General features: G+C 71.0%; 52 protein-coding genes (1 of these 52 cut by a window edge). 27 read left to right on the top strand and 25 right to left on the bottom strand.

All coding sequences use genetic code 11. The annotated features are described in order from the left end of the window. A protein-coding gene (locus JTN19_RS12010; RefSeq protein ID WP_242531112.1) for a TlpA family protein disulfide reductase crosses the window boundary here: on the bottom strand, nt 1-352 show its 5' portion. It extends 194 nt beyond the left edge of the window; the window shows 352 of its 546 coding nt (coding positions 1-352); its start codon is at nt 350-352; its stop codon lies beyond the left edge, outside the window. 93 nt (nt 353-445) lie between these two features. On the opposite strand from JTN19_RS12010, the gene argH reads away from it, so the two are divergent. Further along, nucleotides 446-1774, top strand: a complete 1329-nt coding sequence (gene argH, locus JTN19_RS12005; RefSeq protein WP_242531111.1) for an argininosuccinate lyase — start codon at nt 446-448, stop codon at nt 1772-1774. After that, complete coding sequence (locus JTN19_RS12000; protein WP_184386437.1) at nt 1771-1911, top strand: hypothetical protein; 141 nt, start codon at nt 1771-1773, stop codon at nt 1909-1911. The genes argH and JTN19_RS12000 overlap by 4 nt, the downstream gene beginning before the upstream one ends. Before the next feature lie 96 nt (nt 1912-2007). On the opposite strand, the gene JTN19_RS11995 is transcribed toward JTN19_RS12000, so the two are convergent. Beyond that, the gene (locus JTN19_RS11995) at nt 2008-2943 is read right to left on the bottom strand and encodes a serine/threonine dehydratase (RefSeq protein WP_206932740.1); all 936 of its coding nucleotides are present in this window, start codon (nt 2941-2943) and stop codon (nt 2008-2010) included. A 112-nt stretch (nt 2944-3055) separates the two neighbouring features. Here JTN19_RS11995 and JTN19_RS11990 point away from each other — a divergent pair, with 112 nt between their 5' ends. The 6 genes from JTN19_RS11990 to JTN19_RS11965 all read left to right on the top strand — a co-directional run bounded on the left by JTN19_RS11990 (nt 3056) and on the right by JTN19_RS11965 (nt 8243). Beyond that, nucleotides 3056-3502: an HPr kinase/phosphorylase gene (locus JTN19_RS11990; protein WP_206932739.1), complete on the top strand. Its 447-nt coding sequence runs from the start codon at nt 3056-3058 to the stop codon at nt 3500-3502. Next, entirely contained in the window at nt 3499-4500 is a 1002-nt protein-coding gene (gene rapZ, locus JTN19_RS11985; protein ID WP_340643320.1) for an RNase adapter RapZ, read from the top strand. Before JTN19_RS11990 ends, rapZ begins: the two co-directional genes overlap by 4 nt. Continuing rightward, the gene (locus tag JTN19_RS11980; RefSeq protein WP_206932738.1) at nt 4497-4940 is read left to right on the top strand and encodes a PTS sugar transporter subunit IIA; all 444 of its coding nucleotides are present in this window, start codon (nt 4497-4499) and stop codon (nt 4938-4940) included. Before rapZ ends, JTN19_RS11980 begins: the two co-directional genes overlap by 4 nt. Before the next feature lie 98 nt (nt 4941-5038). Next, nucleotides 5039-5308: an HPr family phosphocarrier protein gene (locus tag JTN19_RS11975; protein ID WP_242531109.1), complete on the top strand. Its 270-nt coding sequence runs from the start codon at nt 5039-5041 to the stop codon at nt 5306-5308. A gap of 8 nt (nt 5309-5316) precedes the next feature. After that, entirely contained in the window at nt 5317-7191 is a 1875-nt protein-coding gene (gene ptsP, locus JTN19_RS11970; protein WP_206932731.1) for a phosphoenolpyruvate--protein phosphotransferase, read from the top strand. A gap of 5 nt (nt 7192-7196) precedes the next feature. After that, complete coding sequence (locus JTN19_RS11965) at nt 7197-8243, top strand: glycosyl hydrolase family 8 (RefSeq protein ID WP_206932729.1); 1047 nt, start codon at nt 7197-7199, stop codon at nt 8241-8243. On the opposite strand, the gene JTN19_RS11960 is transcribed toward JTN19_RS11965, so the two are convergent. The 12 genes from JTN19_RS11960 to JTN19_RS11905 all read right to left on the bottom strand — a co-directional run bounded on the left by JTN19_RS11960 (nt 8224) and on the right by JTN19_RS11905 (nt 22675). Then, nucleotides 8224-9366 carry a glycosyl hydrolase family 8 gene (locus JTN19_RS11960; protein ID WP_206932727.1) on the bottom strand — a complete coding sequence of 381 codons (1143 nt, stop codon included), beginning with the start codon at nt 9364-9366 and terminating at the stop codon, nt 8224-8226. The two genes, JTN19_RS11965 and JTN19_RS11960, sit on opposite strands and share 20 nt — an antisense overlap. A 98-nt stretch (nt 9367-9464) precedes the next feature. Beyond that, a complete protein-coding gene (locus JTN19_RS11955; protein WP_206932725.1) occupies nt 9465-10793 on the bottom strand; it encodes an aldehyde dehydrogenase family protein in 1329 nt (442 codons plus the stop codon). A gap of 63 nt (nt 10794-10856) precedes the next feature. Further along, nucleotides 10857-11063 carry a DUF3185 family protein gene (locus tag JTN19_RS11950; protein WP_206932723.1) on the bottom strand — a complete coding sequence of 69 codons (207 nt, stop codon included), beginning with the start codon at nt 11061-11063 and terminating at the stop codon, nt 10857-10859. 60 nt (nt 11064-11123) lie between these two features. Next, nucleotides 11124-12332, bottom strand: coding sequence for an FAD-dependent oxidoreductase (locus tag JTN19_RS11945; protein WP_206932721.1), 1209 nt, complete (start codon nt 12330-12332; stop codon nt 11124-11126). Beyond that, entirely contained in the window at nt 12329-13960 is a 1632-nt protein-coding gene (locus JTN19_RS11940; protein WP_206932719.1) for a squalene/phytoene synthase family protein, read from the bottom strand. The genes JTN19_RS11945 and JTN19_RS11940 overlap by 4 nt, the downstream gene beginning before the upstream one ends. After that, the gene (locus JTN19_RS11935; RefSeq protein ID WP_206932717.1) at nt 13957-15054 is read right to left on the bottom strand and encodes a glycosyltransferase; all 1098 of its coding nucleotides are present in this window, start codon (nt 15052-15054) and stop codon (nt 13957-13959) included. Before JTN19_RS11935 ends, JTN19_RS11940 begins: the two co-directional genes overlap by 4 nt. A 6-nt stretch (nt 15055-15060) precedes the next feature. Then, entirely contained in the window at nt 15061-15867 is an 807-nt protein-coding gene (locus JTN19_RS11930) for a lysophospholipid acyltransferase family protein (RefSeq protein WP_206932715.1), read from the bottom strand. A 6-nt stretch (nt 15868-15873) separates the two neighbouring features. Beyond that, a complete protein-coding gene (locus JTN19_RS11925) occupies nt 15874-17460 on the bottom strand; it encodes a phytoene desaturase family protein (protein WP_206932713.1) in 1587 nt (528 codons plus the stop codon). Next, nucleotides 17457-19028, bottom strand: coding sequence for a phytoene desaturase family protein (gene crtI, locus JTN19_RS11920; protein ID WP_206932711.1), 1572 nt, complete (start codon nt 19026-19028; stop codon nt 17457-17459). Before crtI ends, JTN19_RS11925 begins: the two co-directional genes overlap by 4 nt. A gap of 86 nt (nt 19029-19114) precedes the next feature. Then, complete coding sequence (locus JTN19_RS11915) at nt 19115-20707, bottom strand: acyl-CoA dehydrogenase family protein (protein WP_206932710.1); 1593 nt, start codon at nt 20705-20707, stop codon at nt 19115-19117. Further along, nucleotides 20704-21831, bottom strand: a complete 1128-nt coding sequence (locus JTN19_RS11910) for an FAD-dependent oxidoreductase (RefSeq protein WP_206932708.1) — start codon at nt 21829-21831, stop codon at nt 20704-20706. Before JTN19_RS11910 ends, JTN19_RS11915 begins: the two co-directional genes overlap by 4 nt. Before the next feature lie 64 nt (nt 21832-21895). Next, nucleotides 21896-22675, bottom strand: a complete 780-nt coding sequence (locus JTN19_RS11905) for an enoyl-CoA hydratase (RefSeq protein ID WP_232370752.1) — start codon at nt 22673-22675, stop codon at nt 21896-21898. A gap of 87 nt (nt 22676-22762) precedes the next feature. Between JTN19_RS11905 and JTN19_RS11900 the strand changes: the two genes are divergently transcribed. From JTN19_RS11900 to JTN19_RS11880, 5 genes are read left to right on the top strand one after another with little or no spacing between them, the layout of a single operon-like run. Further along, nucleotides 22763-23935, top strand: a complete 1173-nt coding sequence (locus JTN19_RS11900) for a CaiB/BaiF CoA transferase family protein (protein ID WP_206932699.1) — start codon at nt 22763-22765, stop codon at nt 23933-23935. Further along, nucleotides 23935-25110, top strand: coding sequence for an enolase C-terminal domain-like protein (locus JTN19_RS11895; protein WP_206932698.1), 1176 nt, complete (start codon nt 23935-23937; stop codon nt 25108-25110). Before JTN19_RS11900 ends, JTN19_RS11895 begins: the two co-directional genes overlap by 1 nt. Before the next feature lie 7 nt (nt 25111-25117). Next, a complete protein-coding gene (gene mobB, locus JTN19_RS11890) occupies nt 25118-25612 on the top strand; it encodes a molybdopterin-guanine dinucleotide biosynthesis protein B (RefSeq protein ID WP_206932696.1) in 495 nt (164 codons plus the stop codon). 9 nt (nt 25613-25621) lie between these two features. Then, entirely contained in the window at nt 25622-26833 is a 1212-nt protein-coding gene (locus JTN19_RS11885) for a molybdopterin molybdotransferase MoeA (protein ID WP_206932694.1), read from the top strand. 30 nt (nt 26834-26863) lie between these two features. After that, a complete protein-coding gene (locus tag JTN19_RS11880) occupies nt 26864-27616 on the top strand; it encodes an enoyl-CoA hydratase-related protein (RefSeq protein ID WP_206932693.1) in 753 nt (250 codons plus the stop codon). Here JTN19_RS11880 and JTN19_RS11875 read toward each other — a convergent pair. Both JTN19_RS11875 and JTN19_RS11870 read right to left on the bottom strand, forming a co-directional pair. Further along, nucleotides 27600-28583, bottom strand: a complete 984-nt coding sequence (locus JTN19_RS11875; protein ID WP_206932692.1) for an NADPH:quinone oxidoreductase family protein — start codon at nt 28581-28583, stop codon at nt 27600-27602. The two genes, JTN19_RS11880 and JTN19_RS11875, sit on opposite strands and share 17 nt — an antisense overlap. Before the next feature lie 4 nt (nt 28584-28587). Continuing rightward, nucleotides 28588-29547: a Bug family tripartite tricarboxylate transporter substrate binding protein gene (locus JTN19_RS11870; protein ID WP_206932688.1), complete on the bottom strand. Its 960-nt coding sequence runs from the start codon at nt 29545-29547 to the stop codon at nt 28588-28590. Between the two features lie 54 nt (nt 29548-29601). Between JTN19_RS11870 and JTN19_RS11865 the strand changes: the two genes are divergently transcribed. The 5 genes from JTN19_RS11865 to JTN19_RS11845 all read left to right on the top strand — a co-directional run bounded on the left by JTN19_RS11865 (nt 29602) and on the right by JTN19_RS11845 (nt 36392). Beyond that, nucleotides 29602-30720, top strand: coding sequence for a CaiB/BaiF CoA transferase family protein (locus tag JTN19_RS11865; protein WP_206932686.1), 1119 nt, complete (start codon nt 29602-29604; stop codon nt 30718-30720). Beyond that, on the top strand, nt 30708-32051 hold the full coding sequence (locus JTN19_RS11860) for a tetratricopeptide repeat protein (protein ID WP_206932684.1): 1344 nt from the start codon (nt 30708-30710) through the stop codon (nt 32049-32051). The genes JTN19_RS11865 and JTN19_RS11860 overlap by 13 nt, the downstream gene beginning before the upstream one ends. A 308-nt stretch (nt 32052-32359) precedes the next feature. Then, entirely contained in the window at nt 32360-33373 is a 1014-nt protein-coding gene (locus JTN19_RS11855; RefSeq protein WP_206932683.1) for a TAXI family TRAP transporter solute-binding subunit, read from the top strand. A gap of 7 nt (nt 33374-33380) precedes the next feature. Then, entirely contained in the window at nt 33381-35486 is a 2106-nt protein-coding gene (locus JTN19_RS11850; protein WP_206932682.1) for a TRAP transporter fused permease subunit, read from the top strand. Between the two features lie 93 nt (nt 35487-35579). Beyond that, entirely contained in the window at nt 35580-36392 is an 813-nt protein-coding gene (locus JTN19_RS11845) for a ChaN family lipoprotein (protein ID WP_206932681.1), read from the top strand. Between the two features lie 4 nt (nt 36393-36396). On the opposite strand, the gene JTN19_RS11840 is transcribed toward JTN19_RS11845, so the two are convergent. Continuing rightward, nucleotides 36397-37035: a glutathione S-transferase family protein gene (locus JTN19_RS11840; RefSeq protein ID WP_206932680.1), complete on the bottom strand. Its 639-nt coding sequence runs from the start codon at nt 37033-37035 to the stop codon at nt 36397-36399. A gap of 84 nt (nt 37036-37119) precedes the next feature. Between JTN19_RS11840 and arsB the strand changes: the two genes are divergently transcribed. Together arsB and JTN19_RS11830 are read left to right on the top strand one after the other, a co-directional pair. Continuing rightward, nucleotides 37120-38145 (top strand): ACR3 family arsenite efflux transporter, encoded by a 1026-nt coding sequence (arsB, locus tag JTN19_RS11835; protein WP_206932679.1) that lies wholly within the window; start codon nt 37120-37122, stop codon nt 38143-38145. 59 nt (nt 38146-38204) lie between these two features. Next, the gene (locus JTN19_RS11830) at nt 38205-39179 is read left to right on the top strand and encodes a tripartite tricarboxylate transporter substrate-binding protein (RefSeq protein ID WP_206932678.1); all 975 of its coding nucleotides are present in this window, start codon (nt 38205-38207) and stop codon (nt 39177-39179) included. Between the two features lie 27 nt (nt 39180-39206). Here JTN19_RS11830 and JTN19_RS11825 read toward each other — a convergent pair whose 3' ends face one another. The 4 genes from JTN19_RS11825 to JTN19_RS11810 all read right to left on the bottom strand — a co-directional run bounded on the left by JTN19_RS11825 (nt 39207) and on the right by JTN19_RS11810 (nt 43532). Then, complete coding sequence (locus JTN19_RS11825; RefSeq protein WP_206932677.1) at nt 39207-40082, bottom strand: carbohydrate ABC transporter permease; 876 nt, start codon at nt 40080-40082, stop codon at nt 39207-39209. A gap of 12 nt (nt 40083-40094) precedes the next feature. Then, entirely contained in the window at nt 40095-41060 is a 966-nt protein-coding gene (locus JTN19_RS11820) for a carbohydrate ABC transporter permease (protein WP_206932676.1), read from the bottom strand. 65 nt (nt 41061-41125) lie between these two features. After that, nucleotides 41126-42454, bottom strand: coding sequence for an ABC transporter substrate-binding protein (locus JTN19_RS11815; RefSeq protein ID WP_206932674.1), 1329 nt, complete (start codon nt 42452-42454; stop codon nt 41126-41128). A 31-nt stretch (nt 42455-42485) separates the two neighbouring features. Beyond that, complete coding sequence (locus JTN19_RS11810; protein WP_206932673.1) at nt 42486-43532, bottom strand: ABC transporter ATP-binding protein; 1047 nt, start codon at nt 43530-43532, stop codon at nt 42486-42488. Between the two features lie 233 nt (nt 43533-43765). Here JTN19_RS11810 and JTN19_RS11805 point away from each other — a divergent pair, with 233 nt between their 5' ends. Beyond that, complete coding sequence (locus JTN19_RS11805; protein WP_206932672.1) at nt 43766-44491, top strand: transporter substrate-binding domain-containing protein; 726 nt, start codon at nt 43766-43768, stop codon at nt 44489-44491. Between the two features lie 70 nt (nt 44492-44561). Next, entirely contained in the window at nt 44562-46244 is a 1683-nt protein-coding gene (locus tag JTN19_RS11800; protein WP_206932671.1) for a thiamine pyrophosphate-binding protein, read from the top strand. Nucleotide 46245: 1 nt separating this feature from the next. On the opposite strand, the gene JTN19_RS11795 is transcribed toward JTN19_RS11800, so the two are convergent. After that, on the bottom strand, nt 46246-46539 hold the full coding sequence (locus JTN19_RS11795) for a hypothetical protein (protein ID WP_206932670.1): 294 nt from the start codon (nt 46537-46539) through the stop codon (nt 46246-46248). Next, complete coding sequence (locus tag JTN19_RS11790) at nt 46539-47999, bottom strand: amidase (protein WP_206932669.1); 1461 nt, start codon at nt 47997-47999, stop codon at nt 46539-46541. Before JTN19_RS11790 ends, JTN19_RS11795 begins: the two co-directional genes overlap by 1 nt. Nucleotides 48000-48101: 102 nt before the next feature. Between JTN19_RS11790 and JTN19_RS11785 the strand changes: the two genes are divergently transcribed. Beyond that, nucleotides 48102-49079 (top strand): Bug family tripartite tricarboxylate transporter substrate binding protein, encoded by a 978-nt coding sequence (locus JTN19_RS11785; protein WP_206932668.1) that lies wholly within the window; start codon nt 48102-48104, stop codon nt 49077-49079. Between the two features lie 21 nt (nt 49080-49100). Here JTN19_RS11785 and JTN19_RS11780 read toward each other — a convergent pair whose 3' ends face one another. Both JTN19_RS11780 and JTN19_RS11775 read right to left on the bottom strand, forming a co-directional pair. Further along, on the bottom strand, nt 49101-50138 hold the full coding sequence (locus tag JTN19_RS11780; RefSeq protein WP_242531088.1) for an extracellular catalytic domain type 1 short-chain-length polyhydroxyalkanoate depolymerase: 1038 nt from the start codon (nt 50136-50138) through the stop codon (nt 49101-49103). 81 nt (nt 50139-50219) lie between these two features. Beyond that, the gene (locus JTN19_RS11775; RefSeq protein ID WP_206932666.1) at nt 50220-51221 is read right to left on the bottom strand and encodes a VOC family protein; all 1002 of its coding nucleotides are present in this window, start codon (nt 51219-51221) and stop codon (nt 50220-50222) included. A gap of 74 nt (nt 51222-51295) precedes the next feature. Here JTN19_RS11775 and JTN19_RS11770 point away from each other — a divergent pair, with 74 nt between their 5' ends. From JTN19_RS11770 to JTN19_RS11755, 4 genes are read left to right on the top strand one after another with little or no spacing between them, the layout of a single operon-like run. Further along, on the top strand, nt 51296-52243 hold the full coding sequence (locus tag JTN19_RS11770) for a tripartite tricarboxylate transporter substrate binding protein (RefSeq protein ID WP_206932663.1): 948 nt from the start codon (nt 51296-51298) through the stop codon (nt 52241-52243). 19 nt (nt 52244-52262) lie between these two features. Continuing rightward, complete coding sequence (fahA, locus tag JTN19_RS11765; protein ID WP_206932662.1) at nt 52263-53549, top strand: fumarylacetoacetase; 1287 nt, start codon at nt 52263-52265, stop codon at nt 53547-53549. Between the two features lie 21 nt (nt 53550-53570). Continuing rightward, nucleotides 53571-54359: a cyclase family protein gene (locus JTN19_RS11760; protein ID WP_340643319.1), complete on the top strand. Its 789-nt coding sequence runs from the start codon at nt 53571-53573 to the stop codon at nt 54357-54359. A 5-nt stretch (nt 54360-54364) separates the two neighbouring features. Beyond that, nucleotides 54365-55303, top strand: coding sequence for a tripartite tricarboxylate transporter substrate binding protein (locus JTN19_RS11755; protein ID WP_206932661.1), 939 nt, complete (start codon nt 54365-54367; stop codon nt 55301-55303). The last annotated feature ends 33 nt before the right edge of the window (nt 55304-55336 follow it).

The raw sequence follows: 55336 nt of genomic DNA, 5'->3' as shown, positions 1-55336 counted from the left end.
GCCCCAGCCGTTCGTAGAAGGCCTGCACCACCTCGCGCCCGCCCCGGTCGGAGGAGAGGGCGAGCACCTGGATGCGTTCCTCGGCCACGATGCCGGCCAGGCGGTCGAGGGCCGGCATCTCGGCCACGCAGGGCGGGCACCAGGTGGCCCAGAAGTTCACCACCAGCCCCTGGCCCGCGAAATCGGTGAAGGAATGGGGCTTTCCCTCGGCATCGGTGAAGGAGACGGCCGGGGCGGGGCGGCGTTCCTCGCGCAGCCGCTCGATGCCGGTCTGCGTGTGCTGCGCGCGTGCCGCTTGCATGGGCAGGATCGCGGGGGCAACAAGGGCCAGGCCCATCTGGCGACGACGCATCAGCACGAAAGCGGCACTCCCTTGTCCATTCCCAACCAAACCGGCACCAACCAGCAATGGGGCGGGCGCTTCGCCGAAGGCCCCTCCGCCATCATGCAGGCCATCAATGCCTCGATCGGCTTCGATGCCAAGATGTGGCGCCAGGACATCCGTGGAAGCCTCGCCCATGCCGCCATGTTGGCGCATGTGGGCATCATTTCCAGCGAGGACGAGGCCGCGATCCAGAAAGGCCTGGCCGACATCGCCGCCGAGATCGAGGCCGGGCGCTTCGAATGGTCCGAGGCGCTGGAAGATGTCCACATGAACATCGAGGCCCGGCTGACCGAGCGCATCGGCGAGGCCGGCAAGCGCCTGCACACGGCCCGCAGCCGAAACGACCAGGTGGCGACCGATTTCCGCCTCTGGGTGCGGGATGCCATGGACGGGCTGGCGGCCCAGCAGCTGGAACTGATCCGCGTCTTCGTCCGCCGCGCCGAGGAACATGCCGGCACCATCATGCCCGGCTACACCCATCTCCAGCCGGCCCAGCCCACCACCTTCGGCCACCATCTGCTGGCCTATGCCGAGATGCTTTGGCGCGACCGGGGGCGGATGCTGGACGCCCGCGCCCGGCTGAACGAATGCCCGCTGGGCTCGGCCGCCATGTGCGGCACGGGCTTTCCCATTGACCGCCACGCCACGGCCAAGGCGCTGGGCTTCGACCAGCCCACCCGCAACAGCCTGGACGGGGTAGGCAGCCGCGACTTCGCCATGGAGTTCCTGGCCGCCTGCGCCATCTGCGCGACGCATCTCTCGCGGCTGGCGGAAGAAATCGTGATCTGGACCAACCCCGCCTTCGGCTTCGTGACCCTGCCGGACAACCTGACCACCGGCAGCTCCATCATGCCGCAGAAGCGCAACCCCGACGCGGCGGAGCTGGTGCGCGGCAAGACCGGCCGCATCAATGGCGCGCTAGTGGGCCTGCTGACGGTGGTGAAGGGCCTAGCCCTGACCTATGCGAAGGATTTGCAGGAGGACAAGGAAGGCGTCTTCGACGCGGCCGAGAGCCTGACCCTCTGCCTCGCTGCCACGGCGGCCATGGTGCGGGACATGCAGCCCAACATCCCCCGCATGGCCGCGGCCGCCGGGGCGGGCTTCTCCACGGCGACCGACCTCGCCGACTGGCTGGTGCGGGAGCTGAAGCTGCCCTTCCGCGACGCGCACCACGTCACGGGCCGGCTGGTGGCCAAGGCGGAGGGGATGGGCGTGGACCTCTCGGGCCTTACCATTATGGAGATGCGCGAGGTGGATTCCCGCATCCATGAGGGCGTCTTCGGCGTGCTTTCGCCGGCGGCCTCGGTGGCCTCGCGCCGCAGCCATGGCGGCACGGCGCCGGACAGTGTGCGCGCCATGGCGCGCGAATGGCAGGAGCGCCTGGGATGAAGCGAGCCGTTCTGACCCTGCTGGTGCTGGCGCTGGCGGCCCCCATCCTGGCCGCCTGTGGCCGCGCCGGGCCGCCGCGCCCGCCCGGCCCGCCGGACCAGATCACCTTCCCGCGGGTCTATCCGGCGCCGCGGTGAGGCCAGCGCCTGATCCGCGGAGGCGGAACGCCGGAGCGGTGAATCAGTCGCCCAGCCAGCGCCTGATCCGCGGAGGCGGAACGCCGGAGCGGTGAATCAGTCGCCCAACAGGCTTCCCGGGTCGGTGTTCGCGCCGCAGACCAGGACCCCCACCCGGGCACCTGCCGGCGGCACCCAGCGGCCGGAGAGCAGGGCGGCCAGGGCCGTCGCCCCGCCCGGCTCGGCCACCACCCGCGCCTCGTTCCAGAGGCGAAGCTGCGCCTCGCGGATGGACGCGTCCGTGACGAGGGTGGGCACCAGCCGGCCCGCCGCGTGGAGCCGCGCCGCCAGCGGAAACATCAGCGCCCCCACCTGGCGGGCGCCCAGGCTGTCCGCCGCCGCGCCCCCCACCGGGGCTGGCACGGGGCGCCCGGCGGCCAGCGCGGCATTCAGGCAGGGACAGCCCTCGGGCTCGACGGCCACCAGCGTCACGCCCGTGGCGGCATGCCAGGCCGCCATGCCCCCGATCAGCCCGCCACCGCCCACCGCCACCAGCAGGTGGGTGAGGTCGGGCGATTGCTCCGACCATTCCGCTGCCACCGTGCCCTGGCCGGCCAGCACCTCGGGCTGGTCATAGGCGTGGATCAGCAGCGCGCCGGTCTCGGCGGCGCGGGCTTCGCTCGCCTCGCGCGCCTGGTCATAGGCCGCACCTCCCACCACCAGCCGGGCGCCGAAGCCCTGGATGCGGGCGCGCTTGGCCTCGGCCGTGATCTCGGGGACGAAGATTTCGGCTGGAAGTCCCAGCGCCTGGGCGGCGGCGGCCACCGCCGCGCCATGGTTCCCGCCCGAGGCCGCCACCACCCCCGCCGGGCCGGGCGGGCGGGTGCGCATGGCGTTGAAGGCGCCGCGCGGCTTGAAGCTGCCGGTCACCTGCAACTGCTCCAGCTTCAGCGTCACCCTATGGCCGAGGTTCAGCTCCATCACGGGGGTGCGCCGCACATCGCCCGCGATGCGGCGGGCGGCGGCCTTGATGTCGTCGGGCGTCGGGGTCATCTCACCGGCAGACCATGCCGGCGCGCGCCATGCAAGCCGCCCGGCGGTGCCGCTTCCGTCCCGGCCCCAATGCTGCCATAAACCGCTTCTTCACAAGTGACGGGCAGCCGGGATGCTCCTGCACGGAAGCTGCGTGGCGCTGGACGGGGCGGGCATTTTGTTGCTGGCCCCCCCAGGCGGCGGCAAGTCGGATCTGGCGCTGCGCCTGCTGGGGCAGGGGGCGCTCTTGGTGGCGGATGATCAGGTCGAGATGTCCATGCACGGCGCGGCGCTGATGGCTGCCCCGCCCGCCCCCCTGGCCGGGCGGCTGGAGGTGCGGGGGCTCGGCCTGCTCGAGGGGCTGCCCTGGGTCCGCGCCCGCCTCGCCCTGGCGGTCGAACTGGTGGCGCGCGAGGCGGTGCCCCGCCTGCCCGAACCCGCAAACTGGACGGCCATGGGCCAGGCCATCCCCCTGCTGCGCCTGGACGGACGCGCGCCCTCGGCGCCCGAGGCGCTGAAGCGGGCGCTGGACGTTCTGGCCGGCCGCCTGCGCCTCACCGCCGGGGCCTTCGCCGCGTGAGCGGGGAGGCGAAACCCGTCCTGGTGCTGGTGACGGGCCTCTCGGGCGCCGGGAAATCCTCCATCCTGCGCGTCCTGGAGGATCTGGGGCATGAGACGGTGGACAACCCGCCGCTGGCTCTCCTGGACACGCTGGTGTCCGGCAGCACCTCCCCCGTGGCCGCCGGCGTGGACATCCGCAGCCGCGGCTTCGACGCGGAGGAGGTGCTCGCGGCGATCGGGCGGCTGCGCGCGCGGCCGGGGCTGGATTTGACGCTGGTCTTCGCCACGGCCGATGAGGCCGTGCTGCTGCGCCGCTACACCGAGACGCGCCGCCGCCATCCGCTTGCCACGGGAAAGGGCGGCGTGCAGGAGGGCATCGCGCGCGAGGCCGCGCGGCTGGCCCCCCTGCGCGAGGCCGCCGACCTGGTGGTGGACACGACCGATCTCCCCCTGCCCGAGCTGCGCCGCGTCATCGAGGCCCGCTTCCGCCCGTCCGGCGCGCCGGGGCTGAGCATCCTGGTGCAGTCCTTCGCCTACCCGAAGGGCCTGCCGCGGGAGGCGGACCTCGTCTTCGACCTGCGCTTCCTCCGCAACCCGCACTACGTGGATGCGTTGCGCCCCCGGACCGGGCAGGACCCCGAGGTCGCCGCCTATGTTCAGGCGGACGAGGCCTATGCGGGATTCTGGTCGCGGCTGACCGGCTTCCTGGAGCCGCTGCTGCCCCGCTACGTGGCCGAGGGAAAGAAATACCTCACCATCGCGCTGGGCTGCTCCGGCGGCAGGCACCGCTCGGTGCATGTGGCGGAACGGCTGGCCGACCATCTCGGCCGGCAGGGCTGGCGTGTTGATCTCGCGCATCGTGAACTGGGGGGCATTCGTGCTATGGACCATCCTGCGACGCGCGGCACCGATGCCCCAGGGGAGAGCCCCCCGGGCATCTCCCCTGACCCCGCCCCCTCAAGAGACCTGAAGACCCATACCCCCCCGATGCCCCTTCACCCCGTCGAACCGCAATGATCGGCCTTGTCATCGTCACCCATGGGCGGCTCGCGCTGGAGCTGCGCCACGCGATGGAGCATGTGGTCGGCCCGCAGAACGCCGTCGCCACCGTCTGCATCGGGCCCGAGGACGACATGGAGGGCCGGCGGGCCGACATCCGCGGCCGCATCGCGGAGGTGGACCAGGGCGATGGCGTGGTGCTGCTGACGGACATCGCGGGCGGCACGCCCTCCAACCTCGCCCTCTCGCTGGCCGAGCAACGGAAGGTGGAGGTGATCGCGGGGGTGAACCTTCCCCTCCTGGTCAAGCTCGCCAAGATCCGGGGCAGCGAGCCGCTGTCGGAAGCGGTGGACCACGCGACCAAGGCCGGGCGAAAATACATCGCGAGCCAGTCCGATCTTTCGGGCGCAACCACGAATGGCCATGCAAAAGCCACAGGGAATGGGAACGTCGGATGAATGAATGGCCTTCCGAGGATGGTGGCGCCGTGGCGCAACCCCCCATCACGATGACCCCCGCCGAGCCCGGCCCCTGCGGCTGCGACCCCTCGGGCGGCATGGTGCTGCGCCGGACCATCACCATCCCCAACAGCCGCGGCCTGCACGCCCGCGCCGCCGCCAAGCTGGTGGCCCTGGCCGAGCGTTTCTCCGCCTGCGTCAATGTCACCCGCGCCGGGCAGACCGTGCCCGCCTGCTCCATCATGGGGCTGATGATGCTGGGCGCGGGGCAGGGTAGTGAGGTGCTGGTCGAGGCCGAGGGCTGGGACGCGCGCGAGGCGCTGGACGCCGTCGCGGGCCTCATCGAGGCCGGTTTCCATGAGGATTGATCCCCGCCATGGTGGCCCCGCGTGACACCGGGCCCGCGGTGAAGACCGACGGCCCCGCCAAGCCCGAGGCGCCCCGCCCGGAGGAGCGCCGCCGGTCCCCCCGCGCCGCCGCGCCCGCGACCGCGACGGAACAGCGGCTGACGGGCATTCCCGTCTCCCCCGGCATCGCGATCGGCGCCGTCTATGACACCTCCGAGGAGGTGGCCGAGACCCCCCGCCGCGCCATCACCGAGGCCGAGGCCGATGCCGAGCGCACCCGCCTCTCCGAGGCCGCGGCGCAGTCGCGCAAGCAGGTGGCCAAGCTCAAGGGCCGCCTGGCCGTGCTGCCCGAGGAGGCGCAGGAGGAACTCGAGCCCCTCCTCGACGCCTATATCCTCATGCTGGGCAATTCGCGCCTGCTGCGCGGCGCGCGCAAGCGCATCGGCGAGGAGCTGCTGGCCGCCGAGACCGCCGTGCATGACGAGGCCGAGGCCATCGCCACCACCATCCTGGCCGCCAAGGATGACGACAAGGCCGGGCTGAACCGCCGCGCCGGCGAGGTGCGCGAGATCGCCCGCCGCCTCATCCGCAACCTCACCGCGACACCCTTCCGCAGCCTCAAGGGCGTGCCCGTCGGCGCCATCCTGGTGGCTGAGGAACTCACCCCCGCCGACGCCGCCCTGCTGGAACCCGGCCGCATCGCCGCCGTCTGCACCGAGGAGGGCGGCGCCGATGGCCACACCGCCATCATGCTGCGCGCGCTCGGCATCCCGGCCGTCATCGGCTGCCATGGGCTGACGGCGGCCGCCAAGCGCGGCGACCAGGCGGTCGTGGACGGGGCGGGGGGCTTCATCGCCCTGCACCCCACCGCCGAGACCCTGGCCGCGGCGAAGGAGGGCCTGGCCGCGCAGGCCAAGGAGCGCACGCGCCTCGGCAAGCTGCGCCGCCTGCCGGCCGAGACGCTGGACGGGCAGATCGTGGAGCTGCAGGCCAACCTCGAAATCCCGGCCGAGCTTCCCCTGCTCGACCAGGCGGGCGCCCAGGGCATCGGGCTGCTGCGGACCGAGTTCCTGTTCATGAACCGCAAGGACCTGCCGGACGAGGACGCCCAGGTCTCCGCCTACCGCATGATCGTGGACGCCATGGGTCATGACCCGGTCACCATCCGCGTTCTCGACTGGGGCGGCGAGAAGGAGATCGAGGCGCTGGCCGAGAGCGTGCCCATGGCGGTCGGCCCCAACCCGGCGCTGGGCCTGCGCGGCATTAGGCTCCTGCTGAAGCGGCCCGAGCTGCTGGAGGAGCAGTTCGCCGCCATCCTGCGCGTCTCCACCCAGGGCAATGTCCGCGTCCTGCTGCCCATGGTGACCATCCCGGCCGAGGTGGCCGAGGCGCGTGAGATCTATGAGCGCGTGGCCCGCCGCCTGCGCCGCCGCGGCGAGAGCCTGCCCGACAAGCTGCCGCCCCTGGGCGCCATGATCGAGACGCCCGGTGCCGCGCTCGCCGCCGATGCCATCGCGCTGGAGGCGGATTTCTTCGCCATCGGCACCAATGACCTGGCCATGTACACGCTGGCCGTGGACCGCGCCGAAATTGACGTGGCCCACCTCTACGACCCCCTGCACCCGGCCGTGCTGCGCCTCATGCAGTTCGCGATCGAGGCCGCGCTGCGCCTGCGCATGCCCGTCTCGGTCTGCGGCGAGATGGCGGGCAACCCCCGCCTGGTGCCGCTGCTGCTGGGCCTCGGCCTGCGTTCGCTCTCCATGAATGCCAGCGCCATTCCCCGCGTGAAGCAGGCCGTGCGCGCGCTCAACATCGACGACTGCGCCCGCTTCGCCCGCCGCGTGATGGAGCAGAGCGACCCCGCGCAGATCACGGAACTGGTCGAGAAGTTCGGGACGGCCTAGGCGCCATGGCCGGCCACCCCCTGCCGCGACGCGGCCTCCCGGCGCTGCTGCCATTTCTGGGGGTTGGCGGCGCGCAGGCCGCACATGCCACGGGGCCGGAAGCGGATTGGGACTGGCTGCGCGGCCGCTTCCTCGCCGCCGAGGGGCGCATGGTCCCGGCCACCCGCCCCGAGGCCACCGAATCCGGCTTCCAGGCCATCGGCCTGCTGGCCGCCCTGCACGCGAACGACCTGCCGCGCTTCGAGCGCATCCTCGCCTGGTCCCTCGCGACGTTGCGCCGCCCGGATGACCACCTCTGGGCCTGGCGGCGCGAGGAGGGGCCGGGCGATTCCAACAATTCCACCCATGCCGACCTGATGGCCGCCTGGGCGCTGGTGCAGGCCAGCGAGCGCTGGCGCCGGGCCGATCTGCGCCGGCTGGGCCAGTCCATGGCGCAGGACATCCTGTCGCGTTGCCTGCTGCCCGGCGGCCCGCCTTTGCTGCTGCCCGCCGCCGGCGGCTTCTTCAACCCGCGGCGCGGCGTGCTGAGCCCGGGCAGCCTGGTCCTGCCCGCCTTTCCCGCCCTGGCCCAGGCCGCGCCCGACCGGCGCTGGGACTATGTGCGGGCGGAGGCGCTCTCGCTCATCCGCCGGGCGCGCTTCGGCCCCTGGTTGCTGCCGCCCGACTGGCTGGAACTGGACCGCGCCAGCGGGCGGCTGACCCTCGCCACGGGCTGGCCGCCGCGCTTCTCGGCCATCGCCGCCGGGGCGGTGTTGCACCTGTGCTGGGCGGGGCTGGGGCGCGACCCGCCGGTCGCGGCGGCGCTGGCATTCTGGGAGGGGCAGGGCGAGATCCCCGCCTGGGCCGACCTGCGCGAGGGCCGCGTGGCGCCCCAGCCTGGCCATGCCGGGCTGCGTGCCGTGGCCAAGCTGGCCGAGGCCGCCTCGCTCGGCCGCGGCACGATGGACAGCCTGCCCGTGCTCTCCGACGCCGAGGATGAGGAGGCGGCGGGCCTTGTCCTGCTGAGCCGCCTGGCCTGGCGCGAGATCGGCCTCAGCCGGCGCGGCGAGTAGCGTCTCCGTTTTCGGTCGAGGACAGGCCGAGCGACAGGTCGTGCCAGGCGATGCGCGAGAGCAGGGTGAGGGCGGCGGCGTAGTAGTCCGCCGCGTCCTCGACCCGCGGCATGTCCTCGGCCCGGCCATAGCCACGTTGCGCCGCCTCGGCCAGCCGCGCCACCGCGCGCACGCCGCTGGGGGCGGCGAAGGGCGCCTGCAGGCCGGTCTGCAGATCCACCCAGGCCGGCATCACGCCATGGGGCTGCTCCAGCCAGAAGCGCCGCGCCGCCGCCACCGCGGCCTTGTGGTGCAGCCCGGACCAGCAGAGGTTCAGCGGAATGCGCACCGCGTCGAAGGAGAAGCGGCCGGGCCAGCCCCGGGCGGGAATGCCCTGCCCCTCTCCGCTGGCCGGCAATTCCAGCCAGTCGGGCGGCAGGCCCCACTGGCCGAAGCGCGCATGGCGGATGAGGGGCAGGAAATCCGTCTCGACGCGCCGCCAGGCGGGGTCGGGCGCCAGGAAGGACAGGGCCCGCAGGGCGGGGAGGGTGTAGTAGGACAGGTTCAGGACCACCCGTTGCTCGTTGCGGAAGCCATAGGCCCCGGGCAGCAGCACAGAGCGCCGGCCCACCTGCGTGACGCAGCGGCGCAGGATGTCCCGCGCCATCTGCGTGGCGCGCGCCCGGTAGCGGGGTACCCGCCATTTGTCGCCCGCGATGGCCAGTGCCCAGGCGACGAAGATGTCGCCATCGGTGGCGTTGTTCATGTCGTTCACCGGCACATCCGTGCCGGGGCGCCAGCGCCAGGCCAGCAGGCTGTCATCCGGGCGGCGCAGCGCCTCGACGGTCCAGTTCAGAATGTGATCGAAGCTGCGCTGGTCATGGGCGCGGACGGCGGCGAGCAGGGCATAGCCCTGGCCTTCGCTGTGCGAGACGTTGCCATTCCCCGTGTCGAGGATGCGCCCCGAGGGGTGAAGGAAGCGTCGCGCGAAGGCGAACCAGTCGGCCTCCAGGTCGATCCCGCCATGCGAGGCTTGGGCGGGTGCCGCGAAGGCCGCGAAGATTCCGCCGAGGGCCAGGCGGCGTGAAAACGCCGTGTCGCCCGATGCCGGTCCAGCCTTTTTGGCATGCAGATGGACGGCCACTTTTTGTTGCTCCGCCAGAAAGTTCCCCAAAGATAACCACAACCCTTGCGGGATTCCATGGGGGAAAACACGCGCTTAACGCGCGGCGAAGAAAAAAGTTACGGTGGCGGCAGCCCCACGAGGCGGCGGATCAGTTTTCTGGCCAAGCCACTGTGCGGCCTGTCGAAAAGTCGGGCCAGGCTCCATCGTCCGTGCCGCACGCGGGCACGCAGGTTGGAGAATTCGCGGAACCCCGCCTCGCCATTGCGCCGCCCGAAGCCCGATTCGCCAACCCCCCCGAAGGGCAGCGCCGTGATGGCCGCGTATTCCAGCGCCCGCCCAGTGACGATGGCGCCGGAGCGTGTGCCTGCGGCCACAACCTCCTCCTCCGCGCGCGTGGCGCCGAAGAGGTAGATGGCGAGCGGGTGCGGCCGCGCGCGCACCCAGTCCAGCGCGGCGGCGAGGTCCGCGCATTCCTCCACGGCGAGGACGGGGCCGAAGATTTCCTCCTCCGCCAGACCGCCCGCGGCGGGCGCGAGGCCGATGCCCTCCGGCGCCAGCCACTCGATGCCGGCCGTGCCCGAGATGCGGTCCAGCCGCGCCTGTTGCGTGGTGTTGATGACCTGCGTGCCCGTGGGTCCCACGCCCGCTTCCCGTGCCGCGCGTGTGAAATCCGCGGCCGCATGGCCCACCAGCAGCACGGTGTCGGGCGCGATGCAGGTCTGGCCGGCATTCACCGCCTTGGCCACCAGGATGTCGCGCGCGGCGCGGGCGAGGTCGGCACCCGGCAGCACCAGGGCGGGGCACTTCCCGCCCAATTCCAGCGTCAGCGGCGTGAGGTGCCGGGCGGCGGCGGCCATGACCTTGCGGCCCGTCTCGGTGCCGCCGGTGAAGACCAGGTGATCCCAGGGAGTGGCGGCGAAGTCGCGCGCCACTTCGGGCCCGCCTTGCACCACCAGGCCCATGCGCGGGCCGAGCGCCTCCGCGACGATCTCGGCCAGGAGGGCCGCGCAGCGCGGCGTGTGCTCGGAGGGCTTCAGCACCACCCGGTTGCCGGCCGCGATGGCGTCCAGCGCCGGCAGCAGGGCGAGCTGCACCGGGTAGTTCCAGGGCGACATGATGCCCACCACGCCCTTCGGCACGCATTCGGTCCAGGCGCGGGCGGGCTGGAAGGGGAAGGGCACGGAGGCGCGGGCGGGGCGCATCCAGCGGCGCAGGTTGCGGCGGAGGTGGGCGGCCGCGTCGGCGATGATCTTCACATCGGCCAGCAGCGTGTCCTCGGCGCTGCGGGCGCCGAAATCCGCGTGGGCGGCGTCAACGATGGCGGCGGCGCGGGCCATCACGGCGCGGGAGAGCTTGTCCAGGAGGGCGCGGCGCTGATGGAGGTCGGGCACGCCGTCCTCGGCTTCGGCGGCGCGCAGGGCAGCGAGGGCTTGGGCGGGCGTCATGTCCCCCGATGGGTAGGGGAGGGCGCCGGGCTTGGGAAGCCCAGCCACCCGCCAGCCTGCGGTTTACCGCGCGCCGCGCGCGGCCAGGACGCAGCCACCCAGGAACACCACGCCACCCGCGATCATGTACCACATGGTCTGGTCGGTGAAGCGGCCGGTGAAGGTCTCGACCACCTGCTCCATGGGGGCCTGGGTCGCATTCAGGCCGATGATGAAGAGCACCACGCCCAGCACGGCCAGGCCTGCGCCCAGGAGGAAACTCGCTCGCATATGATGTCGCTCCGGTTGTTGTGTGCTCTCAACACCCGGTAGGCGCGTGGGTTGCGTGGTTCAGGTCAGCGCGCGCGCCGCCGCCCGGCCCGAACACGCCGCGGCCTCGATGGTCGCGGGCAGATGCGGCCAGGTCCAGTCGCCGGCCAGCGCCAGGTTTTCCAGGTGCAGGCGCTTCGGGCGAGGGATGGCGCCGGGGCGTTGGCGTGGCGTGGCGCGGCGTTCCTTCACGACGCGGCAGGGGGGCGTCGCCATGGGCCAATCGCCGGGCAGGCGGAAGGCCATGGCCGCGCGCAGGATCTCCGTCCAGGCGCGGGCCGCGAGCGTCTCGGCCTCCTCCCCCGCCTCGGCATCGCCGGCGCTGACGGTGACGGAAACCCCCTCCGGCCGCACCAGCACCCATTGGCACAGCGCGCCGAGCAGGCCGATGAACCGCACCGGCCCCGGCCCCGTGCGGGCGAAATGCAGGTTGACGATGGGGGCATGGGACTGGGGCGCGTCCACATGGGTCAGCAGCCGTGTCGCCTCCCAGGGGGGCAGGGCTAGCACGACGCGGTCCTGCTCGCCCAGGGGGATGCTGTCCTCGTGGAAATGCAGCGCCGTGGCGCGGCCGCCCGACTGGTCCAGGCGGCGCAGCCGGCTGTCAGGCAAATAGCGCCCGCCCGCCTTCCTGATGGCGTCCAGCGCGGGTTCCACCAGGTCCGGCCCCAGCCCGCGCCTTGCCACGAAAAGCCGCGTGGCGCCGGGCGTGCCCAGCCGGCGGAGCACCTGGCCCATGCGGCGAGAGGAGGCCTCCGCCGCCGGCGTGTTCAGCGCCGCGATGGTCAGCGGGTCCACGAAGCCGCGCAGGAAGGCGGGGTGCGCGGCCATGGCGTCGCCGATGGTGCGGTCGGGCACCGGGATGGCCATCCGCATCATCGCCGCCACCGCGCCGGCCGAGACGCCGGCCGGACGCCGGTCCGCCCGCCACCAGCCGAGCGGCGAGAGGGCCACGAGCCGCGCCGAACCATCCGCGAGGTCCAGCACGGGCAGGCCGTCGGGTTCGGGTTCGATCCAGCCCGCGCGCGCGCCGATCTCGTCAAGAAAGCACAGCGCCACGCGGTTCGCGCCGATCAGCGCATGGGTGCCGTTGTCCGTGCCATCGGGCAGGGCGCGGGCGCGGCCGCCGGCGCCGGGGGTCGCCTCGTGCAGCGTGACCTCGCGCCCCGCGCGGGCCAAAGCGAGGGCCGCGACCAGCCCCGCGACACCCGCCCCCACCACATGGATCATGCGCCGCGCAGCCCGAGCGCGAAGGCCGCCATCTCGATCTTCTCGCGGCGCGAGAGGCGCGCGCGCGGCCGGGCACCCGCGAAGCCGCGCGCGATCATGATGTCGAGGATGCGCCGGTAGGCCATCATCATGACGCGCGCGGGGTGCAGGGCGCGGATGTCGTGGCGGGGCAATTCGGCCTCGGCGCGGGCGAAGCCCTGGCGGGCCTGCTCGGCCAGCTGCTCGCAGATGCCGGGGAAGGCCGGGTGCGCCACGATGGACCGCGCCGGCCCCTCGGGGATGCCCGCGGCGTCGAGCAGGGTGCGGGGGATGTAGACCCGCTCCCGCGCCGCATCCTCGTCCACGTCGCGCAGGATGTTCGTCAGCTGGAAGGTGTGGCCGAGGTCGAGCCCCCATTGCTCCGCGCCCGGGTCGCCGAAGATGCGCACGCTCATCGCGCCCACGCTGCCGGCGACGCGGCGGCAATAGAGGTCCAGCGCCGCTTCATCCGGCAGGCGCAAATGGTCCGCGGCGTCCGTCTCCATGCCCGCGATCATGGCCTCGTACTCCGCCAGCGGCACGTCGAAGCCGATGCGCGCGAGGTGCAGTTCGCGCGAGATGACGCAATCGGGCGCCGTCAGCTTGCCGCGCCAATCGGCCAGGAAGCGGCGCTTCTCCAGTTCCGGCATGGCGCCGTCCGCGATGTCGTCCACCGCGCGGCAGAAGGCATAGACGGCCCAGAGGGCGCGGCGGCGTTCGCCCTTCAGCGTCGCCATGCCCCGCGCGAAGGAGGAACCGGCGCGCTTCACGCGGCTCGCGGTCAGGTCCGGATCATGCGGGCCGGGCAGGGGGGCGGCCAGCAATTCCCGCGCGAAGTTGAGCTTGCCCAGCGCCACGCGCCCCAGCACCGGGTCCGCCACGCGCAGCTTCGCCAGCAGCCGCCGCGCGAGGCCGATGGTCATGGCCGACTGGATGGCGAGCCGGCGCGACGCCACGAGGCGCGGCAGGGCCTGGGCGCGGTCGAGCTGTTCCTCCACCCGGTCCAGCATGGCGTCCAGCACCTCGCGCCGCTTCGTGTTGGACGGGGTGAAGAAGGCTTCCTCGCCGCCGGCCAGCGCCATCCAGCTCTGCGGCACATAGACGCGGTCGAGCTTGGCGCGGTCGGGCACCAGGTCCTGGATGTGGTTCAGGATTTGCAACGCGGTGCAGAGGGCATCGGCGCTGGCCCGCGCCTCGGGCGTGTCGCTGCCATGCAGGCGCAGCAGCATGCGCCCCACGGGGTCGGCGCTGCGGGTGCAGTAGTCCAGCAGCGCGTCCCAATCGGCATAGCGGGCCTGCCGCGAATCCTGGCGGAAGGCCGACAGCATGAGCCGCGCCTCCTCCACCCCCACCCCCTCCGCATGCAGCCGCGCCGCCTCGGGCAGGGGCGTGCGCGGGTCGTCCAGCGCCGCCTCCATGGCGTTGAGGCGGGCGAGCTTCTCGTCCGGGGTGAGGCTTTCGCTGTCCGCGATGTCGTCCGCCGTGCGGACGAAGCGGTAGAAGGCCATGACCTTCCCGCGCACCTCCTTCGCCAGGATCAGCGAGGCGGTGGGGAAGTTCTCCGTATCGTGGTCGCGGTTGGGCGCGCCCGGGGCCTTGACGTCCGTCATGCCCCCTTTGTGGCGGTATAGGCGCGACCTTTCCAGCCCGCCTTGAGCCCCAAAGCGGAGCGCACCAGCGCCGTCCACTGGATGGCCAGCGCCACCAGCACCGTCAGCGGGTGCAGCGGCACGGTCCACCAGGGCTCACCCGTGCGGAGGGTGACGGCGGCGCGCAGCGCGAACATCAGCAGGATGGTGAAGGCCGCCTCCCAGCCCGGCAGCAGCGCCCAGGGCCAGAGATGGGCGCCCGCCAGCAGCACCGTCCAGACCGGCAGGCCGATGGGGGTGGCCATGCCCTCGCGCGCGTTCTTGATGAAGCCGCCCCAGGCATGGGCGAAGCCTTCATACATGCGGCAGGTGGCGAGCGGCGCGCCGTCCACGATCTCGGTGTCGTGCCCACGCTCGCGGAACAGGCGGGCCAGCGCGATGGCGTCGTGCAGCACGCCCTTGATGGTGGTGTGGCCGCCCGTGCCCTCATAGGCTCGGCGTTCGACGAGGATGAGCTGCCCGCAGGCGGCGGCGAGGGAGGGCTTGCGCTGGATGGCCCGGCCGCCGAAGGGCAGGTAGCAGATCAGCAGGAAGTTGATGAAGGGCACGGTCAGCCCCTCGCCGATCGTCTTCATCTCCTGCCGCGGCACGCCGCTGATGAGGGCGATGTTCTTCTCGGCGCTATGCGCCGCCATGGCAGAAGCGGCGTGCGGGGCCAGGCGCACATCGGCGTCAATGAAGAGGAAATGCGTGCCCGTCGCGCCCTCCGCGAGACGTGCGCAGGCGTGCACCTTGCCCGTCCAGCCCGGCGGCAGGGAGGGGGCGGCCACCAGGCGCACGCGGGGGTCGCGCGCGGCATAGGCGCGGACGATCTCGGCCGTGCGGTCGGTGCTGCCATCATCCATCACCACCACCTCGACCTCGCAGCCGGTGGAGGCCAGGGCGGCATCGAGGCAGGTGGCGATGTTGCCCTCCTCGTTCCGTGCGGGAATGAGGATGGAGACCTTGGTGCCCGCCGGGGGTTTCCCCGAGAGGCGCGGCATCAGCCGCAGGTTGATGATGCTGAAGATGACCGGCATCAGCGCCAGCGCCAGCGCGATATGGGCGAACTCCATGGACCTTCAGGCTCCCGTCTGCCCGCGTGTCTCGTGCCGCGGATCGTGGCGCTGCCCCCGCAGCAGCGCCCGCGCATATTGCCAAGTGCCGTAGAAACCGCCCATCCCTTTCCGGCCTTCCACCGCAATCTCAAATCGTTGCGGGTCGCGGCTGATCGCGTCCTCGGCCAGGCGGTCCATGACGGCGGTGCAGGCGGCGCGGATGTGCTCGGTGCGGGAATTGCGGTCCATGGCCAGCAGCTCGCGCGCGTCGAGCGGGGGCCCGAAGGCGATCAGCGCCTCTCCGCGCTTCTCGCTCCAGTGCAGGTACTCCATGGCCTGCGGGATGATGAGGGCGTCGGGCGCGATCTCGGCGAGGCGCGTGACACCCGGGGCCAGCGGCACCGGCCGTTCGCGCACATCGGCGAAGCGGCCGGGCGCATTCATCCAGAGCGTGTGGCGCGGGTCTTCCAGCACCTGCTTCGCGGTCTGGAGGAAGCGCACCGCGCCGCGCGCCGTGCCCTGCTCGACGCCGAAGACGCCCAGCTTCTTCATGAAGCGGTACTTCTCCAGTGCCGCCGCATCCATGGGCGTGAAGCCCGGCCGGTCCAGGAAGAAGCGGCGCATCATCAGCATGACCAGCACCCCGTCCCACCAGCCTGGGTGGTTCATCAGGATGATGGCGGGCCGCCCGGGCGGGACCTGCGGCAGCCCCCATTTCGCCACCCGGAGTGCGGTGAAGCTGCCCTGGAAGGTGCGCGTGAAGGCCACCTGGAAGAAGGCCATCATGCGCTCGGAGCGCAGGGCGACGGGAGAGGGGTCTTCCGCCGCCATGGCGAATCAGGCGCCCAGCAGCTCGGCCTCGCGCCGGCCGGCCAGCTCCGCCTCGGGCGACATGCCACGGCCGCCCAGGTCCTTGTCCAGACTGTCCGCCGCGATCCAGCCCGACATCATCACCATGGGCATGCCGGGGCCGGGATGCGCGGCACCGCCGGCGAGATACAGGCCCTTCACCGCGCGCGAACGGTTGCCCGGCTTGAAGGCGCCCACATAGGCCCCGTGCGAGGCCAGCCCATAGATCGCGCCGTTCAGCACGCGGTAGCGCTCATGGATGTCCACGGGCGTGAGCCGGTGCTCGACCACGATGCGCTCCTCGATGTCCGGCATGGCGGCGGTGCGCTTCAGCTTGTCCAGGATCTTCTGGCGGTAGCCGGGGAAGAGCTGGTTCCAGTCATGGTGCGGCCGCATGTAGGGCGTGTGCACCAGGACGTAGAGCGCCTCCCCACCTTCCGGCGCGCTGGTCGGGTCGGTGGCGGAGGTGGCGGCGAGATAGGCCGTGGGGTCCGGCGCCGGCTCGCCCTTCTTGTAGATGGCGTCGAACTCCTCCTCCGCGTCGCGGGAGAAGACGAAGCAGTGATGCGCCAGGTGGTCGTAGCGCTTGTTCAGGCCGAGATAGAGCACGACCCCGGAACAGGCCGGCTCATATCCCTTCTTCGCATAGGTCGCGCCCGGCGCGCCGCCCACCAGCTCCTTGTAGGTGCGGATGGCGTCCATGTTGGAGATCACGGCGTCGCAGGCGATGCGCTCACCGGAGGCGAGCTTCACGGCGACGACCTTGCCGTTCTCGATGTCGAAGCCCGTCACGTCGCTGTTGGGGCGGAGGTCGGCGCCCAGTTCGCCGGCCAGCCGCGCCAGGCCCTCGGCCACGGCGCGCGTGCCGCCCACCGGGTACCACACGCCCTCGCTCGCCTGCATGTCGCCGATGGAGGAGAGAACGGCCGGCGCCAGGTAGGGGTTGGAGCCGACATACTGGCAGAAATGGTCCAGCATCTGCGCCAGCCGCTCATCCGGGACATGGCCGCGGATCACCTTGGCCACCGTCTGCCCCATGCGAAGCGAGAGCACGTCGCGCAGCGTGGAGGGGCTGAAATTGGCCTTGAGGTCCAGCGTGTCGCCGATGCCCTCGACGGACTTCCAGAAGAAGAATTTTTCGGAGACGCCATGGAGGTGCTTGGCCACGTCCTGGAACTTCCTGTAGCCCTCGCCCAGCCCCTTGCCCGGGGCGAAGCGGTCCATAGCCTGGGCCATGGCGTCGACATTCTCCATCAGGTCGATGCGGGTGCCGTCCTCGAAGAAGCAGCGCCATTGCGGGTCGAGGCGGATCAGCGGGATTTCCGCGTTCGGGTCGCGCCCCGCTTCCGCGATGATCCGCCGCAGCACGCGCGGCACGGTCAGGATGGTGGGGCCCATGTCGAAGCGGAAGGACCCGCTGCCATCGGGCGCGTCGAGAAACAGTTGCGCCGCCTTGCCGCCCAGCCAGGGGTTCTTGTCCAGCAGCGTCACGCGGTGGCCGCGCGCGGCCGCGGTGACGGCGGCGGCGAGGCCACCCAGCCCCGCCCCCACCACGACGACATGGGAGGTGGTCATGTGTTCGCTCCTTGCGGCGCCAGGGCGGCGGGCAGTTTGCCGGCGGCCAGCGCGAGGTCTTCCTGGATGAGGCGCGTGGTGATGCGCGCGCCCTCATAGATCACGGGCAGGCCCGAGCCCGGATGCGTGCCGCCGCCGACGAGGTAGAGGCCCTCGGTGTCGTTGAAGCGGTTGCGCGGCCGGAAGCTCAGCATCTGCATCAGGTCGTGGCTGAGGTTGAAGGTGGCGCCATAGCCCACCGAGAAATCATCCTGCCAGCCCTGGGGCGACACCACGCGCTCATACCGGATGCGGGATTCGAGGTCATGGATGCCCAGCGTCTCCAGCCGCTTGATGGCCAGGTCGCGGAAGGGCTTGGTCTCCTTTCGCCAATCCGCGCCGAAGCGCAGGTTGGGCACGGGCACCAGCATGTAGAGGGCCGAATGGCCGGGCGGGGCCATCGAGGGGTCCGTCACCGTCGGGTTCTGGACGTAGAGGCTCGGCACCGCCGGGATCACGCCGCCTTCGATCTGGCGGATGTTCTCCTGGTAGGTCTCGGCCAGCAGCACATTGTGGTGGGAAAGCTGCGGCAACTCCCCTTCCACGCCCAGGTAGAGCATGAAGGTGGAGCAGGAATAGCGCGCGCGCTCGATCTTGCGGTCGGACCAGGCCTTGCGGATGCGGTCGGGCACCAGGCGCGGCACGGCATGGGCGAAATCGCCGTTGATGACGACGGCATCGGCCGGGACGTGCTGGCCGCCGGCCTCCACGCCGGTCGCGCGCCGGCCCTGGAAGGTGATGCGGTCCACCGGCGTGTTCAGCTTGATCTCGACGCCCAGCCGCTCGGCCACGCGGGCCATGGCGTCACTGACGGCGCCGCAACCGCCGCGCGGGTGATAGACGCCGTATTCATATTCCAGGAAGCTCAGGATGGTGAACATCGAGGGGCATTTGAACGGTGACATGCCCAGGTATTTGGTCTGGAAGCTGAAGGCGAGGCGGATGCGGGGGTCGCTGAAGTAACGCTTCAGGTCGTCATCCACCTGCAAGTGGGGCCGAAGCTGCGGCAGGCTGCCCAGCACGTCGCGCCCCAGCATGCGCGCGGCCGTGCTGAAGGGTTGCTCCAGCACCGGCTTGAAGGCATCGAGTTTCCAGCGGTTGTCGGCCATGAAGCGCCGCACCCCCGCCGCGTCCTTGGGCGCGATGGCGGCAATGGCGGCCTCCATCTTGTCCAGGTCACCGGTCGCGTCCAGGACGGTGTTGGGCTTGCCCTCAAAGATCAGCCGGTATTGCGGGTCGAGCTGGATGAGGTCGATTTCCTCGTCCAAGTCGGCGCCGCAGGCGGTGAAGATCTCACGCAGGATTCGCGGGTAGAGGAAGAAGGTCGGCCCCAGGTCGAACTTGTAACCTTCTGGCGAGGTTAAGGTACGGGTACGCCCCCCCACCACCTCGTCTTTTTCGAAAAGGGTCACGCGGGCGCCGGTTGCGGCCAATTGCATTGCCGCCGCGAGACCCCCGGGCCCCGCGCCAATGATGGCGATGCTGGGACGGAGGCGCCGCAGGGCGGGAGCGGGAAGTGGTGCGTTCATGCCTGGGCTGTTCTTATGCTACGCATCAACATGCTGTGTTGCCGCAGGGACGCAAGCCCCCGATTGTTCACAACCACTTCTTTCCCCTAAGCGATCAACGCCAGGACTTCATCAGCCCCGGCGATTTCCTGGCAATGCGCCACGGCGCGGGGCAGCAGCCGAGCCATGTAGAAGCTCGCGATGGGCCCATAGGCGGGCTCCAGCCGCGCCGCCCTGGCCAGCTGCGCCGCGCCGAGGAACCAACCGCAGGCTTCGAGATAGGCGGTGGCGGTGGCGGCCACCTCGGCGGGGGAAGCGGCCAGGATGCGGCTTGTGGCCCCTTCCAGCGCCTCGGCCGCGGGACCCAGGCGCGCATCCTCGGCCACGGCGGCGGCCAGCATGGCGCGCAGCGTGGCCCCCTGGTCCCGCGGCAGCTTGCGGGTGACGAGGTCCAGCGCCTGGATGCCGTTCGTGCCCTCATAGATGGGGCAGATGCGCGAATCCCGCAGCACCTGGGCCGCGCCCGTGTCCTCCACGAAGCCCATGCCGCCATGCACCTGCACGCCGAGCGAGGCCGCGGCCACCCCCCGGTCCGTGCACCAGGATTTCACGATGGGCGTCAGCAGGGCGAGCTTCTCCTCCGCCCCCGCCACGCCCGCCCGCGCCGCATCGGCGGCGACGCAGGCTTCCAATGCCAGGAACCGCCCGGCCAGGGTGGTGGCGCGCATCTCGGCCAGCATCCGCGCCACATCGGGGTGGCGGGCAATGGGCTTGCCCCCTTGCTCGCGCCCTTCGGCGTAGGCGGTGGCGAGGTGCAGGGCGCGGGCGCCGGCCGCCACCCCCTCGATGCCGACCTGCAGGCGGGCATTGTTCATCATGGCGAACATGGCGGGCAGGCCGCGATGGGGTTCGCCGATGAGTTCCGCCTCCGCCCCCTCGAACAGCATGATGCAGGTGGGCGAGGCATGGATGCCGAGCTTGCGCTCGATCCCCCCGCAGCGCACCGCGTTGCGGCTGCCATCCGCCTTCAGCTTCGGGCAGGCGAAGAGCGAAATCCCGCGCGACCCCGCCGGCGCCTCCGGCAGCCGCGCCAGCACGAGGTGGAGGGTGTTCGCGGCCAGGTCGTTCTCGCCATAGGTGATGTAGATCTTCTGGCCGTGCAGTGCGTAGCGGCCGTCGCCCAGCGGCTCCGCCCGGGTGCGGACGGTGGAGAGGTCGCTGCCCGCCTGCGGCTCGGTCAGGCACATGGTGCCGTTCCATTCGCCCGAGACCAGCGGCGGCAGCAGGCGCCCGGCCTGGTCCTCCGTGGCGTGCCGTTCCAGCAGCTCCACCGCGCCCCAGGTCAGGGTCGGGCAGAGGCTGAAGGCGTGGTCCGCCGTGGTCAGCAATTCCTTCATGGCGGCGGCCAGCGCGAAGGGCAGGCCCTGGCCGCCATGGGCTTCATCGGCGGGCAGGCCCTGCCAGCCGGCCTCGATCCACTTGGCATAGATGTCGCGATAGGCGGGGGGGCAGCGCACCTCGCCGCCTTCGAAGCGGGCGCCCTGGCGGTCCGCCTCCAGCCGGTGGGGCTCGACCACGCCCTCGGTGAACTTCCGCATCTCCTCCAGCAGGGCGGCCACGTCGTCGGCACCCAGCACCTCCTCGGGGATGGGGTGCAGCCGGGTGAGGGCGAAGCGGATGTCGTCGAGCTGGCTGGTCATGCGGGCAGGCTCTCCTCTCCGGCGGCCCAGGCCGAGAAGGCCGCCGCGTCCTCGTTGCGCGCGATGGTGCGGGCGAGGCGCAGCCCCAGCACCGCGCCGAACTTGAAGCCATGGCCGGAGAAGCCGCTCATCACCCAGGCCCGCGGCGAGAGGGGCTCGATGACGAAGCGCTCTTCGTCCTCCACATCGTAGAAGCAGTTGGCGCTGTCAACCAGCGTGAAGCCGTCCAGCCCCGGGATGCGGGCGCGGGCCAGGTCCAGGATGCGCGCCACCTCCCGCGGGTCGGCCTCGCGCGTGGGCTCGTCCGGGTCGCCCTGGCGGGAGAAGCTGTGGTCGCCGATCTTGAGCGGGGTGCCAGCCACGGGCGGAACCAGGTAGAAGCCGCCCGTCTCGCCCAGCTCCAGCACCATGGGCGCGCGTTCCCATTGCGGCAGGGTCTCGGCCGGCGGCATGAGGCGGATGATGACCTGCCGCGAGGCCACCACGCGCCCGTGTAGCGCCGGCAGCAGCCGCGGCGCCCAGGGGCCGGCGGCGACCACCAGCACATCGGCCGCGCGGGTGGCGCCGCCTTCCAGCGTGATGGCGCCACGGGCCGGGTCCACCGACATGGCGCGGGCCTGCTCGAACACCACGCCCTGGGCGCGCAGGTGGTCCGCCAGCGCGCCCACAATCCGCCCGGCCAGCAGAACGCCACCCAGGGGGCAGAACAGGGCGTCCGCGACATGCCCGCCGGACAGATAGGGGAAGCGCGCCTCGATCTCGGGGCCCGTCAGGTCCTCGGTGGGATAGCCGCCCAGCGCCAGGGCGGCGCGGCTGGTGGCGACCCTGGTGCAGCCCGTCTCGTCAATGCTGAGCACCCCGGTCGGGACGTGCAGCACCTGGCCCAGCTCGGCCCAGAGCTCCTCCCAGGCGGCATAGGCGGCGTCCACCATCCGCATATAGCCATGCTGCGCGCCATAGCTGTGGCGGATCAACCTGTGGTGATCCACCGAGGATCCGTGCGGGTTGGGCGGGGTCGCCTGGTCCACCACCGTGACGGCGAAGCCTTCCCGCCGCAGCCCCCAGGCGGCGCCGAGCCCCATGATGCCGGCGCCGAGGACGAGAGCGGTTGGACGGTTCTGCATTCCATCCAACCTAGCGCATTTTCGCCCGTGTCACAGGGGCGTTTGGGGTTCGTTACCCTCCCGGTCAGCGGCCCTGCCAGACGGCCGGCCGGCGGGCCAGGAAGGCCTCCACCCCTTCGGCGAAGTCCCGGCTGGTGAAGCACATCTCCACCAGGTCATCGCCATTGATCTCCCGCAGGGGCGCGCGCAGGCGGCGCAGGGCCTCCTTGCAGGCGCGCAGCGTCAGGGGCGCATGGCCCGCCACCGTGGCGGCGAGTTCCGCCGCCCGGGCCTGAAGGGACGCATGATCCGGCAGGATTTCGGAGAGCAGCCCCCAGGCCTTCATCTCCTCCGCCTCGATCAGGCGCGAGGTGTAGACCAGGTCCATCACCCGCGTCGGCCCGATCATGGTGGAGAGCCGGGCGAAATTGGCCATGGAGAGCGTGTTGCCCAGCGTCCGCGCGATGGGGAAGCCATAGCGCGCATTGGCCGCGCCGATGCGCAGGTCGCACACCGCGGCGATCCCCGCGCCACCCCCGGTGCAGGCCCCGGCGATGGCCGCGATGGTGGGTTTGATGCAGGTCTCGAGCGCGGTCATGATCCGGTCGATCTTTTCCTCATAGGCCAGCGCATCCTCGGCCGTGCGGAAATTGGTGAACTGGCTGATGTCGGTGCCGGCGGCGAAGGCCTTCTCGCCCGCGCCGGTGATGACGATGGCCTTGATGGCGTCGTCCGTGTTGGCCTGGGTGGCCAGCTTGGCCAGGCCCTCATACATCTCGAAGGTCATGGCGTTGCGCGCCTGGGGGCGGTTCAGGGTCACGAAGGCGATCCCGTCCCGGTGCTCGATCAACAATTCACTCGACATGTTCTGTTCCTCCATTTCCCGGGCAGGGTTGCAGCGAAAGCCGCGGGGTGGAAGATGCACACGCGCAGTCGCCAGGGGACCCATGCCATGATGCCGCTTTCCCGTTTCACCGTGCTCGACCTCACCCGCGTCCGTTCGGGACCCACCTGCGTGCGGCAGCTGGCCGACTGGGGTGCCAATGTCATCAAGGTCGAGGCCACGGACGAGGTGGACACCGGCAAGGGGCTGGGCGGCGAGCGCCACGGCCCGGACTTCCAGCTGGTGCACCGCAACAAGCGCGGCATCACGCTGAACCTGAAGTCCGGGGAGGGGCGGGCCACCTTCCACCGCCTCGTCGCCAAGGCCGATGTGGTGGTGGAGAACTACCGCCCCGATGTGAAGAACCGCCTGGGCGTGGATTACGAGACGCTGTCGAAGATCAACCCGCGCATCGTGCTGGGTTCGATCAGCGGCTTCGGCCAGACCGGCCCCTATGCCAAGCGCCCGGGCTTCGACCAGATCGCCCAGGGCATGGGCGGGCTGATGAGCGTAACGGGCCTGCCCGGCCAGGGCCCCGTGCGCGCCGGCATTCCGGTGGCGGACCTCACCGCCGGCCTCTACTGCGCGCTGGGCATCATGGTGGCGCTGCTGGAGCGCGAGAGCACGGGCAAGGGCCGCTGGGTGCATACCTCGCTGCTGGAGGCCATGATCGCGATGATGGACTTCCAGGCCACCCGCTGGACCATGGCGGGCGAGGTGCCGCCCCAGGCCGGCAATGACCACCCGACCACCGTGCCCACCGGCCTTTTCCAGACGACCGATGGCGTGGTGAACCTGGCCGGCGGCGGCCAGCAGATGTGGGAGCGCATCGTCTCCGTCCTCGGCATCCAGGAGGAGGCCAAGGACCCCGACGTGGCGAACGACAAGCTGCGGTCCAAGAACCGCGCCAAGACCAACGCCATGCTTCAGAAGGTGATCGGCACCAACACCAGCGCGCATTGGGTGGCGGAGTTCAACAAGGCGGGCGTGCCCTGCGGCCCCGTCTATTCGATGGACCAGGTCTTCGCCGATGAGCAGGTGAAGCATCTGGGCATCGCCATGCCCGTGCAGCACCCCAAGCTGGGCGAGATCACGCTGGTGCGCGCGCCCATGCAGATCGAGGGGGTGCAGTGCAACCGCAACCCCACGCCCGAGCGCGGCCAGCACACGGATGAGGTGCTGGCGGAGTTCGGCTTCTCGGCCGAGGAAATCGCCGCCCTGCGCGCGGCGAAGGCCATCTGATGCGCATCGCGTCCATCCGCCAGGGCGTGGTGCCGATCAGCAGCAGCATCGCCAACGCCTATATTGATTTCTCCAAGATGACGGCTAGCGTGATGGCCGTCACCGTCGAATCCGGCGATGGCCGCAGCGCCACGGGCTATGGCTTCAACTCCAATGGCCGCTACGCCCAGCCTGGTTTGCTGGCGGAGCGCTTCATCCCGCGCCTCGAAGCCGTGGGCGAGTTGCCCGCCCATGAAGATGGCGGCTTCGACCCCATCCCCGCCTGGACGGCGATGATGAAGAACGAGAAGCCGGGCGGCCATGGCGACCGTTCGGTGGCTGTGGGCGTGCTCGACATGGCGCTGTGGGACGCGGCGGCGAAGCTCGCCGGCGTGCCGCTGTGGAAGCTGCTGGCCGACCGCTACAACCAGGGCCGCGCCGATGAGCAGGCCTGGGTCTATGCCGCCGGCGGCTACTACCAGCCGGGCAAGGATGTGGAAGCCCTGGTCGAGGAGATGAAGCGCTATCTCGGCCTCGGCTACAGCGTCGTGAAGATGAAGATCGGCGGCTCGCCCGGCATGGGGCTGCGCGAGGCGCTGCTGCTGGACCTGCAACGCATCGAGGCGGTGCTGAAGCTGCTGGACGGGCAGGGCCACCGGCTCTGCGTGGACGTGAACGGGCGCTTTGGTTTGCACGCGGCGCTGAGCTACGGCGCCGCCATCCAGGGCTTCGGCCTGCGCTGGTATGAGGAACCGCTGGACCCGCTGGACTACGCCACCCATGCGACGCTGGCCGAGCACTACGCACCGCCGCTGGCCACCGGCGAGAACCTCTTCTCCATGCTCGATGCCCGCAACCTGATCCGCCATGGCGGGCTGCGACCCGACCGTGACGTGCTGCAGTTCGACCCGGCGCTGTCCTACGGGTTGGTGGAATATCTCCGCACGCTCGAGATGCTGCGCGAACACGGCTGGTCGCCGCGCCGCTGCGTGCCGCATGGCGGGCACCAGTTCGCGCTGAACATCGCGGTGGGCCTCGGTCTGGGCGGCAATGAGAGCTACCCGGAGGTCTTCGCGCCCTTCGGCGGCTTCGCCGACAGCACGCCCGTCGAGAACAGCCGCATCCGCATGCCCGACATCCCGGGCATCGGCTTCGAGGCGAAGTCCGACCTTTACGCCGTGCTGCGCGACCTCTGACGCTGCGATGCGCGTGATCGGCTTCGCCGGCTGGAGCGGCGCGGGCAAGACCACGCTGGTCGCGCGGCTCATTCCCTGGCTTGCGGGGCAGGGGGTGACGGTCTCCACCATCAAGCACGCGCACAGCCGCTTCGACCTCGACCGCCCCGGCAAGGATTCGCACGCGCACCGCGAAGCGGGGGCGGCGCAGGTGCTGCTCGCCTCCTCGCAACGCTGGGCGCTGCTGACCGAGCATCGCGGCGCGCCGGAGCCGGAGCTGCCGGAATTGCTGGCGCACCTCGCCCCCGTGGACCTGGTGCTGGTGGAAGGCTTCAAGGACGGGCCGCATCCGCGCATCGAGGTGCACCGGGCCGCGCTCGGCCAGCCTTACCTCTACCCCGGCCGGCCCGGCATCGTGGCGGTGGCGAGCGATGTGGCGCCGCCCCCCGGCGCGCCGCCGCACCTGCCGCTGGACGACATCCCGGCGATCGGCGCGGCTGCGTTGCGCCTCGCGGCGGGCTAGCCTGCGCGCATGGCGCCCCTTCCCGAGGATTGCTTCGCGCAGGATGACCGCCTGCTGACGGTCGAGGCCGCGCAGGCGCTGATCATGGCCCGCGTCAGCCCGCGCGGCGGCGAGGAGTTGGTGCCGCTCGTCGCGGCGCTGGGCCGCGTGCTGGCGCGGCCGCTCCACGCTGCGACACCCCTGCCGCCCTTCACCAATGCGGCGCTGGACGGCTACGCCTTCCAGCACCCCGCAACCGGCCCGCTGCCCATCGCGGCGCGCGTCGCGGCGGGCGCGGCCCCGGGCGCGCTGGAGCCCGGCACCGCCGCGCGCATCTTCACTGGCGCCGCCCTGCCCGCGGGCGCGGACACGGTGGTGATGCAGGAGGCGGCGCGGGTGGTGGATGGCGCGCTGCATGTCCCGCTTGGCCTGGCGCGTGGGGCGAACACCCGCGAGGCCGGCGAGGAACTCGCCCCCGGCGCGGAGGCGCTGCACGAAGGCCGCCGCCTGCGCGCGCCCGAAATCGGCTTGGCCGCCGCACTCGGCGCCGCGACGCTGCCCGTGCGGCCCCTGCTGCGCGTGGGCGTCTTCTCCACCGGCGATGAGCTGGTGCCGCCCGGCCAGAGCCTCGGCCCGGCCCAGGCGCATGACAGCAACCGCTTCACCCTGATGGCGCTGCTGGCCGCGCTGCCCGTGCTCGTGACGGATTTCGGCATCCTGCGCGACGACGCCGCCGAAACCCGCCGCGCCCTGCACGCCGCCGCCGAAAGCCAGGACCTGCTGCTGACCTCGGGCGGCGTCTCGGCGGGCGAGGAGGACCACGTTCGGGCCAGCCTGGGGCGCCTTGATTTCTGGCGCCTGGCGGTGAAGCCGGGGCGGCCGGCCGCGCTGGGCGTGGTGGCGGGCACCCCGTTGCTGGGCCTGCCCGGCAACCCCGTGGCGGCGGTGGTGGCCTTCCTGCACCTGGCGCGGCCGCTGATACTGCGGCTCGTGGGCGCGCAGCCCGAGACGTGGCCCCGCCTCACCGCCATCGCCGGCTTCCACCACATGAAGCGCCCCGGCCGCCGAGAATATCTGCGCGTCTCCCTGCGCAACGGCGTCGCGCAAAGATTTCCGCGCGACGGCTCGGCCTGGCTCACCTCGCTCACGCAATCCGACGCCCTGGCCGAACTGCCGGAGGCGCTGGAGGTGGTCCGCCCCGGCGATGCGCTGCGCCTCCTCCCCTTCCACGGGATTTTCTGACAGGCTCGCCCGAGACCCGGAGGAAACCGCATGACCGACCACGTCCAGACCGCGCGCGAGGGCGCGGTGCTGACCATTCGCCTGAACCGCCCCGACAAGAAGAACGCGCTCACGCGGGACATGTATGGCGCCATGGGCAACGCCCTGCGCGCGGCCGCGGGCGATGACGCCGTGCGCGTGATCCTGCTGGCGGGCGGCGCCGATTTCACGGCCGGCAATGACATCGCGGACTTCGCGGCGGCCGGTGAACGCAAGCCGGGCGACCCCGGTGCCGCCTTCGAATTCCTCGAAGCCCTGGTCGCCACGACCAAGCCCGTGGTGGCTGCCGTGCGCGGCAATGCCGTGGGCATCGGCACCACCCTGCTGCTGCATTGCGACGTGGTGGTGGCCAGCACCTCGGCGCGGCTGATGATGCCCTTCACGAAGCTGGCCCTGGTGCCGGAGGCCGGCTCCTCCTTCCTGCTGCCGCTGCGCGTGGGTCCGGCGCCGGCCAATTGGTGGCTGCTCTCGGGCGCCGCCTTCAGCGGGGCCGAGGCGGCGGAAGCCGGCCTCGCCACCCGCGCTGTGGAGGATGGCGCGGTGGAGGCCACGGCCGCCGAGATGGCCGCGGCCCTGGCCGCCCTGCCGCCCGGCTCCGTTCAGGAATCCAAGCGCCTCATCAAGGCGCCGCACGCCGAGGCGCTGCGCGCGGTGATGACGGCCGAGCGCGTCTCCTTCGGCGAGCGCCTGCGCAGCGAGGAGGCGCAGGCCGCCTTCGCGGGCTTCCTCAAGCGCAAGGGGTGATGACGACGCGGCCCAGAGCGCGGCGGTTGGCCACTTCCGCCATCGCCGCGCGGAAGTCGTCCAGCTTGTAGCGCGCATGGACTTCGGGGCGGAGCTTCCCCTCCGCCCACCACGCCACCAGCTGGTCCCACAGGGCACGCACGCGGGGCGCGTAACCCTCGCGCCCATCGCCCGGCGACCAGCCGATGTAGCTGCCCCAGTTCAGTCCCGCGACGCCGATGTTCTTCAGCAGCAGGATGTTCGCCGGCACGGTCGGGATGCCGCCGCCCGCATAGCCGATGGTGACCAGCGTGCCGCCATCGCCCAGGCAGCGCAGCGATTCGTCGAAGCTGGCCCCGCCGATCGTGTCCAGCACGCAGGAAACGCCCGCGCCGCCCGTAGCCGCGCGCACCGCATCGCGGAAGGGTTGCTCCGAGTCCAGCACCACCTCCGCGCCCCGCGCGTGCAGCGCCGCGTGCTTCGCCACGCCGGCGCGCGCGATGACATGGGCGCCCAAGGCGCGCGCCACCTCCACCCCCGCCAGCCCTACGCCGCCACCGGCGCCCTGCACCAGCACCCAGTCGCCCGGCCCCACGCGGCCGCGCCACATCAGCGCGGAGGCCGCGGTGGGGTAGCTGATGGGCATGGCCACCGCGGCATCGAGCGGCAGATGGTCGGGCAGCGGGGTGACGTGGATGGCGTCCACCACCGCCTCCTCGGCCATGGCACCCCAGTCGAGCGCGGCGAAGACGCGCGTGCCGGCCGGCAGCGGGCCTTCCAGCACCACGCCCGCGGCCTCCGTGCCGGGGGTGAAGGGCAGGGGCGGGCGGCGCTGGTACTTGCCCTCCACGACAAGCTGCGTGGCGAAGGAAACGCCCGAGGCCTCCACGCGGATCCGCACCGCGCCGGGGCGCATGGGCGGCGGCGAGACCTCCTTCACCTCCAGCTGGTCGAAGGGGCGCCAGGATTCGCAGACCAATGCGCGCATGGCGTCAGCCCGCCGTGATGCTGGCGTCGCGGACCAGCCGGCCCCAACGCTCATATTCGGACCGCACGAAGCGGGCGAAGTCGGCGGGCGGGCTGGCGACCGGCTGGGCGCCGAGCGCGGTGAAGCGCGCCTTTGCCTCCTCCGTCGAATTCACCGCCGCCACGGCCTGCTGGATGCGCGTCGCGATGGCCTCCGGCAGGTTCTTGGGCCCCCACATGCCGTACCAGGTGGTGATCTCGTAGCCCGGCACGCCGGCCTCCGCGATGGTGGGCAGGTTCGGGAAGGCCTCGATGCGCTCGGCGGTGCTGACGGCCAAGGCCTTCAGCCGCCCCTCGCGCACATGCTGGGCGGAGGAGGCCAGGCTGTCGAACATCACCTGCACATGCCCGCCCACCATGTCCGTCAGCGCGGGGCCGGAGCCGCGATAGGGGACATGGGCGATGTTCGTGCCCGTCATCAGCTTGAACATCTCGCCCGCCAGATGCGGCGCGCCACCGATGGAGGAGGACGCATAGGACAGCCGCCCCGGCTGCGCGCGCGCCATGGCGATGAGCTCCGCCACGCTGTTCACCGGCAGCTGCGGGTTCACCACCAGGATCAGCGGCACCTTCACCAGCTCCGTCACCGGCGTGAAATCCGCCACCGCGTCGAAGGGCATGTTGGGCTGGAGGTGCGGGATGATAACATGCGCGGACGCATTCACCAGGAACATCCCGCCATCGGGGGCCGCGCGCGCCACCTCGCCCGAGCCGATCACGCCCGAGGCGCCCGCCCGGTTCTCCACCACCGCGGGCTGGCCCAGCTGCGCCTGCAACCCTGCCGCCACCACGCGCCCCGCGATGTCGGTGGGCCCCCCCGGCGGATAGGGCACGATGATCCGCACCGGCCGCGTGGGCCAGGATTGGGCGATCGCGGGCGTGGCGAGCAGCGGCGCGGCCAGGATGGCGCGTCGGGTGGCGTGCATGGGTTTCTCCCTTCCTCGGTTGCGGCGATGATACGCCCAAACGGAGGAACGGCCATGCCAGGACCCTATGAAGGAATTTTCGTGCTCGACGCCGCGCAAGGCATCGCCGGGCCCTATTGCGGCATGCTGCTGGCGCAGTCCGGCGCCACCGTCGTCAAGCTCGAGCCGCCCAAGGGCGACTGGTCGCGCGAGCTGACGGCGCGGCAGGGCGAGCATTCCGTCATGCACACCGCCTTCAACCGCGGCAAGAAGGGCCTGGTGCTGGACCTGGCCCAACCTGAGGACCGCGCGAAGGCCGCGCGCCTCGCCGCCCGCGCCGATGTGCTGATCGAAGCCTTCCGCCCCGGCGTCGCCGCGCGCATCGGCCTGGGGCCCGACCAGGCGAAGACGGATGCGGTGTGCGTCTCGGTCTCCGGCTTCGGCCAGTCCGGCCCCTACAGCGAGCGCCCCTGCACCGATGGCGTGGCGCAGGCCTTCTCCGGCCTGGTTTCGCTCAACGCGGGCGCGGATGGCGTGCCGCACAAGGTGGGCACCCTGGCGGTGGACGTGTTTTCCGGACTTTCCGCCTTCGCCGCCTGCCAGGCCGCGCTGGCCGAGCAGGCACGCGACCGCGCTTCCGGCGCCGAGCCGCGCCGGCGGCATCTCGACATCTCGCTCATGCAGGCCGCGGCGTCGCTGCTGGTGCTACCCATCGCCGAGGGGGGCCTGCTGGGCCGCATGCCGGCCGAGCTGAACGTCCCCGCCGGCACCTGGCAGGGCAGCGATGGCGCCTGGGTGATGGTCGCGATGGTGCGGGAATCCGAATTCGTCACCCTCTGCCAGGAACTCGGCCTGCCGGAACTGCCGCAGGACCCGCGCTTCAACAGCTTCGCCCAGCGCGCCGCCAACAAGGCCGAGATCGTGCCCATCCTTCGCGAGGCCTTCCGCCGCAAGACCGCCGCCGAATGGGTCACGCAGCTGCAGGCCGCGCGCATGCTGTGCGACCGGGTGAACACGCCCCTGGAATGGCTGCAGGACACCCATGTAAAGGCGGTGGGTGCCGCCCCCTTGTTCAACCAGCCGGGGCTGGGCACCCTGCCGTTCCCGGCCATTCCGGGCTTCGGCGCCTGGGAGGTGCCGGCCCCCGGTCTTGGCGCCGACACCGACGCCATCCTCCAGGAATGGGGAGCCTGACCATGCCGCGCGACGCCCAGGGCAACATCGCCACCTTCGCCTCCGACGAGGCGGCTTCCGGCTATGACCGGACCATCGCCTCCTTCCTGAACTATCGCTTCGACACACCGCTCCAGCTCAAGGCGGCGCTGGCGCTGGATGGAGAGGCGCCGCTGCTGCACGCCATGAAGGCGGGTTTCTCCATGATGGCCTACAACCAGGCCTTCATCCCCGCTGCGAAATCCGCCATCGCCACCGCCCGCGGCCTCAACCCCAATGCGCGGGAGAGCCTGCACCTCGACGCGCTTGAGGCCTGGGCCGATGGCGGGCAGGAACGGGCGCTCGCCATCTGGGAGCGCATCGTGGCGGAGCACCCGCGCGACATCCTGGCCTTCCGTTTCCACCACTTTTCCGCCTTCTGGATGGGCAAGACGCCCGCCATGTTCCGGTTGGTGGAAGACGCCATCCCGCATTGGGCCGATGACATGCCGGGCTATGGCTCCATGCTGGCCTGCCGCGCCTTCGCCCATGAGGAATGCGGCAGCTACGCCATCGCCGAACGCGCCGGGCGCGAGGCCATCCGCCGCGACCCCAGCGACCTCTGGGCCGCGCATGCGGTCGCGCATGTGCTGGAAATGCAGGGCCGCCGCGCCGAGGGCATCGGCTGGATCACGCAGCTCACGCCGCATTTCGGCGCGGGCAACAACCTTCGCCACCACATCTTCTGGCACCAGGCCATGTTCCACCTGGAGCGTGGCGAGCATGAGGAGGTGCTGCGCCTCTACGACCAGGGCTTCCGCGACCTGCAAAGCCCCGTGACGCAGGTGCAGCCCGACCTCTACATCGATTGCCAGAACGCGGCCTCCATGCTGTTCCGCCTGGAGCGCCAGGGCGTGGACGTGGGCGACCGCTGGGTGGAACTGGCCGACAAGGCCGAGGGCCGCATCGGCGATTGTCTCTCCGCCTTCACCCTGCCGCACTGGATGATGGCGCTGACCGCCACAGGCCGCCTCGATGCCGCCCAACGCATGCTGGACGCCATGCGCGACTACGCGCTGGCCAATGCCGGCGACAACCCGCGCATCGTGCGCGACAACGCCATCCCCGCCTGCGCCGCCCTGCTGCACCGCGCCCGCGGCGAATACGCGGACGCCGTGGCCGTGATGCGCCCCGCACTCGGCGGGATGCACGAACTCGGCGGCAGCTACGCGCAGCAGGACGTGCTGGAGCAGCTCTTCCTCGACGTGGCGCTGAAGGCCAACGCCTCGGCCGACGCCGATATGCTGCTGGAACGCGTCCGCGGCCGCTGGCCCACGCCGCCGGAACGGCGGGCGGGGTATGCGCGGGGGTAGGCGCGCCAGCGAGGGGCGCTGCCCCTCGCGCTCCCCGCCGAGGGACACGTCCCTCGGAACCCCGTCATTGGGTTTCGCGAAGGGGGCTTTGCCCCCTCCGCGAAACCCAACTGAAAGGGGGCTCGGGGGAACCTGTTCCCCCGACAGGGGTCCGGGGGCAGCGCCCCCGGCAGCGCCCCACTCCCATTGCATACCCGGCCTGCGTTACAGACTTGTGCCGCCTGCGCCGGAAGGTTAAGCACCCGTCAGGAAATGGCGGGCCGGCCTGCATGCCGGCCCTTGCCATGCACGACAGGGAGACGAAACAAATGACCACTCGTCGCAATATCCTGGCCGGCGGTGCCGCCGTGCTGGCGGCGCCGGCCGTGGCGCGCGCCCAGGGCAACACCCGCAGCTACATCCTCGCCACCGCCTCCATCGGCGGCACCTACTACCCCGTGGGCGTGGCTTTCGCGACGCTGGTCAAGCTGCGCCTGGCCAATTCGCGCGGCATCGACATGTCCGCCATCTCCTCGGCCGGCTCGGGCGAGAATGTGCGCCTGATGCGTGAGAACCAGGCCCAGTTCGCCATCATGCAGGGCCTGTTCGGCGTCTATGCGCGCGACGGGTCGGGCCCCATCCAGTCGGCTGGCCCGCAGCAGAACATGCGCTCCATCATGAACATCTGGGGCAATGTCGAGCATTTCGTGCAGCGCGCGAGCCTGGCGCCGACCGGCACCATCGCGGACCTGGCGCAGATGCGCGGCCGCCGCTTCTCCATGGGCGCGCGCAACTCGGGCACCGAGTTCTCCAACCGCTTCATCTTTGCGAACCTGGGCATCAACCCCGACACGCATTTCGACCTGGTGTTCCAGGGCTTCGGCCCCTCGGCCGAGGCGCTGCTGAACGGCCAGATTGACGGCAGCAACCCGGGCGGCGGCATCCCGGTGGCGGCGGTGACGCAGATCTTCGCCCGCCAGGCGGCCCAGTTCAAGCTGCTCTCCTTCACCAACGAGCAGGCGGCCCAGGCGGACGGCAACAACGGCCTCTATGTGCCCACGCAGATCCCGGCGAACTCCTACCCGGGCCAGGCGCAGGCGCTTCAGACCATCGTGCAGCCCAACTTCCTGGCCTGCAACGCGGCGGTGCCGGCGGACGACGTGTATGAGATCACGAAGTCCATCTTCGAGAACCTGCCCTTCCTGAACGGCATACATGCCGCCACGCGCGAAATCCAGCTGGAGACCGCGCTGAACGGCTTGGTGAACCCCGTCCACCCGGGTGCGGCGCGCTACTACCAGGAAAGGGGCGTGACCATTCCGGAGCGCATCCGTCCGGCCTGAGACGCGCGTGAGCAGCACCGAAAGCGCCCCGCAGGGGCTGCGCGGCGAGGGAAGCCTCGTCGCGCGGTTCCTGTTCGTGGCCGGCATCCTCCTCTCGGCGTGGCACATCTGGCTCAACACCTTCGGGGTGATGAGCGAGTTGCGCGCCTCCGTCATTCACTTCGCGGGCTTCGCCGTGATCGGCGCGCTGGCCTGGCCGATCATGCGCGGGGAGGGGACCCGGGGCCGGCTGGCCCTCGCGATAGACATCGTGATCGCGCTGATGGCGGTGGGCTGCGCCATCTACCTCATCACGGGAGAGGTGGCCTTCTACGCCCGCGCCAGCGAGTTCCTCTGGTATGACTGGGTCTTCACCATCGCGGCGCCGCTGATCGCGCTGGAGCTGATCCGCCGCACCACGGGCATCGTGGTGCCCATCCTGTGCATCCTGGGCTTCACCTACGTCACCTTCTGGGGCGCCTGGCTGGGCGGCGTGCTGCGCTTCCCGGGGCTTTCGGTCGAGATCGCGCTGTTCCGGACCTTCTATTCCGATGACGGGATGTTCGGGAACATCGCCCTGATCTCCTGGAACCTGGTGGCGATGTTCATCATCTTCGGCGCCTTCCTGCAGGTGTCGGGGGCGGACCGCTTCGTGCTGGACCTGGGCCGCGCGGTGGCCAAGCGGCTGCAGGGCGGGCCCGGCTTCGTGGCGGTCATCGCCTCCGCGCTGTCGGGCACCATCTCGGGCTCGGCGGTGGCCAACGTCACCTCCACGGGCGCGGTCACCATCCCGCTGATGAAGAAGGCGGGGTTCAAGCCGCATTTCGCGGCGGGCGTGGAGACGGCGGCCAGCACGGGCGGCGGCATCCTGCCGCCCATCATGGGTGCCGGCGCCTTCATCATGGCCTCTTTCACGGCCATTCCCTACCTGCACATCGCGGCGGTCTCGGCCATCCCGGCGCTGGTCTTCTTCGCGGGCATCGCCATGGGCGTGCGCATCCATGCGAAGCGCCACGACATCCGCTTCGTGGACGAGGACGCGCCGCCGCTGATGGAGACGGTGCGCCGCCGCGGCCTGCCCTTCCTCATTCCCTTCTCCGTGCTGCTCTACCTGCTCTTCTCGGGGATGAGCCCGGCCTATGCCGCGGGGGCGGCGACCGCCACCGTCGTGGTGGTGTCCTGGGTTTCGGACACGCCCATGGGGCCGCGCCGCATCATGGAGGCGCTCTACCTCGGCGCGCGGACCATGGCGCCGACGGCGGTGCTGCTGGTGGGCATCGGCATCCTGATCTCGGCGGTCGCGACCACGGGCCTCGGCAACGTGTTCTCGATCATGATCGAGACCTGGGCGGGCGGGAACCTCGCCATCGCGCTGGTGCTGATCGCGTTGGCCTCGCTGGTGCTAGGCGCGGCGCTGCCGGTCACGGCCTCCTATGTCGTGCTGGCCACGCTGTCGGCGCCGGCGCTGGCCGACATGATCCTGAACTCCTCGGCGCAGGCGGCCTTCGTGGCGGGGAACATCCCCGACATCGTCCGCGCCGTGGCCATGCTGGCGGCGCCCGACATCTCGCTCCCGCCGCCCGGCACGGGCATGGCGGCGGCGGAGGCGGCGCGTCTGCTGGCGGCCATCCCGCAGGACATGCGGGCGCAGGTCTATGACGCCTCGCTCTCCTCGGGCGCGGCCATGCTGGCGTTGCTCTCGGCGCACATGATCATCTTCTGGCTCAGCCAGGACAGCAACGTGACGCCGCCGGTCTGCATCCCGGCCTATGCGGCGGCGGCCATCGCCAACGCCTCGCCCATGGCCTCGGGCTTCGTGGCGTGGCGATTGGCGAAGTCGCTCTACTTCGTGCCGTTGATCATGGCCTACCAGCCCTTCCTCTCCGGCGACATCTGGGTGCAGCTGTCCATCGCGGCCTTCGCGCTGCCGGGCATCTACGCCATGTCCGCCGCCTTCGAGGGCTTCGCCGAAGCACGCCTCAACATCATCGAGCGCGTGATCTTCGGCGTGGCGGGCTTCGTGCTGATCGTCCCCTTCGGCCAGATGGTGAACTGGATCGCCATCGCGGTCTTCGCCGTCATCATGGGGATGAACCTGGTGCGCGCGCGGCGCAACTCCGCCGCCGCGGCCTGAAGCAAGCCCGCCCGGGGGCCCGTCCCCCGGGCGGGCCTTTTCCCTGTCGCGGTTTGGGTCGAGAATGCGAATGATTCGCATCAAGGCCCGCCCATGACCCTCACCCCCCACCCCCGCGCCCGCTGGATGGATCCCACCACCGGCGCCCTGCTCGACGCGGCGCCCCTGATGCGGCGCCTCGCCTCCCGCCGCGCGGTGCTGCTGGGCGAGCGGCACGACATCGCGGAGATCCATCGCTGGCAGTTGCAGGTGACCACCTGCCTGCACCTGCTGGAGCCCCGCCTCGCCGTCGGTTTCGAGATGTTCCCCCGCCGCCTGCAGCCCGTGCTGGACCGCTGGGTGGCAGGCGAATTCACCACTGCCGAATTCCTGCGCGAGGTGGAGTGGGAACAGGTCTGGGGCTTCCCGCCCGAGATCTATCTGCCCCTGTTCCATTTCTGCCGGCAGCAAAGCGTGCGGATGCTGGCGCTGAACTGCCACCGCCCGCTGGTGACGCGCATCGGCCAGGTAGGCTGGGACGCGGTGCCCGAGGAGGAGCGTGACGGCATGACGCCCGCCGCCGCGCCCACGCCCGGCCACCGCGCCTATATCTCCTGGCTGACCGGGCGGCCCGAGGCCGAGATCACCGACCGCTTCCTCCGCGCCCAGCAGGTGTGGGACCGCGCCTTCGCCTGCAACATCGCCGCCGCGCTGGAGGGTGACGTGCCGCTGGTGGTGGGCATCATCGGCCACGGGCATCTGGATTTCGGCCATGGCACGCCGCACCAGCTGGCCGCGCTGGGTGTCACGGAGGTGTCGGTGCTCCGCACCAGCGAGGCCGCCACGCTGGACACCCAGGACTGGGCCGGCATCGCCGAGGCGGTGTTCCGCCTCGACCGCCCGGAGGAACCCGCCGCGCGCGCCTGACGGCTCAGGGCAGCCCGTTGCGGATATGCGCGCGGAAGCCGGGGCTTTCCGCCAGGCGCTCCAGCCAGGCGTCGAGCGCGGGCGTGGGCGCCTCGCTGCCATCCTTCACGACCGCCCAGCGGTGCACGGCCATGCCGCAGGCCATGTCGGCGAGCGTGAGGGTGGCGCCCGCCAGGTAGGGCCCGCCGCGCGCCAGCGCCTGTTCCAGCACACCCATGCGGTGCGCGTATTCCGCGCGCCCCAGCGCCGCCATCTCCGGCCCGTTCCAGGGCGCGAGCCCCAGCACGCCGCCCAGGTAGCCGAGCCGCATGGGCAGCGTCATCTCATAGGCCACCCAGTCCATCCAGGCCTCGACCTCGGCCCGCGCGGCGGGCTCGGCGGGCAGCAGATCGGTGCGGCCCCGTGTGGCGGCGAGGTGGCGCATGATGACATGGGATTCGCGCAGCACCGCATCGCCGTCCACCAGCACCGGCACGGTGCCGAGCGGGTTCAGCGCGAGGAATTCCGGCACCTGTGTGGTCCGGTGGCCGCGGCCCCAATCCTCCTGGGTGAAGTCCTCGCCCAGCTCCTCCAGTAGCCAGAGCACCTTGCGGACGTTGAACGCGTCCTTGCGGCCGAGCAGGCGGAGCGGGGCAGGGGGCATCGGCGGTTCCTCGTCTGGAGCGGGCAGAGTGGCGCGGCCCGGCGCGGCTGGCCAGATGGGGCGGGGCGGGGATAGACAGGCGGCATGCAGGAACCGCTCGGCCTCTTCGAACGCTGGCTCAGCCTCTGGGTCGCGCTGTGCATCGTGGCGGGCATCGGCCTGGGCGCGCTGGCACCCGGGCTGTTCCAGGCGCTGGCGGCGCTTGAATATGCCCAGGTGAACCTGGTCGTCGCCGTGCTGATCTGGGTGATGATCTACCCGATGATGGTGGCGGTGGACTTCACCTCCCTCCGCCGCATCGGCGACAAGCCCAAGGGCCTGGTCATCACGCTGGTGGTGAACTGGCTGGTGAAGCCCTTCACCATGGCCGCACTCGGCGTGCTGTTCTTCGAGGTGGTCTTCGCGGACCTGATCGCCCCCGCCGACGCGCAGCAATACCTGGCCGGCGTCATCCTGCTGGGGGCCGCGCCCTGCACCGCCATGGTCTTCGTCTGGAGCCAGCTGGTGCGCGGCGACCCCACCTACACGCTGGTGCAGGTCTCGGTGAACGACGCGGTGATGGTGCTGGCCTTCGCGCCCATCGTGGCCCTGCTGCTGGGCGTCACCTCCATTCCCGTGCCGTGGGAGACGCTGCTGCTCTCGGTGCTGCTCTATGTGGTGGTGCCGCTGGTGGCCGGCATCGCGACGCGCGCGGCGCTGCGGGAGGAAGCGGCCGTGCTGGCCTTCACGGGACGGCTCAAGCCCGCCGGGGTGTTGGGTCTGCTGGCCACCGTGGTGCTGCTCTTCGGCTTCCAGGGCGGCGTGATCCTGGCGCAGCCGCTGGTGATCGTGCTGATCGCGGTGCCGCTGCTGCTGCAATCCTACGGCATCTTCGCGTTGGCCTATGTGTGGGCCTGGCTGTGGCGCGTGCCCTTCCGGATCGCGGCACCCTGCGCGCTGATCGGCACCTCCAACTTCTTCGAATTGTCGGTGGCGGTGGCCATCAGCCTGTTCGGGCTGGACAGCGGCGCGGCGCTCGCCACCGTGGTGGGCGTTCTGGTGGAGGTGCCGGTGATGCTCTCCCTCGTCGCCATCGCCAACCGCACGCGGGATCGTTTCTCGGCCGGTTGAGCCGGGGGCGCAACTCGGGCACAACCCGAGGCAATGACAGTTCACAGGGAGGAATGAACATGACCACATCCACGCGCCGGCTGCTGCTGGCGGGCGGGGCGACGCTGCTCGCCGCCCCCGCGTTGCGCGCGCAATCGGCCTGGCCCTCGGGCCCCATCCGCATCATCGCGCCCTTCCCGCCGGGCGGCAGCACGGATGCGCTGGCGCGGCTGTTGCAACAGCCGCTCTCGCAGAGCCTGGGCGTGCCGGTCATCGTCGAGAACCGCGCCGGCGCCTCGGGCTCGCTGGGCACCGCGGCGGTGGCGCGCAGCGCGCCCGACGGCAACACCTGGGTGCTGGTCTTCGACACCCACGCCGTGAACCCCGCGCTGATCCCCAACATGGGCTTCGACACCGAGCGCGACCTGACGCCGCTGCTGCAGTTCGGCACGGCGCCCATGGTGCTGACGGCGCACTCCACGCGGCCGTACAAGGACTGGGCGGCGATGGCGGCGGCGGCCCGCGTGCGGCCCGATACCCTCACCTACGGCACCATCGGCAATGGCTCGCTCGCGCATCTGACCATGGCGCTGGTGGGGCGGACCACGGGGCTGCAACTGGTGCACGTGCCCTATCGCGGCGGCGGGCCGCTGGCCGCGGCCGCGCTGGCGGGCGAGGTGGACCTGCCCATCGCGACGCGCCCGGCCATCGGCGTGCATGTGGACAGTGGGGTGCTGGTGGCGCTGGCGCAGACGGGGTCCACGCGCTCCCCCACCATGCCCAATGTGCCCACGCTGGCCGAATGCGGCGTGGCGGGCATTGATGCGCGGGCCTTCTGGGGCTTCCTTGGCCCGGCCAACCTGCCCGCGGCCGTCAAGCAGCGGATGGAGGCGGAACTCCGCAAGGCGCTGGAGATCGAGACGGTGCGGACGCGTGTGACCAACCTCGGCATCGACCTGGAGCCGCAGGGCGAGGAGGCGTTCCGCGCATTCCTCTCGCGCCAGATCCGCACCTGGGGCCAGGTGGTGCGCGAGAACAATATCCGGCCCGACTGAGCCAGTTCAGGCCTGGGGCGCGGTGGGCTACTCCTTCACCGCGCCCGTCAGGCTGCTCACATAATAGTCCACGAAGAACGAGTAGAAGATGGCGACCGGCAGCGAGCCCAGCAGGCTGCCCGCCATCAGCGCGCCCCACTGATACACATCGCCCGTCACCAGCTCCGTCAGGATAGCCACGGGAACGGTCTTGTTCTCGCTGCTCTGGATGAAGGCGAGTGCGTAGATGAACTCGTTCCAGGACAGGGTGAAGCTGAAGATGCCCGCGCTGATCAGGCCGGGCACGGCCAGCGGCAGCGTGATTTTCGTCAGGATCTGCAGGCGCGTCGCGCCGTCGATCAGCGCGCATTCCTCCAGCTCATAGGGGATGGACTTGAAGTAGCCGATCAGCAGCCAGGTGCAGAAGGGCACGAGGAAGGTCGGGTAGACCAGGATCAGCGCCATCGGGCTGTCGAAGAGGCCGAGCTGCACCACCATCGTCGCCAACGGGATGAACAGGATGGAGGGCGGCACCAGATAGGCCAGGTAGATGGCCAGCCCCACATATTGGCTGCCGCGGAAGCGCAGCCGCTGGATGGCATAGGCGGCCAGCGTGCTGGCAAACAGCGAGAGGAAGGTGGCCCCCACCGAAACCAGCATCGTGGTCCAGAGCCAGGACGGGTAGGACGTCTCGAAGAGCAGCATCCGGATGTGCGCCAGCGTGGGCGAGGTGATCCAGAAGGGGTTGTGTGTGGCGAAGTCGTACAGCTCCGCATCAGGTTTGAAGGCCGTCACCGTCATCCAGTAGAAGGGGAAGAGCAGGATGAAGAGGAAGCAGCACAGCGGCACCCAGAGCATCACGACGCGGCGCGCGCGGCTGTCCCACTGCATGGCCTCGGGGCTGGCGGAGGCGGAGTTGCTCATGGTCTGGTCCTCTCAGTCATTGCCTTCGCCCTGCTGCCACTTGCGCCGCGCCAGCGCGAAGTAGCTGAACAGGGTGGCGAAGACGAGGAAGGGGATCATGGAGACGGCGATGGCGGCACCCTCCGCCAGCTCGCCGCCGGGGATGCCGCGCTGGAAGGCCAGGGTGGCCAGCAGGTGCGTCGAGTTCACCGGCCCGCCGCGCGTGATGGCATAGACCAGCTGGAAGTCGGTGAAGGTGAAGATGATGCTGAAGGTCATCACGATGGCCAGGATGGGCAGCAGCATCGGGAAGGTGATGTAGCGGAAGCGCTGCCAGGGCGAGGCGCCGTCCAGCAACGCGGCCTCGTAAAGCGAGGGCGAGATGGTCTGCAGCCCCGCCAGCAGCGAGATCGCCACGAAGGGGATGCCGCGCCAGATATTGGCCGCGATCAGCGAGAAGCGCGCCGGCCATTCGCTGCCGATGAAGTCAATGTTCGTCTCGCGCCAGCCCAGTTCGATGAACACCCAGGAAATGATGCTGAACTGCGGGTCGTACATCCACCAGAAGGCGATGGCCGAGAGCACCGTGGGCACGATCCAGGGCAGCAGGATGATGGCGCGGAAGAAGGCCTTGAAGGGCATGTACTGGTTCAGCAGCAGCGCGAGCCAGAGCCCCAGCGCGAATTTACCGACCGTTGCCAGCGCCGTGTAGAAGACGCTGAAGAAGACCGCGTTCCAGAAGATGGGGTCGCTGAAGAGCCACTCGAAGTTCTCGAACCCTACGAACTGCCCGCGCCGGCCGATGGTGCCGTCGGTGAAGGCCAGCCAGATGCCCAAGCCCAGCGGATAGGTGAGGAACACGCCGAGCAGCCCCACTGTCGGCAACAGGCAGGCGATGATGAGGAAGGTCTTGCTGTCGAACAGCCGGCCGAGCGCGGTGGGTTGCCGGCGCGTGCGCGACCAGTGCTGCGCCCTCGTGGCGGAAAGGGTGGTGTCCATGGCGCGGGCGCTCCGGCTGGGGGGCCGCGCGGTGGGGCACACCGCGCGGCAGGTTCAGGGTGGCGTCAGCGCCGGCGGAAGAAGCGCGTCGCGCGGCGCTCCGCCTCGCGCGCCGCGGCCTGGGGCGTGGCCTGGCCGGAGGCGACCGCGGCGCACATCTGCACCATCACGTAGTCGGCATTGGCCGCGGCCGAGCCCTCGGTGATGGGCCCGCTGTAGCCGTTGTAGAAGGCGGTATCCATCACGTCGCGGAAGATGCTGACCTTGGGGTCGCTCTGCCAGACGGCGCTGCTGTTGTAGGCGTTCAGCGGCTGCGACCAGTAGCCGAGGTTCGCCTGCAGCCAGGGGTCGTACTGCTCGCTCTCCATCAGGAAGGCCAGCAGCGCCTTGGACGCGTTAGGGAAGCGGCTGTGGCGGAACACCATGGCGTTCAGCGTCAGCCCCGCCATGGGCGAGGTCTCGGCCACGCCCTTGGGCAGCAGCGAATGCTCCGTGTCGTCCGCGATGGCGCGCGTCGCGGGGTCGTTCTTCAGCGCGAAGTAGAGCGAGACGCCGTTGGCCGTCAGGAACAGCTCGTTCGACGCATAGGCGCGGTTGTTGCTGATGTCGCCCCAGGCCAGCGTGCCGGGCACGAAGGTGGCATACAGCTCGCGCAGGTATTCCAGTGCCTGGATGGTCTGCGGGCTGTTGATGCCGACACTGCCATCATCATTCACCAGCCGCCCGCCGAAGGACCAGACCAGCCAGTTGGCGAAGCCATTGCCGTCGCCCACCGCGTTGCCCAGCGCGAAGCCCGCGGGCTTGTTGATGCGGCGCAGCGCCTGGCAAAGGCGCAGGTAGCTGGCGTGGTCATCCGGGATGGACTGGAAGCCCGCCTCGTTCACCGCGGATTTGCGCCACACCAGTGGCCCGCCCGAGGCGCCGAAGGGCAGGGCGAGCCAGTTGTTGCTGCCGTGCCGCTTCCCATAGCGCTCGGCCAGCCGCTTCCAGCCGCCATATTTCGCGCCCAGGTATTCGGCGACATCCGTCACCTCCACCACCTTGTCGGCGTAGACGTGCGGCGCCTCGTTGAAGCCGATGATGACATCTGGCCCCGCGCCCGTATTGGCGGTGACGGCGGTCTGCTGGTTGATGTCCTCCCAGCCCACGAAGTCCACGCGCACCTGCACGCCCGTCGCTTGCGCGAAGCGGGCGCAGTTCGCGCGGAACACCTCCTCGTCCGGCTGGACGAAGCGCACCGGGCGCAGCACGCGCAGGGTCGCGCCGTTCTCCACGCGGAAATTGGGCGTGGGGACCTGCGCCGACTGGATCTGCGCCGAGGCCTGCGCGCCGACCAGGCTCGCCGCGCCGCCAAGGCCAAGGGTCCGGCGGGTGATGCTGAAGTTCGTTGGCATTGTTTCCGTTCCTCCCAGTTTTTGACGGGCGTCAGAGACGTTGCCCGCTCTCCTTGTCGAACAGATGCGCCATGGCGGCCTGGGGCAGCACGGGCAGCGTGTCGCCGGGCCGGGCCGAGATGCGTTCGCGGAACACGCCGTTCACCGGCGTGTCACCGATCCGCATCATGACCATGGTCTCGCTGCCCATCGGCTCCACCAGGTGGACGCGCGCGGGCATGCCGTCGCCGGCCAGGCGGAAATGCTCGGGCCGGATGCCGTAGACGGCGGGGCCGGGGCGGGCGGGCTGCGGCGGCAGCGGCCAGCTGGTGCCGTCGGGGGTGAGGAAGGCGCCATCCGCGATGCGCCCCTCCAGCAGGTTCATCGCGGGGCTGCCGATGAAGCCCGCCACGAAGAGATTCGCGGGACGGTCATACAGCTCCAGCGGGGGGCCGGCCTGGCGGATGTGGCCCAGTTCCATCACGACGATCTTGTCGGCCATGGTCATGGCCTCGATCTGGTCATGCGTCACATAGACGGTGGTCACCTTCAGGCGCTGGTGCAGCTCCCGGATCTCGGAGCGCATCTGCACGCGCAGCTTGGCGTCGAGGTTGGACAGCGGCTCGTCGAAGAGGAACACCTGCGGGTCGCGCACGATGGCGCGCCCCATGGCCACGCGCTGCCGCTGCCCGCCCGAGAGCTGGCGCGGATAGCGGTCCAGCAATTGCTCCAGCCCCAGGATGGCCGCGGCCTTGCGCACCTCCGCATCCATCGTCTCGCGGCCGACCTTGGCCAGCTTCATCGAGAAGGCCATGTTGTCGTAGACGGTCATGTGCGGATAGAGCGCGTAGTTCTGGAACACCATCGCGATGTCGCGGTCCTTGGGCGGCACGGTGTTCACCACCCGCCCGCCGATCGCGATCTCCCCGCCCGTGATGTTCTCGAGCCCCGCCAGCATGCGCAGCAGCGTGGACTTGCCGCAGCCCGAGGGGCCGACCAGCACCACGAACTCCCCATCCTCGATGTCCACGGAGACGCCGTGCAGCACGGCGGTGCTGCCGAAGGCCTTTCGCACATTGCGGATTTCGACGCTGGCCATCAGTGTGCGGCCACGACTTCGGGCGCGCGCGCTCCTGCCTGTTTCGGCATGCCGCTTCCTCTTCCATTTCCTCGTCGCGGTCTGTGCCGCTGAAACTACTTCACGTCCTTCCGCGAGGCCTTGTCCAGTGGTGATTTGCCGAAATGCGTGCTGCACCCGCGAAGCGCCCCGGGGCATTGGCGCGCGGCGAAGCCGGGTCCAGAACAGGCAGGACCGCATCACGGAGACGGCCGATGACACCAGAAATTCTCGCCCAGCTCGCCCCCGGCGGCGTGCTGCGCGCCGGCATCAACATGAGCAATTTCCTGCTCGTCACCGGGCGCGGCCCGAATGGCGAGCCGGATGGCGTGTCGCCCGGCATGGCGCGCGCCATCGCCGACCGCCTGGGCGTGCCGGTGCAATACGTGCCCTTTCCACGCCCCGGTGAACTGGCCGATGCGGCCGGCACCGGCGCCTGGGATATCGGCCTGATCGGCGCGGAGCCGCAGCGCGCGGAGAAGATCCACTTCACCGCCGCCTATGCCGAGATCGAGGCCACCTACATGGTGCCACCCGGCTCCGCCATCACGTCGCTGGACGAGGTGGACCGCCCCGGCACCCGCATCGCCGTCGCCGCGCGCGCCGCCTATGACCTCTGGCTGGAACGCAATATCCGGCACGCCACGCTGGTGCGCGCGGAGGGTCTGGACGGCGCGATGGACCTCTACCTGCGCGACGGCCTCGACGTGCTGGCCGGCCTGCGCCCGCGCCTGCTGACCGATGTCGAGAAGCAACCCGGCGCGCGCATCCTGGAGGGCAAGTTCACCGCGGTGCAGCAGGCCATCGGCACCGCGCGCGCGAACGAGGCGGCGGCGCGCTTCCTCGCGGAATTCGTGGAGGAAGCGAAGCGTTCGGGCCTGGTGGCCAGCCTCATCGCGAAGCACCAGGTGCGCGGGCTTTCGGTCGCGCCCGCCGCATAGGCGCACAGGGGGTGGCGCGGGCGCCGCATCGTGACACCATGGCCGCAAGAAGCCACGGAGGAAGCGCCGCATGACCCACGACACCCCCTACACCGTCGCCGACATGGTGGCCGAATTCCTGGCGCGCATCGGCGTCACCACCGCCTTCGGCATCGTCTCCGTCCACAACATCCCGATGCTGGACGCCATCGGCCGGCGCAACGCCATCCGCTACGTGATGTGCCGGGGCGAGATGGGCGGGGCGCACATGGCGGACGCCTATGCGCGCGTGACGGGTCATCTGGGCGTGCTCTTCACCAGCACGGGGCCGGGCATGGCCAACAGCATCGGCGGGCTGGTGGAGGCGCAGTTTGCAGGCTCGCCCGTGCTGCACATCACGGGCCAGACACTTACAAAATTCCTCGACCGCGACACGGGCAGCGTGCATGACGTGCCGGGGCAGACGGCCATCCTGGAAGCGGCGGGCAAGGCCGCGTATCGCGTGCGCCACGCCAACCAGGCCTTCGGCGTGCTGTGGCGCGCGGCGATGGAGGCAATGACGCCGCCGCGCGGGCCCGTCTCGGTGGAAATCCCCATTGATATCCAGCGCGCCACCATCGCGCGTCCCGCCGCGCTGGACACGCTGGAACTGCCCGTGCCGCCGCCGCTGCCGCCCAGCGAGGCCGCGCTGGATGAGCTGGCGGACCGGCTGGCCTCCGCGAAGCGCCCCATGATCTGGCTCGGCAATGGCGCGCGCGAGGCGGGGGCGGGGGCCATGGCGCTGATCGAACTCGGCTTCGGCTGCGTGAATTCCTGGAATGGCCGCGGCATCGTGCCGGAGGACCACCCGATGACGCTGGGTGCCATGCACGGCAATGGCTCGCCCCGGGTGCAGGAATTCTATGGCACGGTGGATGCGATGGTCGTGCTCGGCTCGCGGTTGCGCGGGCATGAGACGCAGGATGGTTCGCAGAAGCTGCCCGCCAACCTCATCCATGTGGATGTGGACCCCGCCGCGGATGGTCGCACCTATCCCAACAGCCTCTTCGTGATGGGCGATGCGGAGCTGGTGGCGCAAGGCCTCGCGCGGCGCCTGAAGGGCCGCATGCAGACGGACCCGGCCTTCCCCGCCGATCTCGCGGAAACGAAGCGCCGCGCGGTGGAGGAATTCCTCGCCACCCTCGGCCCCTATCACGGCTTCTGCGAACAGCTGCGCGCCGTGATGCCGCGCGACGCGCTCTGGGTGCGCGACATCACCATGAGCAACACCACCTGGGGCAACCGCGTCTTCCCCATCTATGGCCCGCGTGATGCGGTGCATCCGGTGGGGGCGGCCATCGGGCCGGGCCTGCCGCTGGGCATCGGCGCGGCCATGGGCGCGCAAGGCCGCAAGACGGTCGCCATGGTGGGCGATGGTGGCTTCGCGATGAACATGAGCGAGCTCTGGACCGCCGTGCAGGAGCGCGCGCGGCTCTGCACCATCGTGATGAATGATCGCGGCTATGGCGTGATCCGCGTGATCCAGGATGCGGTGGTGGATGGCCGCCGCTTCGGCGATGATCTGCTGGGGCCGGACCTCGGGCAGCTCGCCGCGGTCGCCGGGCTGCCGCACTTCAAGGTCTCACGCGCGGAGGACTTCGGCAGCGTCGTGGCGCAGGCGCTGGAGGTGGACGGGCCCACGCTGGTCGAGGTGGACATGGTCGCCGTCGGGCCCTTCCCGCCCTATGCGCCCTACACCACCATGGGCAAGCACGCGGAGCGCGCGCGGAGATAGCTCACTCCTGGCTGCGCGCCCGCTCCATCAGCCGCGCGATGCCCGTGATCTTCTCCAGCCCCATGTCCAGGGGCTGGCCGGTGCGCGGGTCGGGGTAGATCTTCAGGTACGACTGCCCCGCCACCTTCTCCCACCGCCCCGAGGGCCGGCGCATCTGCAGATCCACACCGGTGGATTTCAGCAGCATCCGCACCAGCGCCTCCTTGGGCGCGTCGGGCTTGGGCAGGCAGGGATAGGCGCCGATCATCTTCCAGCCATTGGCCAGCGCCCAGTCGGTGAGTTCCTGCTTCGTCATCATGCCATGGAGGCCGGGGGCACGCTGCCCGGGCGCGGGTCAATGGGCAGCAACCGGTCCAGCCCCGCCGCCGCCTCGAACAGCGCCGCCGCCTGCAGGGCCACATCCTCGCGCCGGTGCGGCGCCACCACCTGCAACCCCACCGGCCTTCCATACTGGTCGAAGCCGCAGGGCACGGCCACGGCGGGGCAGCCCGTCATGGTGATGGCGGCGTTGAGCATGGAGCCCGCCATGTAGTTCTCCAGCTTCACGCCCGCGATGGTCTCGGGGTTGCGCAGCATCACGTCGAAGGCGGGCGTGGGCGCGCCCGGCGTGACGAAGACGTCGTACTTGCCGAACATCGCCACCATGCGGCGGAAGAAGGAAGCACGCTCGCGGTCCGCCCAGGCGAGGCGGCTCGGCGTCGCGTCCAGGCCGCGCTGGGTGTTCCAGATGATGTCGGGCTTGAGCTGGTCGCGGTGGGACTGCATCTGTAATTCGCGGTCCACGACGAAGACCTGGCTGCGCAGCACCAGGAAGGCCTCGTCCAGTTCGCCCAGGTCGGGCGCGAACTCCTCCACCACGCAGCCCATCGCCTCGAAATGCTTCATGGCCTGGGTGCAGATCTCGCGCACCTCGCGGTCCACTGGCAGCTTGCCGTTGAAGTCGGTGGTGAAGGCGATGCGGCGCGGGCGGTTCTGCTCAGCCGAAGCGACGGCCGCCGCATAGGGCAGGGCGGGCGCGTCATAGGTCAGCGGGTCATGGGCGCACCAGCCCGCCATGGTGTCGAGGAACAACGCCAGGTCCGGGATGTTCCGCGCCATCGGCCCCTGCACCGACATGGGCGAGAAGGTGTTGTTCACCGTGCCCCGCGTGATCCGCCCCGGCGAGGGCCGCAGCCCCGCCACGGAACAATAGGTGCCAGGCCGGCGCGTGCTGCCGCCATGGTCCGTGCCCTGCGCCAGCCAGACCTCGCCGGTGGCCAGTGAAACTGCACCACCCCCGGTGCTACCTCCACAGGTCAGCGAGGTGTTCCAAGGGTTGCGCGTGCGCCCGAAGACCTCGTTGAAGGTGGAGCCGCCCGCGCCGAATTCCGGCGTGTTGGACTTGCCGATGACGATGCCGCCCAGCGCCTCGATGCGCTCCACCACCGGGTGCGAACGCTCCGGCACATGGTCGCGGAAGATGGGCGAGCCATAGGTGGTGCGAACGCCCGCCACATCGGTCAGATCCTTGATGGAGACGGGCAAGCCGCCGAGCCACCCCGCCTGGCCCTCGCGCTCGCGCCCTTCGCCGCGCATCAGCCGCTTCGCGTGGTCGCGTGCGCGGTCGAGGCAGAGCGTGGGCATGGCGTTCACGGCGGGCTCGACCTCCGCGATGCGCGCGGCCGCGGCCTCCACGAGCTCGAGGGGCGAGACCTCGCCGCGCGCGAGCGCGGCGACGGCCTGGGTGGCGGAAAGCCGGATCAGGTCCTGTGACATGGCGCGAGAGTGGCATCAGGCTGCCCACCCCGGCAACCGGGCGCTTGCGCCACGCCCCCCGCACGCGTTAGCCATGCGGCCATAAACACAAGGGAGGACCACATGTTTTCACGCCGCATCCTTTTCGCGTCGGCAACCGGTCTCGCCGCGCCCGCGCTGCTCACCGGCACCGCGCGCGCGCAGAACTACCCCACGCGCCCCATCATGATGGTGAACCCCTACCCGCCGGGCGGGGCCACGGAGTTCGGCGCGCGCCTCATCGCGCAGCGCATGGAGCAGGAACTCGGCCAGTCGGTCGTGATTGACGCGCGCGCGGGCGCGGGAACCGCCATCGGCAACGCCTTCGTGGCGGGGCAGCGGCCCGATGGCTACACGCTGCTGATGGGCACGACATCGCTCGCGGTGCTGCCGGCCCTGCAGCCCACCTCGGTCCCGCGTGACCCTCGCACGGCCTTCGCCCCCATCGGGCCGGCCACCATCTCGCCCTTCGTGTTGCATGTGCACCCGGACTTCCCCGCGCGCACGGTGCAGGAGGTGATTGACCACGCGAAGGCCAATCCGGGGCGCATCAGCTGGGGCAGCTCGGGCATCGGGGCCATCAACCACATGACGCTGGAACTCTTCCGCGCGCGCACGGGCATCGACGTGGAGCACGTGCCCTATCGTGGCGGCGCGCCCGCGCTGGTGGACATCGCGGCCAACCGCATCCAGTGCATGTTCGCGGCCGCGCAGGAGGCCTCGGGCTCCATCCAGGCCGGGCGCACGCGCGGCATCGCCGTGACGTCCACCGAGCGCGTGGCTTCGCTGCCGGACCTGCCGCCCATCGCGGAGACGGTGCCGGGCTTCAACTCGGTGTTCTGGCAAGGCGTCTTCGCGCCCGCCGGCATCTCGCAGGAGATCGCGGCGCGGCTGGAGCGCGCCGTCCGCAACGCCGCCGAGAATGCCGAGGTGAAGGAGCGCCTGGCCAGCGCCGGCATCGCTAACTGGCCCGGCGACGCGGCCCTGCTGCGCGACACCCTGGCGCAGGACACGGAGACCTGGGGCAACATCATCCGCACCCAGAACATCACGGTGGGCTAGCGTCTGATCGGCTTCGGTGGGTCACCGAAGCCGTGAATCAGCCGCGGGCGACAGCCCCCAGAAGTCGCAGATGCGGCGGGCGGCGGGGGTGCCCGCCGCCAGCACCCAGCGCGCGGCACGGCCTTCTCCCTCGCCGATGGGAAAGCCGTGCGCCATCTCCTCCAGCGTCCACAACTCCACCAGAGCGGTGGCGCCGCGTGACCACTGGCGCAACCGCGCGCCAGGGGCGGGCTCGGTGTCTTGCGAGGGTTCCTCCACAAGCCCGTGCAGCGCGCCCCATTGCATGGCCAGCAGCGCCGCGTTGTCCGGATGTACCGTCCGGTCACGCCCGCCCTGCCAGATGGACAGGCGCGGCCAGCGCGCCGTGCCGCGGGCCGGGTTGAAGGCGCGCACGCTTGCGGCCAGGCCCGCGCGGGTGGTGAAGCGGTTGGCGTGGCGCATGCGGAGCAGCGCGCCGCCGGGTGTGACGGCAGAACCCACCGGCATCCCCGCCACCACCGCGCCCGCCGCGAAGACCGCCGGATAGGCGGCCAGCAGCGCCGCCGCCATCGCGCCCCCGGCGGAGAGCCCCACCACGAAGACGCGCCGCTTGTCGGTGCCGAAATGCCGCATGGCCCAGCGCAGCCCCTGGCGGATGGACATGGCCTCGCCCTGGCCGCGCGCCACATCCTGCGGGCGGAACCAGTTGAAGCAGCGATGCCGGTTATTCTCGCGGACCTGCTCGGGCAGCAGCAGGGGCACGCCCAGCGCCTCTGACATCGCGATCCATCCGGCATCGGCCGCGAAGCTTGCCGCGTCCTGCCCGCAGCCATGCAGCACCACGATCAGTGGCGTGCCGCGGGCGGGGGCGCGGCGCGGCACATGGACGAACATGCGCAGGCCGCCCGGATTGCTGCCGAAGCCCGTGATGGCGGAGGTGCGGCCCGGCGTGGGCATGGTGGGTGGGGTCGGCGCCCAGGCGGCCCGCATCAGCCCCATGGTGGCCCCCATGGTGGCGCGGCTCATCCGGCGCAGCGCCGCCGCCGCACCGGGCGGCCGGCGGAAGCGGATCAGCCGCATGGGAGGCGCAGGGGGTGCATGGGGGGCATCGGAGCAGCAACGTGCGCCGGGGGCCTGGGGTTGCCCCGCCAGGCGGGCGGGTCAGCCCCGCACGCCGTCCCACCAGGGGCAGGCGCCGGGCATGCGGGTGTGGTTGCCGTCCAGCACCTGCACGGGCGCGCGCTCGCCGCGGGAAGCGGCCTCCATCCGCATCCGCCGCCCCGCCGCCACGGCCTCGGGGCCAGCCCAGATGCGGTCATGGCCCCAGAGGCTCGGGCCGCTGTCCATCCGCTCGGGCCGCCAGGTCTCGGGCTCGATATGGCGGCCGCCCCAGCCATACTCGACCAGGAAGCCGCCGGGGGTGCGGGCGTAGAAGCTGGTCATCCAGTCATTGGTGTGGCGGCCGAGGGTGGTGGCCACGCGCCCTTCCTCGGCCTGCGCCAGGTCATAGCCCTGGCCCACATCATCGAGGCTGAGGCATTCCATCATCAGATGGTGCATCCCCGCGCGGCCGGTCTCGATCAGCGCCAGCGAATGGTGCCGCCCGTTCACATGCAGGAAGTAGCCGCGGAAGGGCTCCTCCACCCAGTCCGACAGGCCGAAGCCCAGCACGTCGCGGTAGAAGGGCAGCACGTCGTCCACGCGCGGCACCGTCAGCACCGCATGGCCCATGCCGAGCGGCCCGGTGCGGAAGCCCGAGATGGCGCGGCCGGGGATGAAGGCGTCGCTGGCCACCTCCGGCCCGTGGAAGAATTCGAGGCGATTGCCCAGCGGGTCCGCGGCCAGGATCAGCGCGGCCACCCGCCGCTGGTCGGCCAGCGCCTGGCCCCCGCGCGCCACGGCCACGCCCGCCGCCTCCAGCCGTGCCGCCAGGGTGTCGAGCGCCGCCGCATCCGCCACCTCCCAGCCGAAGGCGCCCAGACCGTCATGGGTGTCGCCCGAGACCAGGATGCGCTGCCGCCGGTCATCCATGCGGAAGGCGAGTTCGGACTGGCTCTTCTCGGCCAGCATCAGCCCCAGCATGCGCGGGCCGAAGCCCGCCCAGTCATCGAGGTTGCTGGCGCGGAGTTCGAGGTAGCCGAGAGCCTGGATCGGGGGGGCCATGGCGCGCTCCTGTGCTTTGCGCCCATACTGAACCGAACGGCGCCACAAGCCGAGAGGGTGAGGAAAAGAACGCCATGTTGTCCAAGAGCGTCCGGGCCGCGCTGGCCCTGCTGGTGCTGCCGGCCACGGCCATGGCCCAAGGTTGGGCGCCGGAGCGCCCCGTCACCATCGTGAACCCCTATGCCGCGGGCAGCACCACCGACACGCTGGCCCGCACCCTGGCCCAGGGCATGACCGCGCGGCTCGCCCAGCCCGTGGTGGTGCAGAACCGTGATGGGGCGGCGGGCGGCATCGGGACCGCCTTCGTGGCCCGCGCCGCGCCGGATGGGCACACCCTGCTCTTCGCGCCGGCCGTGGTGCTTTCCGTGCTGCCGGCGCGGGGCGAGCCGGGTTACGGGCCGGAGGCGCTGGTGCCCATCTGCCAGACCTTCGAGAACGCCATGGCCATCGCCGTGCGGCCCGACAGCCCCTTCGCCACCCTGGCCGATTTGGTGGCGGCGGCCCGCGCGCGGCCGGGGGCGGTCACCTTCGGGCACCAGGGCATCGCCTCCATCCCGCACCTGGCCGCGCTGGAACTGGCCGAGGCGGCGCGGCTGCAATTCCAGGACGTGCCCTATCGCGGCGAGCCCGCGGTCATCACCGATTTGCGCGCGGGAAGGGTGGATTTCGCCGTCACCGTCATGGGCTCCCTCGCCGGGCAGAATCTGCGGGTGCTGGGCGTCTTCGCCCCCGCCCGCCACCCGCTGATGCCCGAGGTGCCCACCGTGGCCGAGCAGGGCTTCCCTGTGGCGCCGACCAGCTTCGGCGGCCTCTTCGCCCCCGCCGGCACACCCCCCGCCGCCCGCGCGGCGCTGGAGGCCGCCTGCCTGGCCGCCGCCCGCGACGAGGCCTATCGCGTCGTTGCCGCCCGCGTCTTCCAGCCCGAGACGCCCGAAGCCCCGGCCGATGCCCTGGCCGCGCGGCTGGCCCGCGACATCGCCGACAAGCGCCGGCTGCTGACCGCCATCGGCGCCGCCCGCTGACCACGCCCAAGGAGACCGCATGACCCCCGACGCCACCCATGACCCCGCCCTGACCAGCTGGGTCGCCTCGGCCCAGGCGCCGGGCTGCGACTTCCCCATCCAGAACCTGCCGCATGGCGTGTTCAGCACCGCGGGCGGCGCGCCGCGCGGGGGCGTGGCCATCGGCGACATGATCCTGGATGTGGGGGCGGCAATCCGCTTCGGCCTGCTGCGCGGCAAGGCGGCGGAGGCCGCTTCCGCCCCCAGCCTGAACGCGCTGATGGCGCTGGGGCGCGCTGCGGCGCTGCGGCGCGACATCTCGGCCCTGCTGGCCGCCGGCTCCGCCGCCGAGGCCCATGCCGGCGCGCTGCTCGTGCCCATGGCGCAGGCGCGCATGCACCTGCCCACCACCATCGCCAATTTCTCCGACTTCATGGCCAGCATTGACCATTGCGCGCGGCTGGGCGTGCGGCGGGACCCGAAGAACCCCTTGCCCCAGGCCTTCCGCCATTTGCCCGTGGCCTATCATTCCCGCGCCAGCTCCGTGCGCGTCAGCGGCGAGAAGGTGGTGCGCCCGCACGGCCAATGGCCGCGGGAGGATGGGATGGTGCGCTTCTCCCCCACCGAGGCCATGGATTTCGAGCTGGAACTGGCGGTGTGGATCGCCGGCGAGAACGCGCTGGGCAGGCCCGTGACCATGGCGCAGGCGCCCGAACGCATCTTCGGCGTGGGCCTGCTGAACGACTGGTCGGCGCGCGACATCCAGCGCTGGGAGATGCCGCCCCTCGGTCCCTTCCTGGCGAAGAGCCTCTCCACCACCGTCTCGCCCTGGGTGGTGACGATGGAGGCGCTGGCCCCCTTCGCGCGGCCCGCGCCTTCCATCGAACCGCCGCCGCTGCCGCATCTGGACAGCCCGTGGAACCGCGCGATGGGTGCGCTCGGCATCCGCATGCAGGCGTTGATCGTCACACCGCGCATGCGCGCGGAAGGCGCGGCGCCGGCCGTGCTGACCGACACCGACTTCGCCCATCTCTACTGGACCTGCGCGCAGATGGTGGCCCACCACGGCAGCAATGGCTGCAATTTGCTGCCCGGCGACCTGCTCGGCAGTGGCACCGCCTCCGGCCCGGAGGACAGCGCCCGCGCCTGCCTCGCCGAAATCCTGCTGACCGGCCCCGTCACGCTGCCCAATGGCGAGACACGGAACTATCTGCTGGATGGCGACGAGATCATCTTCCGCGCCCGCGCCGAAGCGCCCGGTGCCACCCCCATCGGCTTCGGCGAATGCCGGGCCGAGATCGCGCCCGCCATCGCCTGGCCCCACTGAACCACCGCAAGAGGAAACGCCGTGCCCCGCCGCATCATCGACATCTCCGTGGCGCTTAAGGCCGGGATCGCCAGCGACCCGCCGCGCATGCTGCCCGAGATCAACTATATCGACCACCACATGTCCGCCCCCGCCATGGCGGAGGAATTCGGCATCCGCCTGGACCAGCTGCCCGAGGGCGAATACGCGGCCGTCGAACAGGTCCGTATCTCCACCCATAACGGCACGCATCTGGACGCGCCCTACCACTTCTTCAGCCGCATGAACGAGCGCCTGGTGCCGGGCGGCGAACCCTCCTGGCGCATTGACGAGGTGCCGCTCGACTGGTGCTTCCAGCCCGGCGTGAAGCTCGACTTCCGGCACATGGAGGATGGCTATGTCTGCACGCCCGCCGATGTGCAGGCGGAACTCAAGCGCATCGGCCACACGCTCCAGCCGCTCGAGATCGTGGTGGTGAACACCCGCGCGGGCAGCCGCTACGGCCATGACGACTTCATCCACAGCGGCTGCGGCATGGGCAAGGAGGCCACGCTCTGGCTGCTGGAGCAGGGGGTGCGCGTGACCGGCACGGATGGCTGGAGCTGGGACGCGCCCTTCTCCCACACCCGCCGCACGGTGCAGGAGACGGGGGATGCGGGCCTGATCTGGGAAGGCCACCGCGCCGGCCGCGAGATCGGCTATTGCCACATGGAGAAGCTCTCCAACCTCGAAGCCCTGCCGGCGGACGGCTTCATGATCTCCTGCTTCCCGGTGAAGATCCACCGCGCCTCGGCCGGCTGGATCCGCGCCGTCGCCATCATCGAGGAGTGAGCGCCATGTGTCGCCTTTTCCTGGCCCTCGCCCTGCTGGCCCCGCTGCCGGCCGCGGCCTTCCCCGAGCGCCCCATCACCATCATCAACCCCTATGCGGCCGGCAGCAGCACCGATGCGGCCGCGCGCGCGATTGCGGACTCCTTCACGCGGGAGCTGGGGCAGAACGTCATCGTCACCTCGCAATCCGGCGCCTCGGGCGTGGTGGGGATGCGTGCGCTGACGCAGGCCGCGCCCGATGGCCACACTCTGGCCTATGCGCCGCTGGTGCCGCTGGTGTTCCAGCCGCACTTGGTCCGCAACACGGGGCTTGGCCCCGAGGCCGTGGCGCCGGTCTGCAATGTGACCGAGAACATCCTCGGCATCATGGTGAAGGCGGACAGCCCCATCCGGAACCTGTCCGACCTTGTGGCGGCGGCGCGGCAGCGGGTGCTGAACTATGGCTCGCCAGGGCCGAACTCCGCGCCATTCCTCGGCGTGCACCGCATCCAGGCGGCGGCGGGTGGCCAATACACGCACATCCCCTTCCGGGGCGACAATGCGTCGCTGCTGGAGGTGATTGCGGGGCGGCTCGATTTCGCGGCCATCGTCGTGGCCTCGGGCGTGCCGATGGCGCGGGCGGGGCAGGTGCGGCTGATCGCGGTGTTCTCGGAAGGGCGCCACCCGGCCTTCCCCGACGTGCCCACGGCGCGCGAACAGGGGGTGGATGCGCTGCAACCCTCTTATGCCGCGCTCTTTGCCCCGCGCGGCACGCCGGCCGCCGTGCTGGACCGGCTGGAGGGCGCCTGCCGCCGCGCGATGGACACGGATGGCTTCCGCCGCTTCACCGAGAACTGGGGCGCGGTGCCGAGTTTCCGGCCGCGCGCGGAGCTGGCGCGGATGCTGGCCAGCGAATACGAGGCCGCCGGCCGCACCTTCCTTGAGCTGGGCGTGCAGCCGGAGTAGTCTTTTGCGCGGCTGATTCACCGCCCCGGCCTT

It is taken from the genome of Roseococcus thiosulfatophilus, from assembly GCF_017311575.1.
Taxonomy (GTDB): Bacteria; Pseudomonadota; Alphaproteobacteria; order Acetobacterales; family Acetobacteraceae; genus Roseococcus; species Roseococcus thiosulfatophilus.
The sequence above is the reverse complement of the archived record's forward strand: the minus strand, read 5'-3'. Positions and strand labels throughout refer to the sequence as shown.

Coding starts and splice junctions, on each gene's coding strand:
- argH (WP_242531111.1), top strand. CDS start 446: ATGCAGGCCATCAATGCCTCGATCGGCTTCGATGCCAAGATGTGGCGC.
- JTN19_RS12000 (WP_184386437.1), top strand. CDS start 1,771: ATGAAGCGAGCCGTTCTGACCCTGCTGGTGCTGGCGCTGGCGGCCCCC.
- JTN19_RS11995 (WP_206932740.1), bottom strand. CDS start 2,943: ATGACCCCGACGCCCGACGACATCAAGGCCGCCGCCCGCCGCATCGCG.
- JTN19_RS11990 (WP_206932739.1), top strand. CDS start 3,056: ATGCTCCTGCACGGAAGCTGCGTGGCGCTGGACGGGGCGGGCATTTTG.
- JTN19_RS11980 (WP_206932738.1), top strand. CDS start 4,497: ATGATCGGCCTTGTCATCGTCACCCATGGGCGGCTCGCGCTGGAGCTG.
- JTN19_RS11975 (WP_242531109.1), top strand. CDS start 5,039: ATGGTGCTGCGCCGGACCATCACCATCCCCAACAGCCGCGGCCTGCAC.
- ptsP (WP_206932731.1), top strand. CDS start 5,317: ATGGTGGCCCCGCGTGACACCGGGCCCGCGGTGAAGACCGACGGCCCC.
- JTN19_RS11965 (WP_206932729.1), top strand. CDS start 7,197: ATGGCCGGCCACCCCCTGCCGCGACGCGGCCTCCCGGCGCTGCTGCCA.
- JTN19_RS11955 (WP_206932725.1), bottom strand. CDS start 10,793: ATGACGCCCGCCCAAGCCCTCGCTGCCCTGCGCGCCGCCGAAGCCGAG.
- JTN19_RS11950 (WP_206932723.1), bottom strand. CDS start 11,063: ATGCGAGCGAGTTTCCTCCTGGGCGCAGGCCTGGCCGTGCTGGGCGTG.
- JTN19_RS11945 (WP_206932721.1), bottom strand. CDS start 12,332: ATGATCCATGTGGTGGGGGCGGGTGTCGCGGGGCTGGTCGCGGCCCTC.
- JTN19_RS11940 (WP_206932719.1), bottom strand. CDS start 13,960: ATGACGGACGTCAAGGCCCCGGGCGCGCCCAACCGCGACCACGATACG.
- JTN19_RS11935 (WP_206932717.1), bottom strand. CDS start 15,054: ATGGAGTTCGCCCATATCGCGCTGGCGCTGGCGCTGATGCCGGTCATC.
- JTN19_RS11930 (WP_206932715.1), bottom strand. CDS start 15,867: ATGGCGGCGGAAGACCCCTCTCCCGTCGCCCTGCGCTCCGAGCGCATG.
- JTN19_RS11925 (WP_206932713.1), bottom strand. CDS start 17,460: ATGACCACCTCCCATGTCGTCGTGGTGGGGGCGGGGCTGGGTGGCCTC.
- crtI (WP_206932711.1), bottom strand. CDS start 19,028: ATGAACGCACCACTTCCCGCTCCCGCCCTGCGGCGCCTCCGTCCCAGC.
- JTN19_RS11915 (WP_206932710.1), bottom strand. CDS start 20,707: ATGACCAGCCAGCTCGACGACATCCGCTTCGCCCTCACCCGGCTGCAC.
- JTN19_RS11910 (WP_206932708.1), bottom strand. CDS start 21,831: ATGCAGAACCGTCCAACCGCTCTCGTCCTCGGCGCCGGCATCATGGGG.
- JTN19_RS11905 (WP_232370752.1), bottom strand. CDS start 22,675: ATGTCGAGTGAATTGTTGATCGAGCACCGGGACGGGATCGCCTTCGTG.
- JTN19_RS11900 (WP_206932699.1), top strand. CDS start 22,763: ATGATGCCGCTTTCCCGTTTCACCGTGCTCGACCTCACCCGCGTCCGT.
- JTN19_RS11895 (WP_206932698.1), top strand. CDS start 23,935: ATGCGCATCGCGTCCATCCGCCAGGGCGTGGTGCCGATCAGCAGCAGC.
- mobB (WP_206932696.1), top strand. CDS start 25,118: ATGCGCGTGATCGGCTTCGCCGGCTGGAGCGGCGCGGGCAAGACCACG.
- JTN19_RS11885 (WP_206932694.1), top strand. CDS start 25,622: ATGGCGCCCCTTCCCGAGGATTGCTTCGCGCAGGATGACCGCCTGCTG.
- JTN19_RS11880 (WP_206932693.1), top strand. CDS start 26,864: ATGACCGACCACGTCCAGACCGCGCGCGAGGGCGCGGTGCTGACCATT.
- JTN19_RS11875 (WP_206932692.1), bottom strand. CDS start 28,583: ATGCGCGCATTGGTCTGCGAATCCTGGCGCCCCTTCGACCAGCTGGAG.
- JTN19_RS11870 (WP_206932688.1), bottom strand. CDS start 29,547: ATGCACGCCACCCGACGCGCCATCCTGGCCGCGCCGCTGCTCGCCACG.
- JTN19_RS11865 (WP_206932686.1), top strand. CDS start 29,602: ATGCCAGGACCCTATGAAGGAATTTTCGTGCTCGACGCCGCGCAAGGC.
- JTN19_RS11860 (WP_206932684.1), top strand. CDS start 30,708: ATGGGGAGCCTGACCATGCCGCGCGACGCCCAGGGCAACATCGCCACC.
- JTN19_RS11855 (WP_206932683.1), top strand. CDS start 32,360: ATGACCACTCGTCGCAATATCCTGGCCGGCGGTGCCGCCGTGCTGGCG.
- JTN19_RS11845 (WP_206932681.1), top strand. CDS start 35,580: ATGACCCTCACCCCCCACCCCCGCGCCCGCTGGATGGATCCCACCACC.
- JTN19_RS11840 (WP_206932680.1), bottom strand. CDS start 37,035: ATGCCCCCTGCCCCGCTCCGCCTGCTCGGCCGCAAGGACGCGTTCAAC.
- arsB (WP_206932679.1), top strand. CDS start 37,120: ATGCAGGAACCGCTCGGCCTCTTCGAACGCTGGCTCAGCCTCTGGGTC.
- JTN19_RS11830 (WP_206932678.1), top strand. CDS start 38,205: ATGACCACATCCACGCGCCGGCTGCTGCTGGCGGGCGGGGCGACGCTG.
- JTN19_RS11825 (WP_206932677.1), bottom strand. CDS start 40,082: ATGAGCAACTCCGCCTCCGCCAGCCCCGAGGCCATGCAGTGGGACAGC.
- JTN19_RS11820 (WP_206932676.1), bottom strand. CDS start 41,060: ATGGACACCACCCTTTCCGCCACGAGGGCGCAGCACTGGTCGCGCACG.
- JTN19_RS11815 (WP_206932674.1), bottom strand. CDS start 42,454: ATGCCAACGAACTTCAGCATCACCCGCCGGACCCTTGGCCTTGGCGGC.
- JTN19_RS11810 (WP_206932673.1), bottom strand. CDS start 43,532: ATGGCCAGCGTCGAAATCCGCAATGTGCGAAAGGCCTTCGGCAGCACC.
- JTN19_RS11805 (WP_206932672.1), top strand. CDS start 43,766: ATGACACCAGAAATTCTCGCCCAGCTCGCCCCCGGCGGCGTGCTGCGC.
- JTN19_RS11800 (WP_206932671.1), top strand. CDS start 44,562: ATGACCCACGACACCCCCTACACCGTCGCCGACATGGTGGCCGAATTC.
- JTN19_RS11795 (WP_206932670.1), bottom strand. CDS start 46,539: ATGACGAAGCAGGAACTCACCGACTGGGCGCTGGCCAATGGCTGGAAG.
- JTN19_RS11790 (WP_206932669.1), bottom strand. CDS start 47,999: ATGTCACAGGACCTGATCCGGCTTTCCGCCACCCAGGCCGTCGCCGCG.
- JTN19_RS11785 (WP_206932668.1), top strand. CDS start 48,102: ATGTTTTCACGCCGCATCCTTTTCGCGTCGGCAACCGGTCTCGCCGCG.
- JTN19_RS11780 (WP_242531088.1), bottom strand. CDS start 50,138: ATGCGGCTGATCCGCTTCCGCCGGCCGCCCGGTGCGGCGGCGGCGCTG.
- JTN19_RS11775 (WP_206932666.1), bottom strand. CDS start 51,221: ATGGCCCCCCCGATCCAGGCTCTCGGCTACCTCGAACTCCGCGCCAGC.
- JTN19_RS11770 (WP_206932663.1), top strand. CDS start 51,296: ATGTTGTCCAAGAGCGTCCGGGCCGCGCTGGCCCTGCTGGTGCTGCCG.
- fahA (WP_206932662.1), top strand. CDS start 52,263: ATGACCCCCGACGCCACCCATGACCCCGCCCTGACCAGCTGGGTCGCC.
- JTN19_RS11755 (WP_206932661.1), top strand. CDS start 54,365: ATGTGTCGCCTTTTCCTGGCCCTCGCCCTGCTGGCCCCGCTGCCGGCC.